Annotated in this window: 55 protein-coding genes (2 of these 55 cut by a window edge); 25 read left to right on the top strand and 30 right to left on the bottom strand. The window is 53.7% G+C overall.

The genetic code is table 11. The features are described from left to right. The 8 genes from QQZ17_RS20800 to bolA all read right to left on the bottom strand — a co-directional run. A protein-coding gene (locus tag QQZ17_RS20800) for a helix-hairpin-helix domain-containing protein (protein WP_152405643.1) crosses the window boundary here: on the bottom strand, positions 1–241 show its 5' portion. The gene continues 140 nt to the left of window position 1, outside the view; only the first 241 of its 381 coding nucleotides appear in the window; the start codon lies at positions 239–241; the stop codon falls past the left edge of the window. A 150-nt stretch (positions 242–391) separates the two neighbouring features. Next, entirely contained in the window at positions 392–2,266 is a 1,875-nt protein-coding gene (gene ppiD / locus QQZ17_RS20795) for a peptidylprolyl isomerase (protein ID WP_152405644.1), read from the bottom strand. 268 nt (positions 2,267–2,534) lie between these two features. Then, complete coding sequence (gene hupB / locus QQZ17_RS20790; protein WP_152754439.1) at positions 2,535–2,822, bottom strand: nucleoid-associated protein HU-beta; 288 nt, start codon at positions 2,820–2,822, stop codon at positions 2,535–2,537. 193 nt (positions 2,823–3,015) lie between these two features. Next, positions 3,016–5,370: an endopeptidase La gene (gene lon / locus QQZ17_RS20785; RefSeq protein ID WP_042285905.1), complete on the bottom strand. Its 2,355-nt coding sequence runs from the start codon at positions 5,368–5,370 to the stop codon at positions 3,016–3,018. Between the two features lie 184 nt (positions 5,371–5,554). Next, positions 5,555–6,829, bottom strand: a complete 1,275-nt coding sequence (gene clpX / locus QQZ17_RS20780; protein ID WP_042324505.1) for an ATP-dependent protease ATP-binding subunit ClpX — start codon at positions 6,827–6,829, stop codon at positions 5,555–5,557. A 127-nt stretch (positions 6,830–6,956) separates the two neighbouring features. Next, positions 6,957–7,580, bottom strand: a complete 624-nt coding sequence (gene clpP, locus QQZ17_RS20775) for an ATP-dependent Clp endopeptidase proteolytic subunit ClpP (RefSeq protein WP_002891804.1) — start codon at positions 7,578–7,580, stop codon at positions 6,957–6,959. Positions 7,581–7,825: 245 nt separating this feature from the next. Further along, the gene (tig, locus tag QQZ17_RS20770; RefSeq protein WP_152405645.1) at positions 7,826–9,124 is read right to left on the bottom strand and encodes a trigger factor; all 1,299 of its coding nucleotides are present in this window, start codon (positions 9,122–9,124) and stop codon (positions 7,826–7,828) included. 341 nt (positions 9,125–9,465) lie between these two features. Beyond that, on the bottom strand, positions 9,466–9,783 hold the full coding sequence (bolA, locus tag QQZ17_RS20765; protein ID WP_042324511.1) for a transcriptional regulator BolA: 318 nt from the start codon (positions 9,781–9,783) through the stop codon (positions 9,466–9,468). A 307-nt stretch (positions 9,784–10,090) separates the two neighbouring features. Between bolA and QQZ17_RS20760 the strand changes: the two genes are divergently transcribed. The 8 genes from QQZ17_RS20760 to QQZ17_RS20725 all read left to right on the top strand — a co-directional run bounded on the left by QQZ17_RS20760 (position 10,091) and on the right by QQZ17_RS20725 (position 19,029). Continuing rightward, complete coding sequence (locus QQZ17_RS20760; protein WP_061076642.1) at positions 10,091–10,669, top strand: lipoprotein; 579 nt, start codon at positions 10,091–10,093, stop codon at positions 10,667–10,669. Between the two features lie 45 nt (positions 10,670–10,714). After that, positions 10,715–12,190, top strand: coding sequence for a muropeptide MFS transporter AmpG (gene ampG / locus QQZ17_RS20755; protein WP_152406383.1), 1,476 nt, complete (start codon positions 10,715–10,717; stop codon positions 12,188–12,190). Positions 12,191–12,649: 459 nt separating this feature from the next. Then, positions 12,650–13,597, top strand: a complete 948-nt coding sequence (gene cyoA, locus QQZ17_RS20750) for a cytochrome o ubiquinol oxidase subunit II (protein WP_152405646.1) — start codon at positions 12,650–12,652, stop codon at positions 13,595–13,597. 19 nt (positions 13,598–13,616) lie between these two features. After that, on the top strand, positions 13,617–15,608 hold the full coding sequence (gene cyoB, locus QQZ17_RS20745) for a cytochrome o ubiquinol oxidase subunit I (protein ID WP_152405647.1): 1,992 nt from the start codon (positions 13,617–13,619) through the stop codon (positions 15,606–15,608). Next, a complete protein-coding gene (locus QQZ17_RS20740) occupies positions 15,598–16,212 on the top strand; it encodes a cytochrome o ubiquinol oxidase subunit III (protein WP_103776618.1) in 615 nt (204 codons plus the stop codon). The genes cyoB and QQZ17_RS20740 overlap by 11 nt, the downstream gene beginning before the upstream one ends. Then, positions 16,212–16,541, top strand: a complete 330-nt coding sequence (locus QQZ17_RS20735) for a cytochrome o ubiquinol oxidase subunit IV (RefSeq protein WP_152405648.1) — start codon at positions 16,212–16,214, stop codon at positions 16,539–16,541. Before QQZ17_RS20740 ends, QQZ17_RS20735 begins: the two co-directional genes overlap by 1 nt. A gap of 11 nt (positions 16,542–16,552) precedes the next feature. Beyond that, positions 16,553–17,443, top strand: coding sequence for a heme o synthase (gene cyoE / locus QQZ17_RS20730; protein WP_152405649.1), 891 nt, complete (start codon positions 16,553–16,555; stop codon positions 17,441–17,443). A 221-nt stretch (positions 17,444–17,664) separates the two neighbouring features. Further along, positions 17,665–19,029: an MFS transporter gene (locus QQZ17_RS20725; protein WP_152405650.1), complete on the top strand. Its 1,365-nt coding sequence runs from the start codon at positions 17,665–17,667 to the stop codon at positions 19,027–19,029. 44 nt (positions 19,030–19,073) lie between these two features. Here QQZ17_RS20725 and QQZ17_RS20720 read toward each other — a convergent pair whose 3' ends face one another. Beyond that, the gene (locus QQZ17_RS20720) at positions 19,074–19,565 is read right to left on the bottom strand and encodes a YajQ family cyclic di-GMP-binding protein (RefSeq protein WP_042324531.1); all 492 of its coding nucleotides are present in this window, start codon (positions 19,563–19,565) and stop codon (positions 19,074–19,076) included. A gap of 113 nt (positions 19,566–19,678) precedes the next feature. Between QQZ17_RS20720 and panE the strand changes: the two genes are divergently transcribed. From panE to QQZ17_RS20705, 3 genes are read left to right on the top strand one after another with little or no spacing between them, the layout of a single operon-like run. Then, positions 19,679–20,590 carry a 2-dehydropantoate 2-reductase gene (gene panE, locus QQZ17_RS20715; RefSeq protein WP_152405651.1) on the top strand — a complete coding sequence of 304 codons (912 nt, stop codon included), beginning with the start codon at positions 19,679–19,681 and terminating at the stop codon, positions 20,588–20,590. Continuing rightward, entirely contained in the window at positions 20,553–21,143 is a 591-nt protein-coding gene (gene yajL / locus QQZ17_RS20710) for a protein deglycase YajL (RefSeq protein ID WP_152405652.1), read from the top strand. Before panE ends, yajL begins: the two co-directional genes overlap by 38 nt. 49 nt (positions 21,144–21,192) lie before the next feature. After that, a complete protein-coding gene (locus QQZ17_RS20705) occupies positions 21,193–22,272 on the top strand; it encodes a hypothetical protein (protein ID WP_152405653.1) in 1,080 nt (359 codons plus the stop codon). 85 nt (positions 22,273–22,357) lie between these two features. On the opposite strand, the gene QQZ17_RS20700 is transcribed toward QQZ17_RS20705, so the two are convergent. Genes QQZ17_RS20700 through QQZ17_RS20690 form a run of 3 tightly spaced genes read right to left on the bottom strand, consistent with a single transcriptional unit; the run spans position 22,358 to position 26,041 of the window. Further along, positions 22,358–23,146, bottom strand: coding sequence for a dimethyl sulfoxide reductase anchor subunit family protein (locus QQZ17_RS20700; protein WP_152405654.1), 789 nt, complete (start codon positions 23,144–23,146; stop codon positions 22,358–22,360). Positions 23,147–23,156: 10 nt separating this feature from the next. After that, positions 23,157–23,702, bottom strand: coding sequence for a 4Fe-4S dicluster domain-containing protein (locus QQZ17_RS20695; RefSeq protein WP_178825840.1), 546 nt, complete (start codon positions 23,700–23,702; stop codon positions 23,157–23,159). A gap of 5 nt (positions 23,703–23,707) precedes the next feature. After that, complete coding sequence (locus QQZ17_RS20690) at positions 23,708–26,041, bottom strand: molybdopterin-containing oxidoreductase family protein (RefSeq protein ID WP_152405655.1); 2,334 nt, start codon at positions 26,039–26,041, stop codon at positions 23,708–23,710. A gap of 170 nt (positions 26,042–26,211) precedes the next feature. Here QQZ17_RS20690 and QQZ17_RS20685 point away from each other — a divergent pair, with 170 nt between their 5' ends. Then, positions 26,212–26,907, top strand: a complete 696-nt coding sequence (locus tag QQZ17_RS20685; RefSeq protein WP_152405656.1) for an IclR family transcriptional regulator — start codon at positions 26,212–26,214, stop codon at positions 26,905–26,907. A gap of 36 nt (positions 26,908–26,943) precedes the next feature. On the opposite strand, the gene thiI is transcribed toward QQZ17_RS20685, so the two are convergent. Next, on the bottom strand, positions 26,944–28,392 hold the full coding sequence (gene thiI / locus QQZ17_RS20680) for a tRNA uracil 4-sulfurtransferase ThiI (protein ID WP_152405657.1): 1,449 nt from the start codon (positions 28,390–28,392) through the stop codon (positions 26,944–26,946). A 254-nt stretch (positions 28,393–28,646) separates the two neighbouring features. Between thiI and xseB the strand changes: the two genes are divergently transcribed. The 4 genes from xseB to QQZ17_RS20660 all read left to right on the top strand — a co-directional run bounded on the left by xseB (position 28,647) and on the right by QQZ17_RS20660 (position 32,751). Beyond that, on the top strand, positions 28,647–28,889 hold the full coding sequence (gene xseB / locus QQZ17_RS20675; protein WP_042324547.1) for an exodeoxyribonuclease VII small subunit: 243 nt from the start codon (positions 28,647–28,649) through the stop codon (positions 28,887–28,889). After that, the gene (gene ispA / locus QQZ17_RS20670; protein WP_152405658.1) at positions 28,890–29,789 is read left to right on the top strand and encodes a (2E,6E)-farnesyl diphosphate synthase; all 900 of its coding nucleotides are present in this window, start codon (positions 28,890–28,892) and stop codon (positions 29,787–29,789) included. It begins immediately after the preceding gene. A gap of 68 nt (positions 29,790–29,857) precedes the next feature. Then, positions 29,858–31,720 carry a 1-deoxy-D-xylulose-5-phosphate synthase gene (gene dxs, locus QQZ17_RS20665; protein ID WP_152405659.1) on the top strand — a complete coding sequence of 621 codons (1,863 nt, stop codon included), beginning with the start codon at positions 29,858–29,860 and terminating at the stop codon, positions 31,718–31,720. 56 nt (positions 31,721–31,776) lie between these two features. Then, positions 31,777–32,751: an aldo/keto reductase gene (locus QQZ17_RS20660; RefSeq protein ID WP_042324551.1), complete on the top strand. Its 975-nt coding sequence runs from the start codon at positions 31,777–31,779 to the stop codon at positions 32,749–32,751. 189 nt (positions 32,752–32,940) lie between these two features. Here QQZ17_RS20660 and pgpA read toward each other — a convergent pair whose 3' ends face one another. From pgpA to nrdR, 6 genes are all read right to left on the bottom strand, one after another. Continuing rightward, positions 32,941–33,456, bottom strand: coding sequence for a phosphatidylglycerophosphatase A (gene pgpA / locus QQZ17_RS20655; RefSeq protein ID WP_042324553.1), 516 nt, complete (start codon positions 33,454–33,456; stop codon positions 32,941–32,943). Next, positions 33,434–34,411 carry a thiamine-phosphate kinase gene (gene thiL, locus QQZ17_RS20650; RefSeq protein WP_152405660.1) on the bottom strand — a complete coding sequence of 326 codons (978 nt, stop codon included), beginning with the start codon at positions 34,409–34,411 and terminating at the stop codon, positions 33,434–33,436. The genes pgpA and thiL overlap by 23 nt, the downstream gene beginning before the upstream one ends. A 77-nt stretch (positions 34,412–34,488) precedes the next feature. Next, complete coding sequence (gene nusB, locus QQZ17_RS20645) at positions 34,489–34,908, bottom strand: transcription antitermination factor NusB (protein WP_042285962.1); 420 nt, start codon at positions 34,906–34,908, stop codon at positions 34,489–34,491. A 19-nt stretch (positions 34,909–34,927) separates the two neighbouring features. After that, positions 34,928–35,398: a 6,7-dimethyl-8-ribityllumazine synthase gene (ribH, locus tag QQZ17_RS20640; RefSeq protein ID WP_112024547.1), complete on the bottom strand. Its 471-nt coding sequence runs from the start codon at positions 35,396–35,398 to the stop codon at positions 34,928–34,930. A gap of 88 nt (positions 35,399–35,486) precedes the next feature. Continuing rightward, entirely contained in the window at positions 35,487–36,590 is a 1,104-nt protein-coding gene (ribD, locus tag QQZ17_RS20635; RefSeq protein WP_152405661.1) for a bifunctional diaminohydroxyphosphoribosylaminopyrimidine deaminase/5-amino-6-(5-phosphoribosylamino)uracil reductase RibD, read from the bottom strand. Between the two features lie 3 nt (positions 36,591–36,593). Then, complete coding sequence (gene nrdR, locus QQZ17_RS20630) at positions 36,594–37,043, bottom strand: transcriptional regulator NrdR (RefSeq protein WP_042324561.1); 450 nt, start codon at positions 37,041–37,043, stop codon at positions 36,594–36,596. 152 nt (positions 37,044–37,195) lie between these two features. Here nrdR and QQZ17_RS20625 point away from each other — a divergent pair, with 152 nt between their 5' ends. Both QQZ17_RS20625 and QQZ17_RS20620 read left to right on the top strand, forming a co-directional pair. Next, positions 37,196–37,735, top strand: coding sequence for a DUF3251 domain-containing protein (locus QQZ17_RS20625; protein WP_152405662.1), 540 nt, complete (start codon positions 37,196–37,198; stop codon positions 37,733–37,735). 298 nt (positions 37,736–38,033) lie between these two features. Further along, positions 38,034–38,918: a nucleoside-specific channel-forming protein Tsx gene (locus QQZ17_RS20620; RefSeq protein ID WP_152405663.1), complete on the top strand. Its 885-nt coding sequence runs from the start codon at positions 38,034–38,036 to the stop codon at positions 38,916–38,918. A 44-nt stretch (positions 38,919–38,962) separates the two neighbouring features. Here the strand turns inward: QQZ17_RS20620 and QQZ17_RS20615 are convergent, their stop codons facing one another. The 7 genes from QQZ17_RS20615 to queA form a co-directional block, all read right to left on the bottom strand. Next, the gene (locus tag QQZ17_RS20615) at positions 38,963–39,655 is read right to left on the bottom strand and encodes a helix-turn-helix transcriptional regulator (protein WP_152405664.1); all 693 of its coding nucleotides are present in this window, start codon (positions 39,653–39,655) and stop codon (positions 38,963–38,965) included. 15 nt (positions 39,656–39,670) lie between these two features. After that, positions 39,671–40,036, bottom strand: coding sequence for a VOC family protein (locus QQZ17_RS20610; RefSeq protein ID WP_152405665.1), 366 nt, complete (start codon positions 40,034–40,036; stop codon positions 39,671–39,673). Between the two features lie 152 nt (positions 40,037–40,188). Continuing rightward, positions 40,189–41,160: a protein translocase subunit SecF gene (secF, locus tag QQZ17_RS20605; protein WP_046476190.1), complete on the bottom strand. Its 972-nt coding sequence runs from the start codon at positions 41,158–41,160 to the stop codon at positions 40,189–40,191. Between the two features lie 10 nt (positions 41,161–41,170). After that, positions 41,171–43,018 carry a protein translocase subunit SecD gene (secD, locus tag QQZ17_RS20600; RefSeq protein WP_080949854.1) on the bottom strand — a complete coding sequence of 616 codons (1,848 nt, stop codon included), beginning with the start codon at positions 43,016–43,018 and terminating at the stop codon, positions 41,171–41,173. Between the two features lie 27 nt (positions 43,019–43,045). Continuing rightward, complete coding sequence (yajC, locus tag QQZ17_RS20595) at positions 43,046–43,378, bottom strand: preprotein translocase subunit YajC (protein WP_042324569.1); 333 nt, start codon at positions 43,376–43,378, stop codon at positions 43,046–43,048. Positions 43,379–43,400: 22 nt separating this feature from the next. Further along, on the bottom strand, positions 43,401–44,528 hold the full coding sequence (tgt, locus tag QQZ17_RS20590) for a tRNA guanosine(34) transglycosylase Tgt (RefSeq protein WP_152405666.1): 1,128 nt from the start codon (positions 44,526–44,528) through the stop codon (positions 43,401–43,403). A gap of 54 nt (positions 44,529–44,582) precedes the next feature. Continuing rightward, positions 44,583–45,653 (bottom strand): tRNA preQ1(34) S-adenosylmethionine ribosyltransferase-isomerase QueA, encoded by a 1,071-nt coding sequence (gene queA / locus QQZ17_RS20585; RefSeq protein ID WP_152405667.1) that lies wholly within the window; start codon positions 45,651–45,653, stop codon positions 44,583–44,585. A 211-nt stretch (positions 45,654–45,864) separates the two neighbouring features. On the opposite strand from queA, the gene acpH reads away from it, so the two are divergent. The 7 genes from acpH to fba all read left to right on the top strand — a co-directional run bounded on the left by acpH (position 45,865) and on the right by fba (position 51,829). Next, positions 45,865–46,446, top strand: a complete 582-nt coding sequence (gene acpH / locus QQZ17_RS20580; protein WP_152405668.1) for an ACP phosphodiesterase — start codon at positions 45,865–45,867, stop codon at positions 46,444–46,446. Positions 46,447–46,697: 251 nt separating this feature from the next. After that, positions 46,698–47,300 (top strand): peroxiredoxin, encoded by a 603-nt coding sequence (locus tag QQZ17_RS20575; protein WP_152405669.1) that lies wholly within the window; start codon positions 46,698–46,700, stop codon positions 47,298–47,300. Between the two features lie 461 nt (positions 47,301–47,761). Then, positions 47,762–48,205 (top strand): PTS sugar transporter subunit IIA, encoded by a 444-nt coding sequence (locus tag QQZ17_RS20570; protein WP_152406385.1) that lies wholly within the window; start codon positions 47,762–47,764, stop codon positions 48,203–48,205. A gap of 5 nt (positions 48,206–48,210) precedes the next feature. Then, complete coding sequence (locus tag QQZ17_RS20565; RefSeq protein ID WP_004099415.1) at positions 48,211–48,498, top strand: PTS sugar transporter subunit IIB; 288 nt, start codon at positions 48,211–48,213, stop codon at positions 48,496–48,498. A gap of 20 nt (positions 48,499–48,518) precedes the next feature. Then, positions 48,519–49,910, top strand: coding sequence for a PTS ascorbate transporter subunit IIC (locus tag QQZ17_RS20560; protein WP_152405670.1), 1,392 nt, complete (start codon positions 48,519–48,521; stop codon positions 49,908–49,910). 66 nt (positions 49,911–49,976) lie between these two features. After that, a complete protein-coding gene (locus QQZ17_RS20555) occupies positions 49,977–50,939 on the top strand; it encodes a carbohydrate kinase family protein (protein ID WP_152405671.1) in 963 nt (320 codons plus the stop codon). Between the two features lie 29 nt (positions 50,940–50,968). After that, the gene (gene fba, locus QQZ17_RS20550; RefSeq protein WP_152405672.1) at positions 50,969–51,829 is read left to right on the top strand and encodes a class II fructose-1,6-bisphosphate aldolase; all 861 of its coding nucleotides are present in this window, start codon (positions 50,969–50,971) and stop codon (positions 51,827–51,829) included. On the opposite strand, the gene QQZ17_RS20545 is transcribed toward fba, so the two are convergent. The 4 genes from QQZ17_RS20545 to QQZ17_RS20530 all read right to left on the bottom strand — a co-directional run. Then, positions 51,826–51,948, bottom strand: a complete 123-nt coding sequence (locus tag QQZ17_RS20545) for a hypothetical protein (RefSeq protein ID WP_268879011.1) — start codon at positions 51,946–51,948, stop codon at positions 51,826–51,828. The genes fba and QQZ17_RS20545 overlap by 4 nt on opposite strands. Continuing rightward, positions 51,935–53,329, bottom strand: coding sequence for a DUF3999 domain-containing protein (locus QQZ17_RS20540; RefSeq protein ID WP_152405673.1), 1,395 nt, complete (start codon positions 53,327–53,329; stop codon positions 51,935–51,937). Before QQZ17_RS20540 ends, QQZ17_RS20545 begins: the two co-directional genes overlap by 14 nt. Next, complete coding sequence (locus tag QQZ17_RS20535) at positions 53,326–56,004, bottom strand: DUF2339 domain-containing protein (protein ID WP_152405674.1); 2,679 nt, start codon at positions 56,002–56,004, stop codon at positions 53,326–53,328. The genes QQZ17_RS20540 and QQZ17_RS20535 overlap by 4 nt, the downstream gene beginning before the upstream one ends. A 136-nt stretch (positions 56,005–56,140) precedes the next feature. Further along, on the bottom strand, positions 56,141–56,701 hold the 3' end of the coding sequence (locus QQZ17_RS20530) for an amidohydrolase (RefSeq protein WP_152405675.1). The gene runs 1,308 nt beyond the window's last position; the window shows 561 of its 1,869 coding nt (coding positions 1,309–1,869); the start codon falls outside the window, past its right edge — the gene reads right to left on this strand; the stop codon is at positions 56,141–56,143.

The following is a 56,701-nucleotide window of genomic DNA, read 5'->3' as shown; positions in this document are numbered from 1 at the left end:
CATTCATCGCCCGTGCCAGCTCCTCTGCCGACGCGGTATTAATACTAACCCTGGTGCCCTCCTCGGCGCCGGCTTTCGCCGGAACAGCGGCTTTGTTTTGCCCTGCGGCCGGTGCTTGCGCGTTAGTCTCCACCACCGCGCTTTTCGCAGCCGCTGTCGATGTCGCCGCCAGCGAGCTTTGCGTCATACCTGCGCAGGCAAATGAAAGAGTGATAAGCAACGCTTTGATTCCATGTTTCATACTGTTTTCTCCTTGTTTGTTAACAGTGGAATCACGATAGCGAGGCGAAACCCAACGAACAAATGGCAAATTTCAGAAATGGAAAAGGCCGCGAAAGCGGCCTTCAGGAGTTGCAACGGTAGTGCAATGATTTGCGAGAAGCCTCGACGATTACGGCTGCTGATCCATTGCATCGCCGATTTTAATTTTCGCCGCTTTGCGCAGGTTACTCATCAGCGCTTCAAAGACAATCTGCGCATTGTTCTGGGTGATCCCCTGAACCATCGCTTTCTTCTGCTCTTCCGGCATCGAACCCGCTTTCACGTCGTCCAGCGCCAACAGAACCACATTGCCCTGCATATCGTTGGCAACGCCATAACTCGGCTTGTCCTTCGCCGGCAGGCTCAGACCAAACGCCGCCTGGCTAACCGGATCCTGACCCGTACGACTCAGCGTTTTAGACTCGCCAAAGCTCAGACCTGCGGCTTTCATTGCTTCAGCGCCTTTACCGGCCTTCAGCTCAACCAACAGTTTTTCCGCATCCAGTTTAGCCTGCTGCTCTGCTTTGTTGTGCTTAACCAGCGCCGTAACCTGATCTTTCACTTCAGACAGCGGCTTCACGGCTTCTGCCTTGTGCTCACTGATACGCAGGACAAACGCGCGGTCACCATCCACGGTGATGATATCGGAGTTTCTGCCCGGCGCGCCGTTTTCCCCCAACAGAGCACCATCAAAAATGGCGTCAGATACCGGTTTGAAATTCAGCTCTTCCGGCAGGTTGTCGTGGCTGAACCAGCCAGTTTGTACCGCTTTCGCACCAGCCGCCTGTTCGGCACCGGCCAGAGATTCCGTGTCATTGTTCGCCGCGTCGCTCACTTTCTGCTGTAAGGCAAAGTAAGCATCCAGCGCTTTTTCCTGTTTCACTTTCGCGGCGATATCATCGCGAACGTCGTTCAGCGGCTTCACAATTGCCGGCTGAATGTCGTCCAGACGTACGACCAGGAAGCCAACAGAGGATTTAATGACGCCAGAAAGCTGACCTTTCTCTTTCAGTCCAGCATTTTTCAGTTCATCCGGGGTGGTGGCTTCTTCCAGCCAGCCCATATCGCCGCCGTTGCGGGCAGAGATGATATCGGCAGATTTTTCTTTCGCCAGAGCAGCAAAGTCACCGCCTTTGTTCAGCGCGTCCAGCACCGCTTTCGCTTCATCTTCCGTTTTGGTCTGGATGATGCTGTAACGGTTACGCTGCGCCTGCGTGAACTGATCCTGGTGCTGATCGTAATAAGACTGAATATCTTCATCACTCACCGGCTTTTGCATCGACGCCGCATCCAGCTTGATGTAGCTGACGCGGAACTGTTCCGGGGTCATGAAGCTATTTTTGTTCTGCTCATAATAGCTGGCCACTTCCTGGTCCGTCACCGACTGCTTTGCAGCAAGCGCGTTAACGTCAATCGTGGCTTCACGGACGATACGCTGCTGAGAGACCAGCGCCGCCAGTTCATCGGTCTCGCCTTTGAGCATGAAATCGGTGCCTGCGACGCCGCTGATGAGTTGTTGAGTGGTCAGTTGATTACGTAGCGCCTGCGCATACTGGTCAGCGGTCATCCCCATCTGATTCACAATCGCGTTGTAGCGGTTGTTATCAAACTTGCCGTCCACCTGGAATGCCGGCGTGGAGAGAATGGCCTGTTTCACCTGTTCGTCGCTGATACTCAGTTTGAGTTCGCGGGCATACTGGTCAAGCAGCGCTTCATCAATCAAACGATTGAGCGTCTGCTGGCGCAGCGTTTTCATGTAACCTTCGTTCGCCGCGAGCTCAGAATACCGATCGCCCAACTGCTGCTGCATGCGATTACGTTCGCTGTTGAACGCATTCTCAAACTGCCCACGGCTGATTTCCTGGTCATTCACTTTAGCGGCGTAGTTGTTGCCTCCGCCAATCAGGTAACCACTCACGCCGGTCAGAATGAACGACACGATAATGATTCCGAAAATAATCTTGAGCACGAGACTGTTTGCAGCCGTGCGTAAGCTGTCCATCATGGTGTAACCACACTCCGCTGTAGGTGACTATACACTGCATCATTCAGGCTGCTTCGTCATGAACTGGCCCGATGCAACGTGAATATCTTTGTGTATATACGCATTACGCAGCATAGCGTTTCCTGAACACTGCGCATAAAGGTCTATTGTGACAAGAAACGGGGGCAATTGTCAGCCCACAACGTGTATAAAATCGCTGCAAAAATAAAAAAGGCACATCAGTTGATGCGCCCTTGTACTGAGTCCTGTCCCCGGAAGGGGATCACGCTTAGTTTACTGCGTCTTTCAGTGCTTTACCTGCACGGAAACCAGGTACTTTGGCGGCAGCAATGGCGATCTCTTTACCTGTTTGCGGGTTGCGACCAGTACGGGCAGCACGCTCTTTAACAGCAAAAGTACCAAAACCTACCAGCGCAACGTCATCCCCTTCTTTCAGAGATTCGGTAACAGAAGCAATAATTGCGTCTAACGCACGCCCAGCCGCAGCTTTGGAGATATCAGCCCCTGCAGCAATTTTGTCGATCAGTTGAGATTTATTCACTCTTCTCTTCCTCATTATAATTTATATCGCACCTGAGTCCTTCAAAGTACGACCGCGCAGCAGTTATATCAGGCCTGCCATGCCCTTACAACACCCGATAATGATGGCAAGCCCAATCCGTCATCTAAATTAGCTATACAAAAAAAGGCTGGCAAGTACGAAATGGCCTGCCAGCCCTGTTTTTATTAGTGCTCTTTGCGCGAGGTCACTATTTTGCCGTCACAACCTGCATTCCAGAGGGTTCATTTTGCAAAGCGAGGGTCAAAACCTCTTCAATGCGTTTCACCGGATGGATGTCCAAATCGGCAATAACATTGTCCGGAATCTCTTCCAGGTCGCGTTTGTTTTCATCTGGAATTAAGACCGTTTTAATACCACCACGGTGTGCAGCCAGAAGTTTTTCTTTTAACCCACCGATCGGCAGTACCTGACCACGCAGGGTGATCTCACCGGTCATCGCCACATCAGCACGCACCGGGTTGCCGGTCAGACAGGAAACCAGCGCGGTACACATCGCAATACCAGCGCTCGGACCGTCTTTCGGCGTCGCCCCTTCTGGTACGTGAACGTGAATATCGCGTTTTTCGTAAAAGTCCGGATTAATACCCAGTTTTTCCGCGCGCGCGCGTACTACGGTCAGCGCTGCCTGGATGGATTCCTGCATCACTTCACCCAGCGAACCGGTGTAGGTCAGCTTGCCTTTGCCCGGTACGCAGGCGGTTTCGATGGTCAACAGGTCGCCGCCCACCTCCGTCCACGCCAGACCGGTCACCTGGCCGACACGGTTTTCATTATCCGCACGACCATAGTCAAAGCGCTGTACGCCCAGGTAGTCGTGCAGGTTATCGCCATTGATCACAATATGTTTCAGTGACTTATCCAGCAGCAACTGCTTAACCGCTTTACGGCACAGTTTGGAGATTTCACGCTCCAGACTACGCACGCCAGCTTCACGGGTGTAGTAACGAATAATGCCGATAATGGCGCTGTCGTCGACCGTCAGTTCACCTTTCTTCAGCGCATTACGTTCGATCTGTTTCGGCAGCAGATGCTGCTTGGCAATGTTCAGCTTCTCGTCTTCGGTATAACCGGACAGACGGATCACTTCCATACGATCCAGCAGCGGTGCCGGAATGTTCATGGAGTTGGAGGTCGCTACAAACATCACGTCGCTGAGATCGTAGTCCACTTCCAGGTAATGATCGCTGAACGCCACGTTCTGCTCAGGATCCAGCACCTCAAGCAGTGCGGATGCCGGATCGCCACGCATGTCAGAAGACATTTTGTCGATCTCATCAAGCAGGAACAGCGGGTTTTTAACGCCCACTTTGGCCATTTTCTGGATCAGTTTACCCGGCATAGAACCGATATACGTCCGACGGTGACCACGAATTTCCGCTTCATCACGCACGCCGCCCAGCGCCATACGGATGTATTTACGCCCGGTCGCTTTAGCGATGGACTGACCCAGAGAGGTTTTACCCACCCCCGGCGGTCCCACCAGGCACAGGATCGGTCCCTTGATTTTGTTTACACGGCTTTGTACCGCGAGATACTCAAGGATGCGGTCTTTCACACGTTCCAGACCGTAATGGTCGGTATCGAGGATTTCCTGCGCCTGACGCAGGTCTTTTTTGACCTTGCTACGCGCATTCCACGGCACCTGTACCATCCAGTCGATATAGCCACGCACGACGGTCGCTTCAGCCGACATCGGAGACATCATTTTCAGCTTCTGTAGTTCAGCTTCGGCTTTCTCTTTCGCCTCTTTCGGCATTTTCGCCGCGTCGATCTTACGCTTCAGCGCTTCGTTTTCGTCCGGCGCGTCGTCCATTTCACCGAGTTCTTTCTGAATCGCCTTCATCTGCTCATTCAGATAGTACTCACGCTGAGATTTCTCCATCTGCTTTTTCACGCGGTTGCGAATACGCTTCTCAACCTGCAACAGATCGATTTCGGACTCCATCATCGCCATCAGATACTCCAGACGCTCGTTCACGTCTGACATTTCCAGCACGGACTGTTTATCCGCTAACTTCAACGGCATATGGGCCGCGATGGTGTCCGCCAGGCGCGCCGGATCGTCGATGCTATTGAGCGACGTCAGCACTTCTGGTGGGATTTTCTTGTTCAGCTTGATATAGCCTTCGAACTGACTAATAGCCGTCCGTACCAGCACTTCCTGTTCGCGCTCATCAATAGCAGGCGAATCAAGATATTCCGCTTTCGCAGAGAAGTGCTCGCCGTTATCAGACAGCGCAGAAATACGCGCACGCTGTAACCCCTCGACCAGCACTTTGACGGTGCCGTCAGGCAATTTCAGCATCTGCAAAATAGAGGCCACGGTCCCGACGGTGAAAAGATCGTTTACACCCGGCTCATCCGTTGATGCTTCTTTCTGGGCGACCAGCATGATTTTTTTATCATGGTCCATAGCCGCTTCCAGACAACGGATAGATTTTTCCCGCCCTACAAACAAGGGTATGACCATGTGCGGATAAACCACCACATCGCGCAACGGCAATACGGGGATTTCAATGCGTTCAGAACGCTCAGGATTCATAGAGCTCTCTCTTAGTTTAGTGTCCGCCAGGTAATCAGATGGCATAGCTGTGCTTCACGCCACCTTTAACATGTATGTCAGTATATGGGGATGTTTCCCACACATTCAACGCCATGTTTACGGAAAAATAAAAGGGGAGATAAAATCCCCCCTTTCTGATTAACTGATTGTATGAATTGGTTAATTATTCACCAGATGCCTGCTGCGCTTCCGGCTTACCGTAAATCAGTAATGGCTTGCTCTGACCGCCGATCACCGACTCATCAATCACCACTTTTTCGACGTCTTCCATTGAAGGCAGATCGTACATGGTATCCAACAGCGCGGCTTCTACGATGGAACGCAGACCACGGGCACCGGTTTTACGCGCCATCGCTTTGCGGGCAATCGCATCCAGCGCTTCGTCGCGGAATTCCAGGTCAACGCCTTCGAGGTTGAACAACGCCTGATACTGCTTGGTCAGGGCGTTTTTCGGCTCTTTCAGGATCTGGATCAGCGCTTCTTCGCTCAGTTCACTCAGCGTCGCCACGACCGGCAGACGACCGATGAACTCAGGAATCAGACCGAACTTGATCAAATCTTCCGGTTCTACCTGCGAGAGCAGTTCGCCTTCGCTGGCCTTGTCGGATTTCGCTTTCACCGTCGCGCCAAAGCCAATGCCGGAGCCGGTTTCAACGCGGTTGGCGATCACTTTATCCAGACCGGCAAATGCGCCGCCACAGATAAACAGGATCTTAGAGGTATCTACCTGCAAGAATTCCTGTTGCGGATGTTTACGTCCACCCTGCGGCGGAACGGCGGCAACCGTCCCTTCGATCAGTTTCAGCAGCGCCTGCTGTACGCCTTCGCCGGAAACGTCACGGGTAATCGACGGGTTGTCAGACTTGCGGGAAATCTTATCAATTTCATCGATATAGACGATACCACGCTGTGCCTTCTGCACATCGTAGTCGCACTTCTGCAACAGTTTCTGAATAATGTTCTCAACGTCTTCACCCACGTAACCCGCTTCGGTCAGCGTGGTGGCATCCGCCATCGTGAACGGGACGTCCAGCAGACGCGCCAGCGTTTCCGCCAACAGCGTTTTACCGGAACCGGTCGGGCCGATCAGCAGAATGTTACTTTTGCCCAATTCGACGCCATTGCTGGTGTCGCCATTGCGCAGACGTTTGTAGTGGTTGTATACCGCGACCGCCAGCACTTTCTTCGCCTGTTCCTGACCAATGACGTAATCGTCAAGGTGGTTACGAATTTCGTGTGGCGTCGGCAGCGCACTGCGTTCACGATGCGGTGCAACTTCCTTAATCTCTTCGCGAATGATGTCGTTACACAAATCGACACATTCATCGCAGATATACACGGATGGACCGGCGATGAGCTTACGCACTTCATGCTGGCTTTTGCCGCAAAAAGAGCAGTACAACAATTTGCCCGAGCCATCTTTGCGTTTATCTGTCATGAGTCAAAACCTCTTCTTTGTTCTTTGTGCCGCACACGACGACGCAAAATGCCATTCTCAGGCGCAACTCGCTTTGTCGCGTTGTGCCGCCCCTGGTAAGTATAGCGGCAGAGTTGCGCCCCGGGCATCAATTACGATGGGTCAAAATCGAGTCGACTAAGCCATACTCAACTGCCTCAGCGGCAGAGAGGAAGCGATCGCGCTCAGTATCACGTTCAATCTGCTCAAGAGATTGACCCGTATGGTGTGCCATAAGTTCGTTCATACGCCCTTTTACTTTCAGGATTTCACGGGCGTGAATTTCAATATCTGTTGCCTGACCCTGGTAACCACCCAACGGCTGGTGAATCATAACGCGGGAGTTCGGCAGGCAGAAACGTTTACCTTTCGCCCCGGCTGTCAGCAAGAACGCGCCCATCGAGGCCGCCTGGCCCATACAGATGGTGCTGACGTCTGGCTTAATAAACTGCATGGTGTCATAAATCGACATGCCTGCGGTGATCACGCCACCCGGAGAGTTAATGTACAGGTAGATATCTTTTTCCGGGTTTTCCGCTTCCAGGAACAGCATCTGCGCCACAATCAGGTTAGCCATATGATCTTCGACCTGGCCGGTCAGAAAAATGACACGTTCCTTAAGTAGACGAGAGTAGATATCAAAAGAGCGCTCACCACGTGAGGTCTGTTCAATGACCATCGGCACCAGCGCCATATGGGGTGCAAAGTTATCTCGTTCGCCGCTGTATGACATTTCCGTCTCCTGGATAAAAAATGAAAAAACCTGCTGTACCGATTGTAACCTTATGGACGGATTATCAGCTAGTCCCTCTGTTATGGGTACGGCATCGCCATAATTCAAGCATAACAATCTTTTGCTTTAACGCTAACACCGAAAAACGCTTTTTCGCACTCTTCCATGCAAAAGTCGTGACAAAAAAAAGACCCGCCACCTGACGGTGACGGGCCTTTGTGCGAATTTCGCGCGATTAAGCGGAATTACGCCTGCTGGTTCATCAGCTCATTGAAGGTCGTGGCTTTTTCAGTCACTTTCGCTTTCGCCAGAACCGCTTCAACAGCCTGTTCTTCCAGAGCGACGTTGCGCATGTTGTCCATCAGCTCTTTATTTTTGCTGTAGAACTCGATCACTTCTTTCGGATCTTCGTAAGCAGAAGCCATCTCTTCGATCAGGCCCTTCACGCGATCTTCATCCGCTTTCAGTTCATTGGTACGAATCACTTCGCCCAGCAGCAAACCAACCACTACGCGACGCTTAGCCTGTTCTTCGAACAGTTCACGCGGCAGTTCCAGAGCTTGTTTCTCGTTACCGCCGAAACGCTGAGCAGCCTGACGACGCAGAACGTCGATTTCGCTGTCGATCAGAGCAGCAGGAACGTCGATGTCGTTCGCTTTCACCAGACCGTCGATGGCCTGAGTTTTAACACGGTTACGCACTGCGCCTTTCAGCTCGCGTTCCATGTTTTTACGCACTTCAGCACGCAGACCGGCAACAGAACCATCTTCAACGCCGAAACGTTTGATGAATTCTTCAGTCAGTTCCGGCAGCTCACGCTCTTCCACTTTCTTCAGGTTAATGGCAAATTTCGCCGCTTTACCTTTCAGGTTTTCAGCGTGGTAGTCTTCCGGGAAGGTCACGTCGATGGTGAACTCTTCGCCTGCTTTGTGACCTTTGATACCGTCTTCAAAGCCCGGGATCATACGACCCTGGCCCATTGCCAGTACGAAATCAGACGCTTTACCGCCTTCGAACTCTTCGCCGTCTACAGAACCAGTAAAGTCGAGGGTGACGCGGTCTTCTGCATCCGCAGCGCCGTCTTTATCTTTCCAGGTCGCCTGCTGCTTACGCAGAGTGTCCAGCATCACGTCAACATCGGCGTCGGTAACGTCAACAACCGGTTTTTCAACTTCGATTGCGTCCAGACCGGTCAGTTCAACTTCCGGATAGACTTCGAATTCAACCGCGTAGGTGAAGTCTTCACCCAGTTTGTATTCGCCCGGAACGTAGTTCGGTGCACCCGCTGGATTGATTTTTTCTTTGATGATGGCATCAACGAAGTTGCGGCTCATCAGGTCACCCAGAACGTCCTGGCGAACAGACGCGCCATAACGCTGAGCAACAACATTCATCGGTACTTTGCCTTTACGGAAGCCGTCAATACGTACTTTCTTCGCTACGTTGACCAGCTCGCTTTTAACAGCGGTCTCGATGCTGTCAGCAGCGATAGTAATCGTTACACGGCGGCCAAGGCCTTGAGTGGTTTCAACTGAAACTTGCATCTTGTTACCTCAAAAAATCACAGTGCTCGGTCAACTCTACTCCGCAAGCACAGATTATTAGCTTCGCGGAACCGGGATGTTCTCTTAATCAATCACATTCCCTGTCGTCAGAATCATCCCGAAGACATTCAAATAAGACGCGGCATTATAGCGGCATCACTTTTATGAGTCGAGAACGGTTATTGCGCGTTGCTGCGGCATTTTTCACAATTCCCGGCTATTTTTGCCCTGAAAAGGGTCTGACCAGTGCAAAATTCAGACAAAACAAAACGGCCCGCAGGCCGTTTTCACATAATCTTTAGCAACATACTGGAAAAACGCCAGCGGTTGCAAATGCGTTTTTAAGCGATGCTTCCCGCTCCACGACACGGTGGCGACGCAAAGATCGTATCCTGCAATCCTTCCCATTCTTTAATGGTATAGGTATGTAGCGCCAGCGCATGGACCGTTGTGGACAGTTCTGCGGTTAACGTACCGTAGATCATCCGATGACGATTCAAAAAACGCTCGCCGGTAAAGCGATCGCTAACCAGAACGACTTTAAAATGGCTTTCTGAACCAGCCGGGACATTGTGACGATAGCTTTCATCCACGACTTCGAGGAACACGGGTTGGAACGCTGCCCTTAATTTTTCTTCTATTTGCTCACGTATCATCATGATATATCTCCTCAAACGGCGCTGAGATGTCACCCATCCCTTTAAATATTAGCCGCTTTTACCGGTTCCATTACACCATTACAACAAAAATTTAGCCTTCGTCTGATTTTCGCTGTCAAAGCGATGAAGTTTACTGATTCAACCCTTTGGTCGATGGCATAAACCCCAAATTTAATCCCTGTCACCTCATTATTCGGACAACATGATGAATTTACATACGTTACCCACTTCCCCTCGCCGTTGGCGATGTTATGATGGCGGAAATTATTCTCTATCCATATGATTCAGAGTTACTGAGAACACGAACATGCTAAAAAAAATCCTCTTCCCGTTAATCGCGCTTTTCATGCTGGCAGGCTGTGCGACACCGCCAACCACGATTGACGTTTCGCCTAAAATCACGCTTCCGCAGCAGGATCCCAGTCTGATGGGTGTGACCGTCAGCATCAACGGCGCCGATCAGCGTCCGGACCAGGCGCTGGCGAAAGTGACCCGCGACAATCAACTGGTCACGCTGACCGCTTCTCGCGATCTGCGCTTCCTGTTACAAGAAGTACTGGAAAAACAGATGACCTCCCGCGGTTATATGGTAGGCCCGAACGGTGCGGTCAACCTGCAGATTATCGTGAACCAGCTGTATGCCGACGTATCTCAGGGCAACGTTCGCTACAACATCGCGACCAAAGCGGATATCGCTATCATCGCCACCGCAGCGAATGGCAACAAGATGACCAAAAACTACCGTGCCAGCTACTCTGTTGAAGGGGCTTTCCAGGCCACCAACAAGAATATCGCTAACGCGGTTAACAGCGTCCTGACCGACACTATCGCTGACATGTCTCAGGACACCAGCGTCCACGATTTCATCAAGCAAAACGCGCGTTAATTCCGTCTACTGACCCGGCACCTCGCCGGGTCAGTTTTCATGCCCATGTCCAATCATTACTTACGCATTTTTCAGCAACCGAAATCAGCCATTTTGCTGATGCTAGGCTTTGCCTCCGGTCTGCCGCTCGCACTCACCTCCGGTACGCTTCAGGCGTGGATGACCGTCGAAAATATCGACCTGAAAACCATCGGTTTCTTTTCGCTGGTCGGTCAGGCCTATGTCTTTAAGTTTCTCTGGTCTCCGGTCATGGACCGTTACACGCCGCCCTTTTTAGGCCGTCGGCGCGGATGGTTACTGACGACACAATGTCTCTTACTGATTTCCATCGCCGCAATGGGCTTTCTGGAACCGGGAACCCAGTTACGCTGGATGGCAGCGCTGGCGGTAGTGATTGCCTTTTGCTCGGCCTCGCAGGACATCGTGTTTGACGCCTGGAAAACGGACGTCTTAACCGCAGAAGAGCGCGGAACCGGTGCGGCAATCAGCGTGCTCGGCTACCGTCTCGGGATGCTGGTGTCCGGCGGACTGGCACTGTGGATGGCCGACCGCTGGCTCGGCTGGCAGGGCATGTACTGGCTGATGGCGGCATTTCTGATCCCCTGCATTATTTCCACGCTGCTCGCTCCCGAACCGACTGACACTATTCCAGTGCCAAAAACGCTGGAACAGGCAGTGGCCGCCCCGCTGCGCGATTTCTTTGGTCGCAACAACGCCTGGCTGATTTTGCTGCTCATCATCCTTTATAAGCTGGGTGATGCCTTCGCGATGACCCTGACCACCACCTTTTTGATTCGTGGCGTTGGCTTCGACGCCGGTGAAGTCGGCGTCGTCAATAAAACGCTGGGATTGATTGCCACCATTATTGGCGCGCTGTACGGCGGGGTATTGATGCAACGTTTGACGCTGTTTCGCGCGTTGCTGCTTTTCGGCATCCTGCAGGGCGTCTCTAACACCGGATACTGGCTCCTTTCGGTGACGGACAAACACATGTTCAGCATGGCTGCCGCCGTGTTTTTCGAAAACCTGTGCGGGGGAATGGGCACGTCGGCGTTTGTCGCGCTGCTGATGACGCTGTGTAATAAGTCGTTTTCCGCCACCCAGTTTGCCCTGTTGTCGGCACTTTCTGCCGTGGGGCGCGTCTATGTTGGTCCGGTTGCCGGCTGGTTTGTCGAAGCCCACGGCTGGTCGACATTTTATCTTTTCTCGGTTGTGGCGGCCGTTCCGGGTCTGCTATTGCTGTTGGTGTGTCGGCAAACGCTGGAGTACACGCGACAGAGCGAAAGTTTCCTGCCGCGCACAGAGTTCCGTTCAGCCTACAGTCTGGCATTATGGATCCTGATGACAGGATGTGCGTTGCTCGCCGTCTGGCTGCTGCTCCTGTCGATGAACGCGCTGGACTTTACTAACTTCTCCTTCCTCGCAGGATTACTGGAAATCGCGTTATCTGTCGCCATTTTCGGCATCGTGTTTGGCGGATTGCTCGACTATCTGGCGCTGCGCAAAACGCGACTGGTGTAAACTGCCGCTCTTATTTAGCCGTTGTAATCACCCTGCGTAATTATATCGACTAAATAAACAGCAACTGAAAAAATTAATATTTGTTGTTTTGTGCGCAATAGAATCTGGAAATTATTGACGCCTTTTATAGGTTTTATTTTCCTTGATCGATTCAGCCTGAACACATTTATATTTTGTATTTAATTTGTCTCTTTATTGATAATCAGTTGTTAAGCAATTGTTTTATTTTCGCATTGGTTATACCAATTGCCCTCCTGTCACCTCCCTGAAGTCTCCTTTCGTTATAACGTGATGTTGCAACAGGTTCTTAATGTAGTGGCGACACATCTTGCAACATATGTGACACGGGCGGCAGAACCCGGTAACACAGATCCAATGATGTTTACAGTAATGTAACCTTCCCGTAAAATGCCCACACACTTTAAACGCCACCAGGTCCCGTGGAATTGAGGTCGTTAAATGAGACTCAGGAAATACAATAAAAGTTTGGGATGGATGTCATTAATTGCAGGCACTGCATTACTCAGTGGCTGTAATTCTGCGCTGTTAGATCCCAAAGGACAGATTGGACTGGAGCAACGTTCACTGATACTGACGGCATTTGGCCTGATGTTGATCGTCGTTATTCCTGCAATCTTGATGGCTGTAGGTTTTGCCTGGAAGTACCGTGCAAGCAATAAAGATGCGAAGTATAGCCCGAACTGGTCACACTCCAATAAAGTGGAAGCTGTGGTCTGGACGGTGCCTATCTTAATCATTATTTTCCTTGCGGTGTTGACCTGGAAAACCACTCACGCTCTTGAGCCAAGCAAGCCGCTGGCGCATGACGAGAAGCCCATTACCATCGAAGTGGTTTCCATGGACTGGAAATGGTTCTTCATCTACCCGGAACAGGGCATTGCTACCGTGAATGAAATCGCCTTCCCGGCGAACACTCCGGTTTACTTCAAAGTGACCTCCAACTCCGTGATGAACTCCTTCTTCATCCCACGTCTGGGTAGCCAGATTTATGCCATGGCCGGTATGCAGACTCGACTGCATCTGATCGCCAATGAAGCCGGTACCTATGATGGTATCTCCGCAAGCTATAGCGGACCTGGCTTCTCCGGTATGAAATTCAAGGCTATCGCTACACAGGACCGCGCCGCATTCGACCAATGGGTTGCTAAAGCGAAACAGTCACCGAACACCATGAGCGACATGGCTGCGTTCGAGAAAGTGGCTGCGCCAAGCGAATACAACCAGGTGGAATACTTCTCCAACGTGAAACCCGATTTGTTTAAAGACGTTATTAACAAATTTATGGCTCACGGTAAGAGCATGGACATGACCCAACCCGAAGGTGAGCACAACGCACACGAAGGCATGGAAGGCATGGACATGAGCCACGCGGAATCCGCTCACTAAGGGGCCGAGGAAGAATACGATGTTCGGAAAATTGACGCTGGATGCAGTGCCGTTCCATGAACCCATTGTCATGGTTACGATCGCTGCCATTATCATCGGTGGTGCGGCCTTACTGGGCCTAATCACTTACTTCGGTAAGTGGACCTACCTGTGGAAAGAGTGGCTGACTTCGGTTGACCACAAACGCCTTGGCATCATGTATGTCATCGTCGCAATCGTCATGTTGATTCGTGGCTTTGCCGACGCCATCATGATGCGTAGCCAGCAGGCGCTGGCTTCTGCAGGTGAAGCGGGCTTCTTGCCACCTCACCATTACGACCAGATCTTCACGGCTCACGGCGTGATCATGATCTTCTTCGTGGCAATGCCGTTCGTTATCGGTCTGATGAACCTGGTGGTTCCGCTGCAGATCGGCGCACGTGACGTTGCGTTCCCATTCCTGAACAACCTGAGCTTCTGGTTCACCGTTGTCGGCGTAATCCTGGTTAACCTGTCTCTGGGCGTAGGTGAATTCGCACAGACCGGTTGGCTGGCGTATCCGCCGCTCTCGGGAATAGAGTACAGTCCCAGCGTCGGGGTCGATTATTGGATATGGGCAGTCCAGCTATCCGGTATTGGTACAACGCTGACCGGTATCAACTTCTTTGTGACCATCATTAAGATGCGTGCGCCAGGAATGACCATGTTCAAGATGCCGGTATTTACCTGGGCATCACTGTGCGCGAACATCCTGATTATCGCTTCTTTCCCAATCCTGACGGTTACCGTCGCGTTGCTGACCCTGGATCGCTATCTGGGTACCCATTTCTTTACCAATGATATGGGCGGCAACATGATGATGTACATCAACCTGATTTGGGCCTGGGGCCATCCGGAAGTGTACATTCTGGTTCTGCCGGTCTTCGGGGTGTTCTCCGAAATCGCGGCAACCTTCTCACGTAAACGTCTGTTTGGTTACACCTCGCTGGTGTGGGCAACCGTGTGTATCACCGTTCTGTCGTTCGTTGTTTGGCTGCACCACTTCTTCACCATGGGTGCAGGCGCTAACGTAAACGCCTTCTTCGGTATTACCACCATGATTATCGCCATCCCGACCGGGGTGAAGATCTTCAACTGGCTGTTCACCATGTATCAGGGCCGTATCGTATTCCACTCAGCAATGCTGTGGACGATTGGCTTTATCGTGACCTTCTCAGTCGGCGGTATGACCGGCGTACTGTTGGCGGTTCCGGGTGCGGACTTCGTACTGCACAACAGTCTGTTCCTGATTGCGCACTTCCATAACGTTATCATCGGCGGCGTCGTATTTGGCTGCTTCGCAGGTATGACCTACTGGTGGCCAAAAGCGTTTGGCTTCACGCTGAACGAAACCTGGGGTAAACGCGCATTCTGGTTCTGGATCATCGGCTTCTTCGTGGCATTTATGCCGCTGTACGTGCTGGGCTTTATGGGTATGACCCGTCGTCTCAGCCAGCAGATTGACCCTCAGTTCCATCCAATGCTGGTCGTTGCCGCCTGCGGTGCCGCGCTGATTGCACTGGGTATCCTGTGCCAGCTGATTCAGATCTACGTCTCTATTCGCGACCGCGAGCAGAACCGTGACCTGACCGGTGACCCATGGGGTGGTCGTACGCTGGAGTGGGCAACCTCTTCTCCACCGCCGTTCTACAACTTTGCCATTGTGCCACACGTTCACGAGCGTGATGCCTTCTGGGAAATGAAAGAAAAAGGTGAAGCGTACAAGCAGCCTGCGCACTATGAAGAAATTCATATGCCGAAGAACAGCGGTGCCGGCATCGTCATTACCGCCTTCGCAACACTGTTTGGTTTCGCCATGATCTGGCATATCTGGTGGCTGGCGATTGCAAGCTTCGCAGGCATGATCATCAGCTGGATTGTGAAAAGCTTTGACGAGGACGTGGACTACTACGTACCAGTCCCGGAAGTCGAAAAACTGGAAAACCAGCATTTCGATGAGATTTCTAAGGCAGGGCTGAAAAATGGCAACTGATACTTTAGCGCACGCGACTGCCCACGCGCACGAACACGGGCACCACGACGCAGGCCAGACCAAAATCTTCGGATTTTGGATCTACCTGATGAGCGACTGCATTCTGTTCTCTATTCTGTTTGCAACCTATGCCGTTCTGGTGAACGGCACCGCAGGTGGCCCGACAGGTAAGGACATTTTTGAACTGCCGTTCGTTCTGGTTGAAACATTCCTGCTGTTGTTCAGCTCCATCACCTACGGCATGGCGGCGATCGCCATGCACAAGAACAACAAAAGCCAGGTGGTTTCCTGGCTGGCGTTGACCTTCTTGTTCGGTGCCGGATTCATCGGGATGGAAATCTATGAATTCCATCACCTGATTGTTAACGGTATGGGTCCGGATCGCAGCGGCTTCCTGTCAGCGTTCTTTGCGCTGGTCGGCACCCACGGTCTGCACGTGACTTCCGGTCTTATCTGGATGGCCGTGCTGATGGTGCAAGTCGCCCGTCGCGGCCTGACCAGCACCAACCGTACCCGCATCATGTGCCTGAGCCTGTTCTGGCACTTCCTGGATGTGGTGTGGATCTGTGTGTTCACTGTTGTTTATCTGATGGGGGCGATGTAATGAGTCATTCTAACGTGAACAGCGGCGCGTCCCATGGCAGCGTAAAAACCTACATGACAGGGTTTATCCTGTCGATCATCCTGACGGTCATTCCGTTCTGGATGGTGATGACGGGTGCTGCCTCTCCGGCCGTAATTCTGGGGACTATCCTGGCAATGGCAGTGGTGCAGATTCTGGTGCATCTGGTGTGCTTCCTGCACATGAATAGCAAATCTGATGAAGGTTGGAACATGACGGCCTTTGTCTTTACCGTGCTGATCATCGCCATCCTGGTTGTCGGTTCCATCTGGATCATGTGGAACCTCAACTACAATATGATGATGCACTAAGAGCGGCGGTTATGATGTTTAAGCAATACCTGCAAGTAACGAAACCAGGCATCATCTTTGGCAACCTGATCTCGGTGATCGGGGGATTCCTGCTGGCCTCGAAGGGCAGCATCGACTATCCCCTGTTCATCTACACGTTGGTCGGAGTGTCACTGGTTGTGGCGTCGGGTTGTGTATTTAACAACTACATCGACAGGGATATCGACAGAAAGATGGAAAGGACCAAAAACCGCGTGCTGGTTAAAGGTCTGATTTCCCCTGCGGTCTCGCTGGTGTACGCCACCCTGCTGGGTATTGCTGGCTTCATGCTGCTGTGGTTTGGCGCGAATCCTCTGGCCTGCTGGCTGGGCGTGATGGGCTTTGTGGTTTATGTGGGCGTTTACAGCCTGTATATGAAGCGCCACTCGGTCTACGGGACGCTGATCGGCTCTCTCTCCGGCGCGGCGCCGCCGGTGATCGGCTACTGCGCGGTAACCGGTGAGTTCGACAGCGGCGCGCTGATTCTGCTGGCGATTTTCAGCCTGTGGCAGATGCCGCACTCTTATGCCATCGCGATTTTCCGCTTTAAGGATTATCAGGCGGCTAACATCCCGGTTCTGCCGGTGGTGAAAGGCATTTCGGTCGCGAAGAACCATATCACGCTGTACATCGTGGCATTTGCTATCGCCACGCTGATGCTAACTCTGGGCGGCTATGCAGGTTATAAATACCTGATTGTTGCTGCGGCGGTGAGCGTCTGGTGGTTGGGCATGGCGCTGCGCGGTTATAAAGTGGAAGATGACAGAGTCTGGGCGCGCAAGCTGTTCGGTTTCTCCATCATCGCCATTACCGCGCTCTCCGTGATGATGTCCGTCGACTTTATGGTCCCGGATTCGCACAATCTGCTGACCTACGTCTGGTAAGTTAATCGTCACATCTTCTATGCCGGATGGCGGCTGACGCCTTATCCGGCCTACAAAAAAGCATATTGCTAGTAGGCCGGATAAGATACGTTAGTATCGTCATCCGGCATTTTCGTCTCTAGCCGACGCCACTCACAACCCCAACATTTGTTAATAAAGCGCATATTTACCCCGCCTGCTTAGCGCTTTACACTAGGCGCGAAATTGAGACAGAGGTGGGAATGAACGATTATAAAATGACGCCGGGTGAGTTGCGCGCCACCTGGGGTTTAGGGACCGTATTTTCTTTGCGCATGCTTGGCATGTTTATGGTCCTGCCGGTTCTGACCACATACGGCATGGCGCTACAGGGTGCCAGCGAAGCCTTAATTGGCCTCGCCATCGGTATCTATGGTCTGGCGCAGGCCATTTTTCAGATCCCTTTTGGGCTACTCTCCGACCGCATCGGTCGCAAACCGCTGATTGTCGGTGGACTTGCCGTGTTTATCCTCGGCAGCATCATTGCCGCGCTGTCGGACTCCATCTGGGGCATTATTCTGGGCCGTGCCTTACAGGGGTCGGGCGCGATTGCCGCCGCGGTGATGGCGCTACTGTCTGACTTAACCCGCGAACAAAACCGCACGAAGGCGATGGCGTTTATTGGCGTGAGCTTTGGCATCACCTTCGCGATAGCGATGGTGCTCGGGCCGATAATCACCCACGCCCTGGGGCTCAACGCCCTCTTCTGGATGATTGCCGTTCTGGCAACGGCAGGGATCGTCCTGACGCTGTGGGTCGTGCCTGACAGTGCCAACCACGTGCTCAATCGCGAATCGGGAATGGTCAAAGGCAGTTTCAGCAAGGTACTGGCGGAACCGAAACTGCTGAAGCTCAACTTCGGCATCATGTGTCTGCACATTTTGCTGATGTCCACCTTCGTTGCCCTGCCCGGCCAACTGGCTGATGCCGGTCTGCCTGCGGCAGAACACTGGAAAGTGTATCTGGTGACCATGCTGATTTCGTTTGGCTCGGTCGTCCCGTTCATTATCTACGCCGAAGTAAAGCGCCGGATGAAACGGGTGTTCCTGTTCTGTGTGGCGCTGATTGTGATTGCCGAGATTGTTCTCTGGGGCGCGGGCGCCCATTTCTGGGAACTGATTATCGGCGTACAACTGTTCTTCCTCGCCTTCAACCTGATGGAAGCGCTCCTCCCGTCGCTAATCAGCAAAGAGTCGCCGGCGGGTTACAAAGGGACGGCCATGGGCGTTTATTCCACCAGCCAGTTCCTCGGCGTCGCGTTGGGGGGATCGCTGGGCGGCTGGGTTGACGGAATGTTTGACGGGCAAACCGTTTTTCTTGCCGGCGCGTTTTTAGCCGTTGTCTGGCTCGCCGTCGCCAGCACCATGAAAGAACCGCCCTATGTCAGCAGCCTGCGAGTGGTCATTCCGCCGGAGATTGCGGCCGATGACGTGCTGAAACAGCGTTTGCTGGCAACAAAAGGCGTCAGTGAAGTGTTGATTGCACAACAGGAACATTCCGCTTACGTGAAGATCGACAGCAAACTGACCAACCGCTTTGAGGTTGAGCAGGCCATCAGTCAGGCGTAAAGGCGTAAAAAGGAAAACGGTCCGGAAAACCGGACCGTGAAAGATTAATCGCGGAAGTTTTTAAACTGGAACGGCTGCCCCAAATCGCCACCGCGTACCAGCGCCATTACGGACTGGAGGTCATCACGGGATTTCCCGGTCACGCGAATCTCTTCGCCCTGAATCTGTGCCTGCACCTTCAGCTTGCTGTCTTTAATCAGCTTAACAATTTTCTTCTGAACCGCACTCTCAATGCCCTGCTTCAGTTTCGCTTCCACAAACCAGGTTTTCCCGCTGTGAACGAACTCTTCTGGCACATCGAGTGACGTCCCTTCAATGCCACGTTTAAGCAGCTTGGCACGCAGAATGTCCAGCAACTGGTTGACCTGGAAATCGGATTCGCTCAGCACTTTGATCGTTTTATTGGCATCGTTGAGCTCAAATGTCGCTTCAACGCCGCGAAAATCAAAGCGTGACTCAACTTCACGAATGGCATTATCTACGCCATTACGCGCTTCCTGAAGATCAACTTCAGAAACAATATCGAAAGATGGCATCTTTTCCTCTCCCTTCATTTTTGATGCGAAGCATAATACCTGCAAAGTCTCTCAACAGACAGCGCTATACTATGTTAGCAAACACCTGGTGCTGTTGCGGGTGAGGAGGAAGAATGAAAATTACCGTACTGGGGTGCGGAGCCTTAGGGCAATTATGGCTTTCAGCACTGTGCAAACAGGGACATGACGTACAGGGTTGGCTACGCGTGCCGCAACCCTATTGCAGTGTGAATGTGATTGAGACGGATGGATCGATATTTAACGAATCCCTGACGGCAAACGATCCGGAGTTTTTAGCCACCAGCGATCTGCTGCTGGTAACGCTGAAAGCGTGGCAGGTTTCCGACGCGGTCAAAGCGCTGGCGTCGACGCTGCCGGAAACAACCCCGATCCTGTTGATTCATAACGGTATGGGAACGATTGAAGAACTGCGAAATATCCACCAACCGCTGTTGATGGGGACAACCACCCACGCCGCACGTCGTGATGGCAACGTCATTATCCATGTTGCGAACGGCACCACGCGCATTGGCCCGGCGCGCGAGCAGGATGGCGATTTCAGCTACCTTGCCGATCTCTTGCAATGCGTACTGCCCGACGTCGCCTGGCATAACAACATTCGCGCCGAAATGTGGCGCAAGCTGGCGGTGAACTGCGTGATCAATCCCCTGACCGCGCTGTGGAACTGCCCGAATGGCGAATTGCGTAACCATCCTGACGAGGTGAATCTGATTTGCCAGGAAGTTGCGGCGGTCATTGAGCGCGAAGGTCACCATACATCGGTCGACGATTTACGTTATTATGTTGAGCAAGTCATTGACAGTACGGCGGAAAATATCTCATCCATGTTGCAGGACATTCAGGCTCTGCGTCATACCGAGATAGACTACATTACCGGATACCTGCTGAAACGCGCCCGTGCCCACGGGATTGCGGTGCCGGAAAACAGCCGTCTGTTTGAGTTAGTAAAGCGAAAGGAGAGTGAGTATGAGCGCTCAGGCACTGGTATGCCTCGCCCCTGGTAGTGAAGAGACCGAAGCGGTCACCACTATCGATCTGCTGGTTCGTGGCGGAATTAACGTAACCACCGCGAGCGTTGCCAGCGACGGCAGTCTGACTATCGTCTGCTCGCGCGGTGTAAAACTGTTGGCGGATGCGCCGCTGGTTGCCGTGGCCGATGGTGATTACGACATCATCATCTTGCCGGGCGGTATTAAAGGCGCCGAGTGTTTTCGCGACAGCACGCTGCTGGTCGAAACCGTTAAGCAGTTTCACCGTTCCGGACGGATTGTCGCTGCCATTTGCGCGGCTGCCGCCACCGTACTCGTTCCGCACAACATTTTCCCGATCGGCAACATGACGGGCTTTCCGGCGCTGAAAGACAAAATTCCCGCTGAACAGTGGCAGGATAAACGCGTGGTATGGGACCCGCGTGTGAAGTTGCTCACCAGTCAGGCCCCGGGCACCTCAATCGATTTTGGTTTAAAGATTATCGACCTGTTGGTTGGGCGCGAGAAAGCCCATGAAGTTGCGTCGCAACTGGTGATGGCGGCAGGCATTTATAACTACTACGAGTAATTTCAAGGCCACTCCAGCGGCCGACTTAATCTTAATAAAGGAATAACAGATGAAGGGATGTCTGACCGGAGTGGCGTTATGGTTATTTTCTGGCTGTGTGATGGGGACGCAGTTAGACATTAAGAACCTTAGCTTCAACTATCCTGAGAGCACGGAAATTCAGTATCGTCTCCCCTGGTTTACCTCAGCGGATAACCCACAAGCCGCAAAACGCATCAACGATTTTATCTTCTCCCGTTTTCTGAACCAGTTGCCGGGTAACGATCCGCAGGCCACGTTGAATAAACTGGCAAAAAGCGGCATTGATGCCACCGCCAATCTGGACTACTCCGTCGAATACCGTGACAGCAAAATACTGACATTAAACCTTTTTGTGGAAGGCTGCGGCGCCTATTGCGAGTCTTACAATGTTCCACTGAGCTTCGATTTAGCGAGCGGCGCGAATATCACCCTCGACGATCTGTTTTCCCCGGCCACCATTGCCCAGTTAAACACCCGCGTCAGAAAAGATATTCGCTCCCAGATAACCACCTTTGTTGATAAGCATAAGTCCGAGTCGTCAGAGCAAATCAAAGCGGAAAAAGGTGAAGATTTTAATTACGAAGAGTTCTATGCCTCATGCGCGACGTATGAGGGCGGGCTGTACTATGTTGATAATTTCTCGCTTCAGAAAGGCGATCTCGTCTTCATTAATGGACGTTGCAGCAACCATGCAAGCCGCGCACTGGATGAGCTCGGTGATTTCACGACGAAAATCACCGCCGCAACGTTACACGACCAACTCACTCCCTACGGGAAGTCACTGATTTCCCCTAACAGCGAAAAGCCCCTCTCCCCTGCCCCCTCGCTTAACGGCAAGTTAGTCTACGGCACGTTGGGGAAAAGTATGCGCATCGTGATGAATATCACCTGTAATGAAGCATCGGCCAGCGGAGCCTACTTTTATGAAAAATACGGCTCACCTATCGAACTTACCGGTAAATGCGGCACGGAGAATCACCCGCACTATGAGTTGAGAACGAGCGTTTCTGCTGAAACCGAAGAGAAGATCACGCTGGATTTAAACGATGGCGTCTATCAGGGTGTCTGGGAATCGAACGGGAAAACGCTCCCCATTCGCTTTGAATAACAGTGTCAGATTGCCGGATGGCGGCGTAGTACTTCGTCATCCGGCCTGCAAAACACGGGGTTTGAAGAGGGAAAAACATACCCGCTTAGAACCATGGCGCTCCGCTCATGACATTACTGTAAAACAGCATTCTGCCCGCCAGTTCTCCCGTGATGATTAATATCACCCATACCCAACTGCGCATCCCGCTGTTCAGACGCGATATCCCCCACACCGCGACGCACACGCTGGCGAACAGTTGCCACCAGAGCAGAGGACTGGAAGCATCGGCACCCGAGACCTGATAGCGGAGAACCAGCGCACCGGCGCTCAACGCAATACCCACCACAATGCCCGCGTTACAGATCGTTGAGGATGGCAGATGCCAGCAAGCTCTGGCGACGGCGACGCTCATAAATCCCGTCAGAAACGCCGTACCCAGAAAAGCGACAGGCGTCGCGACGTTGTGCCAGAGCGGGTGTAGCGGCATCTGGTAATACACCTGAGATGTCACCAGAATGGTGCCCAGCCCCACCAGCGCCGTTACCCCACCCAGCAGTATCACCCCGCGCTGTACGGGTTTGAACCGACACAACAATAGCCAACAAAACATCACGCCATTAAGCACGATAAACGCGACCACTTCCCGGCTGAGCCAGGAGTTCCCCAGCCCGGCAAGGGAGCGGTAAGCGCCTTCAGGCGATCCCAGATGCGCCAGCGACGCACAAGAGCCCAGCACGGTGATGACCCAGAACCGCAGCGCCAGCATACGGTACTGCACGGCACTGAACTTCCGCTTACGACCAGACTGACACACGGTAAGCGCCAGCACGCCGCCAATACCCCACTGGGCGAAGACGGTAAAGAAGACCAATGGCAATTCATAGTGTTCCATTTCGTTCCCCTCAATCCCTCGGCGGAATAATGACAATATTAGGCTGGCTGATCGTGTGATCGGGCAGGTTGTAGCGTTTTTCCAGCACCGCCCACTGCGTCGTATGTTCCTGACGCAGCTCAGCTATCTCGCCAAAACGTAATACGCCTGCCGGACAGGACTCCACGCAGCGCGGCTGTAATCCTTCATCAAGACGTTCAGCACACAGATTGCACTTACTGGTTTTCCCCTCGGCGGGATCGTACACCGGGGCGCTCCACGGACAGGCCATGATGCACATCCGACAGCCAATGCAGCGATCGTGATCCTGAACGACGATGCCGTCCGCGCGTTTGCTATACGTTCCCGCCGGGCAGACTTTCATGCACTGCGGGTCATCACAATGGTTGCACGACATGCTGATGAAGGCCTGCGTGTTGGGTTCATCCGTATGACGTTCGCGTACCCGACGCCAGAGCACGCCCGTCGGCGTCATGTTTTCTGATTTGCAGGCCATGCTACAGGTTTTGCAGCCATAGCAATTTTGCATATCAATAAGAAATCCATACTGTTTCATCGTGATTAAGCCTCCCTTCTCACATCCACCAGCGTACTGTTACAGCAGTGTCCATTCCCCAGCACCTCCACCTGATCGTTAGTGACATGGCTGCTGCTTCCTCCCTGCTGTTCCCACCAGCCGTTATCCAGACTCACCACCCCGCGTTTAATATGGGTAGTCACGTCGGCAATCGCCCGATGCTGGCCGCGATGATTGAACACCACGACCCATTCTCCTGGCTGAATCTGTCGCTGGCGGGCATCTTCCGGGTGGATCATCACGTTCGGACGGTTACGCTGAACCTCAAGGATCCATTCGTTCATGCCATGGCTGGAGTGCACGCTGCGTGCCAGTTTGCGCTGCACCGCCATTAACGGATAGGTCTGCGCCAGTTCAGGCGAGCCTTTGACCGACTCTTTCACCTGCTTCCAGGTCACCACCGGCAGGAACGCTTTTTTGCTCCACTCCTCGATATACAGGTGCGCTTTGCCGGTCGACGTGAGGAACTTACCGTCTTTAAACGGGATCCAGTCATCCTCGACAGGACATACCGGCCCCTTTTTCAGCATGTCGCGGGTGATGCCTGAACCTTTCAGACAGGTGTCAATATAGTGCTCAATCGGCTGATTAAAGACCTCGCCAAAACCAAAGCGCTCGGCCAGACGGGCAAAAATCCAGTAATCGGGTTTGGCTTCTCCCGGCGGTTCCACCGCTTTTTCCATCAGTTGCACATAGTGGCTGCGCACGCCCGCCATAAGGCTGACATCCTCAAAAATGGTCGTGACGGGAAGCACCAGATCGGCATACAGCGCGGACGAGCTCATCAGGTTGTCAGCAACCACCACAAAGGGCACTTTTTTAAAAGCCTCTCTGACCTGGTTGGTATTGGGCAACTGGGTCATCGCGCCCAGCGTCATGTTCCACCAGAACTTAATGGAATGCGGTTTTTCGTGAGCGACCCAGTCGCCGATTTTGGCAATCGGAATGGGTGGGATTTTGGCAACATTCGGCGCGGGAGGAACAATGGGCGAGAATTTTGCCATCTGTCTGACGCCGCCAGCATCGCAAACGCCAGCCCCGGCTTTGCCGATATTGCCGGTGATCAGTGCCTGATAGAACTGGCTCGCGGCAACGTAAGTACCAAACTCGGTTCTCTGTGCCCCGGACATGTTCTGCACAATCATCGCCGGTTGTGTTGAGGCGTAATCTCGCGCCAGACGCAGCACCGTCTGCGCGGGCACGTCGGTCTCTTCCTCCACCTTCTGCGCCGTCCAGGGTTTTGCCTGCGCCCAGACGTTATCCAGCACGGTGGTGAACTCGCTGTTGGCGGGCAACTCATCACCGAGCAGTGCCGGCATCACGCCGGGGGCATCATGCCGTTTCAGGGTCTGGCTTTGGGTATCAAACACCAGGTAACTGTCCGCGTCCTTAGGATCGGCCCGCATCAGTTGCTGCTGTGAATCCACCAGGTAGACCGCCCCGGTATGCGCCCGCAGGAAATCGGCGTCATAGCGTTTTTCCTGCATGATAATGTTGATCATCCCTAGCGCCAGGGCAATGTCGGTGCCGGGTACGATCGGCACCCACTCGTCGGCTTTGGCCGCCGTTTCGTTAAACCGCGGGTCAATCACCACCAGTCGTGCGCCGTTTCTCTGCGCCTGCGAATAGTTTTTAAAATAGGCATGCATAGTGACTGCCGGATTATTCCCCCAGCAGAGGATGTAGCGACTGTCCGCAATGGTGTCGCGGGTATCGGCATAGCGCAGGCCAACCATCGGCATCATAGCAGCGGTCACCGCCGCGCAGCATAGCGAACCTGCGGTTTTGGTACTGCCGCCGAGATAATCGAAGAAGGCTTTGCCCATATCATTCTTGATGGAGTCCATGTTCCCCGACGCAGCGGTGAGCAGTAAGCCTTTATTGCCCTCAGTGGCAATGGTTTCCCGGATGTTCTTTTCAATGAGATCGAGTGCTGCGTCCCAACTAATCGGCTGAAATTTCCCCTCGCCTTTTTCCCCTATGCGCAGCAGCGGTTGCGTCAGGCGTAACGGGTGATAGACCCATTTGGTGCGGCTAATTCCCCGCAAACAGCACTTCACATTGAAGCCCTTCGTCGCTTCAATTTTCATTAAGCGGTCTTTCCAGACGTACGCCGTCAGGTTGCAGTGCAGACACTCCATTGCGCAGGTCGAGCGAAACGTCTGGTAATCCGTTTGCTTAAGACGAACCCGTGGCAACGGTGAACCGTTGGCCTGGCGGAGCGTCAGAAACGTTGGCAGCAGTGACGACAGCCCCACTACGCCGAGCCCTTTTAGCAGGGTTCTTCTTTTTAAATGAATATTGCTCAATGCGTCCATGTTCTTGCCTCTAAAAAAGTTCATTATTAGTTAACCCAGGTTCACCAGTAATTAACTTGAGAGAGGTCAAGATCGCCCCATTTAGGCGTAACGGTCATTTTGAATTGCGAAGACAGTCAGGATTTCTGCCGCAATGGTATAATCGTGGAGAATTATTCAAGAGAACGCATATGGCTGAAACATCACAAGGGGTCAATTCGGTTGATATCGCCGTCAACATTCTGACGTTTGTTGCCAGTCAAAATGGTCAGGCGCGGGCCATCGATATCGCCACGGGATGCAACCTGTCCAAGAGTCGTTTACACAAGTATCTGGTCTCACTGTGTCGAACCGGCATGCTGGGGCAAAACGAAAAAGGACTCTACTGTCTTGGATCGACCCTTTTGCAGATAGCGGGCAATCCAACGGCTGCGCGCGATCCGGTCAGTGAACTCAATGCGGTGCTGATCGCCTTTCGCGATACCTTTAACCATTCCACCGGCGTCGTGGTTGCGACGGACGGCAGACTAGTGCTGAAGCACTACAATCGCAGCTTCCGGAATGTGGATATCGATTTTCTGCCCAATACCCCCGTTCCGCTTCACGCCAGTTCGGCAGGCCAGGTGTTCATGAGTTTTTCCGGCTACCAGCCGCAGAATCAGGCGCAGGAACAACTGATTGCACAGATACAGTCTCAGGGCTATGCGGTGCGCCACAATCCGACGCAAGGGATCCCAGGCGCACAGTCGATTGCCTGTCCACTACGCAATGAAAAAGGAGATCTGGTGGCGATTGCCGTGACGATGGGGTTCTTCAGTACAGACGTCATCCCGCAGATTGCCGGGCAGTTAGTGAGAAGCGTCGCGGCGCTTCATCCACAGGAGTAAGTTTCCCCCAGCGCGGATGGCCGGGGGAAATCGCAGTTACGGGCGATACACCTTCACATTCTCAAAGCCCTGCTCGCGCAGATACAGCGCCTGAAGTCGACTCATCACGCCGCGCTCGCACCACAACAGCCAGGTTTTATTCTGGTCGAGATCGCCGAATTGCGTGCTCAGCTTGTAGAACGGCAGTGAAACCACATCCACACCTTCCACCTTCAGCGGCTTGTCATCCTGCTCGTCGATAGCGCGGATATCCAGAATCACGTCGTTCGGGCCAAAACCGCTGACGGTTTCCACTTCCACCACGTCCTGCTGAGTCTGCTGTGCGATTTCGCGAATATCCACGTTGCTGGCTTCTTCAACCACCTTATCGAGGATGCTGAAGTCAAAATTCTCTTCTTCCGCTTCAATCTTCGCCTTGATAGCTTTCACCGTCGGGCTTTTTGAAATCACGCCGCAGTATTCCGGCATGGTGCGGGCAAAGTCTTCCGTCCCAATCTGGCGCGCCAGGTTGATGATGTGCTCTTTATCGTAAGCAATCAGCGGACGCAAAATCAGCGTATCGGAGACGTTATCGATCAGACGCAGGTTGGTCAGCGTCTGGCTGGAGACCTGACCCAGCGCTTCGCCGGTGACCAGCGCCTGCACGCCGTAGCGTTCCGCCACTTTCGACGCCGCGCGAACCATCATACGTTTGAGCACCACCCCCATCTGGCCGTCATCAACTTTCTCGAGGATCTCACCGACCACCGGCTCAAAGTTGATGGCGACAAAGCGCACGCGATGCGAGCTGCCGAAGCGGTTCCACAGATAGTGCGCTACCTGACGAACGCCGATTTCATGCGCCGCGCCGCCGAGGTTAAAGAAGCAGTAGTGAACGCGGCAGCCGCGACGCATCAGCATGTAGCTGGAAACGCCGGAGTCAAAGCCGCCGGAGATCAGCGATAGCACGTCTTCCTGAGTACCGATCGGGAAACCGCCAATCCCTTCGTAACGCCCTTTAATCAGCAGCAGACGGTCATCTTCCACTTCCAGATGGACAGTGACATCCGGGTTAGTCAGCTTCACGCGCGCCGATTCAATATGCTGGTTTAAACCGCCGCCTACGTAACGTTCTACATCGATAGAGCTAAACTCGTGTTTACCACGACGTTTAACACGCACGCAGAAAGTTTTACCTTCCAGCCGATCGCGGTATTGCACCAACGCCTTCTCGAAAATATCGTGCATGTCGGTAAACGGCACGTCTTCGACTTCGAGAATGTGGTGAATCCCCGGAATACGGGTCAGCGCGTCACGGATCGCCAGACGCTGGTTTTCATCTTTCGCGCGAACTTCGATGTTGTCCCAGTGACGGACAACGGCGAGAGTCTCATCATAGTGCTTTAAAACGTTACGAATGTTCCCGGTCAGCATTTTTATAAAGCGCAAACGCACAGATTGGCTTTTGATGGTGATTTCCGGGAACAATTTAATGATAAACTTCATGGCGGCAATGGTTCTTTAGCAAGCCAGTTACGGCTTGTATTGGAGAAAGAGTACAGCAACCCCGTTAAGCGGTTGCATCCAGGCGCGGGAGTATACCACTATCAGGCGATTCCTGTGCACATTGCGCGTTATACCCTTAATAATTCGCGTGCAGCCAACGTACTGGCCGCCTGAAGTATGATGGGCGAATTTGATAATTGCTCTGAGTCCGTTACCATATCAGGGCTGAAAATACTGAGAGTCAGACATTTATTATGGCGAAGAAAAATGAGGCGCCGGTCAGCTTTGAAACGTCGCTGAACGAGCTGGAGCAAATTGTAACGCGTCTGGAAAGTGGCGATCTGCCGCTGGAAGAGGCGCTGAACGAATTCGAACGTGGCGTGCAGCTGGCACGTCAGGGTCAGGTGAAACTGCAACAGGCTGAACAGCGTGTGCAAATCCTGCTGTCTGACAATGAAGACGCATCCCCTACGCCTTTTACAGCGGATAATGAGTAAATGGATTTTTCGCAGCAGCTTCAGGCCTGCGTTGAGCAGGCCAACCAGGCGCTGAGCCGTTTTATTGCCCCACTGCCCTTTCAGAACACTCCCGTGGTCGAAACCATGCAGTATGGCGCATTATTAGGCGGTAAACGTCTGCGCCCGTTTCTGGTGTATGCAACCGGTCAGATGTTTGGTATCAGCCTGAACACGCTGGATGCCCCGGCAGCCGCCGTTGAGTGCATTCATGCGTACTCGCTGATCCATGACGATCTGCCCGCGATGGACGATGACGATCTGCGTCGTGGCCTGCCGACCTGCCACATCAAGTTTGGTGAGGCCAATGCGATTCTGGCAGGTGATGCCCTGCAAACGCTGGCATTCTCGATTATCAGCGATGCTCCGATGCCAGAAGTCGCTGACCGCGATCGGATCGCGATGATTTCCGAACTGGCGAGCGCCAGCGGAATCGCCGGAATGTGCGGCGGTCAGGCGCTGGATCTCGCAGCCGAAGGTAAACAGGTGCCGCTGGAGGCGCTGGAGAAAATCCATCGTCATAAGACCGGCGCACTGATTCGCGCCGCGGTTCGCCTGGGTGCGTTAACTGCCGGAGAAGACGGCAGAAATGCCCTGCCGATACTCGACAGATACGCAGAAAGTATCGGTCTGGCATTCCAGGTTCAGGATGACATTCTGGATGTGGTGGGCGATACTGCAACGTTGGGTAAACGTCAGGGTGCCGACCAGCAGCTTGGCAAAAGTACCTATCCTGCACTTCTGGGTCTTGAGCAAGCCCGAAATAAAGCCCGGGATTTAATCGCAGAGGCTCGCCAGTCGTTAAACCAACTGGCCGCACAGTCACTCGATACCTCGGCACTGGAAGCGCTAGCGGACTACATAATCCAGCGTAATAAATAATTGACTACCCTGAGCAATAAATTGCAGCGGATACACTGTAATTTGGGTAAACAAACGATGAGTCTCTGATGAGTTTTGATATAGCCAAATACCCTACCCTGGCACTGGTCGATTCCACCCTGGAGTTACGACTGCTGCCAAAAGAGAGTCTGCCGAAACTCTGCGACGAGCTGCGCCGCTATTTACTCGACAGCGTCAGCCGTTCCAGCGGACACTTCGCCTCCGGGCTGGGCACGGTCGAACTGACCGTGGCGCTGCACTATGTCTATAACACCCCGTTTGACCAACTGATCTGGGACGTGGGTCATCAGGCTTATCCGCACAAGATTTTGACCGGTCGTCGCGATAAAATCGGCACCATTCGCCAGAAAGGCGGCCTGCACCCGTTCCCGTGGCGCGGTGAAAGCGAATACGATGTCCTGAGTGTGGGTCACTCCTCAACTTCTATCAGCGCCGGAATCGGAGTGGCGGTTGCCGCCCAGAAAGAGGGTAAAGATCGCCGTACCGTCTGCGTCATTGGCGACGGGGCGATCACCGCCGGGATGGCATTTGAAGCGATGAACCACGCGGGCGATATCAAACCCGACATGCTGGTCATCCTCAACGACAACGAAATGTCGATTTCCGAAAACGTCGGCGCGCTGAACAATCACCTCGCGCAGTTGCTCTCCGGTAAGCTCTACTCTTCCCTGCGCGAAGGCGGCAAGAAGGTGTTCTCTGGCGTACCGCCGATTAAAGAACTGCTCAAGCGCACCGAAGAACATATCAAAGGCATGGTGGTGCCCGGCACGCTGTTTGAAGAGCTGGGCTTTAACTACATCGGCCCGGTCGACGGTCACGATGTGCTGGGGCTTATCACCACGCTGAAGAACATGCGCGACCTGAAAGGCCCGCAGTTCCTGCATATCATGACCAAGAAAGGCCGGGGCTATGAGCCGGCGGAAAAAGATCCGATCACCTTCCATGCGGTGCCAAAATTCGATCCGTCCAGCGGTTGTCTGCCGAAAAGCAGCGGCGGCCTGCCGAGCTATTCGAAAATCTTCGGCGACTGGCTGTGCGAAACGGCGGCGAAAGACAGCAAACTGATGGCAATCACCCCGGCCATGCGCGAAGGGTCTGGTATGGTCGAGTTCTCGCGTAAATTCCCGGACCGCTACTTTGACGTGGCGATTGCCGAGCAGCACGCGGTGACCTTTGCCGCCGGACTGGCGATTGGCGGTTACAAACCGGTGGTGGCTATCTACTCCACCTTCCTGCAACGCGCCTACGATCAGGTGCTGCATGACGTCGCAATTCAAAAGCTGCCGGTCATGTTTGCTATCGACCGTGCGGGGATCGTCGGAGCCGACGGACAAACCCACCAGGGGGCGTTCGATCTCTCCTATCTGCGCTGCATTCCGGAGATGGTCATCATGACGCCGAGCGATGAAAACGAATGCCGCCAGATGCTGTTTACCGGCTATCACTACAGCGATGGCCCAACGGCGGTGCGCTATCCGCGCGGAAATGCCGTCGGCGTTGAGCTGACGCCGCTGGAAAAACTGCCGATCGGGAAAGGCGTGGTGAAGCGTCACGGCGAGAAAGCGGCGATCCTCAACTTCGGTACCTTAATGCCGGAAGCGGCGAAAGTCGCGGAATCCCTCAACGCTACGCTTGTCGATATGCGCTTTGTGAAACCGCTGGATGAGGCGCTGATCCTTGAAATGGCGGCGCGTCATGAGGTGCTGGTGACGCTGGAAGAAAACGCCATTATGGGCGGTGCCGGTAGTGGCGTGAACGAAGTACTGATGGCGCACCGCAAACCGGTTCCGGTGCTTAACATCGGCCTGCCGGACTTCTTCATACCGCAGGGAACTCAGGACGAAGCCCGCGCCGAATTGGGTCTGGATGCCGCAGGCATTGAGGCCAAAATCAAGGCCTGGTTGGCATAATCCCCTCTTCGCTCCTGCTATGCTTAACCGATAACGAGCATAACAGGAGCGAAATAATGCAATACAACATCTTAGGAAAAACGGACCTTCGGGTTTCCCGCCTTTGTCTGGGCTGCATGACGTTCGGCGAACCGAATCGCGGCAACCACGCTTGGACGCTTCCCGAAGAGAGCAGTCGCCCTATCATCCAACGCGCCCTTGAAGGCGGCATTAACTTTTTCGATACCTCGAACAACTACTCAGCCGGCAGCAGCGAAGAGATCGTCGGTCGTGCACTGCGCGATTTCGCCCGCCGTGATGAAGTCGTCGTCGCCACCAAAGTGTTTAACCGGGTGGATGACCTGCCAGAAGGATTATCCCGCGCGCAAATTCTGCGTTCTATTGATGACAGTCTGAGACGACTGGGGATGGACTACGTCGATATCCTGCAAATTCACCGCTGGGATTACAACACGCCGATTGAAGAAACACTTGAAGCGTTAAACGATGTGGTCAAAGCCGGTAAGGCGCGCTATATCGGCGCGTCGTCAATGCATGCGTCGCAGTTTGCCCAGGCGCTGGCACTGCAAAAACAGCACGGCTGGGCGCAGTTTATTAGCATGCAGGACCACTATAACCTGATCTATCGTGAGGAAGAGCGCGAAATGCTGCCGCTGTGCTATCAGGAAGGCGTGGCGGTGATCCCGTGGAGCCCATTGGCCAGAGGACGTCTGACACGTCCGTGGGGAGAAACCACGGCACGTCTGGTCTCTGATGAAGTGGGGAAAAAGCTGTACAGCGAAAGCGACGAAAACGATGCGCAGATTGCCGCACGACTGGCAGGCGTGAGCGAAGAGCTTGGCGCGACGCGTGCTCAGGTGGCGCTGGCGTGGCTGTTAAGCAAACCGGGCATTGCCGCGCCGATTATCGGCTCATCGCGGGAAGAACAGTTGGATGAGTTGCTGAATGCCGTGGATCTCACGCTGAAACCCGAGCACATCGCCGAACTGGAAACGCCGTATAAGCCGCACCCCGTGGCCGGATATAAATAAGGAAATGAGCCCGATGGCGCAACGCTTATCGGGCCTACGAACACTGCAAACGCTGTATAAGCCGCATCCCGTGGCCGGATATAAATAAGAAAACGTGCCGGATGACGGCGTAACCGCCTTATCCGGCCTACAAAATACGGACATCATACCGGGTAGGCCGGATAAGCGCAGCGCCATCCGGCATCGTCATCAAATAACCCCAATCGGCCAGTGATGTCCGATGAAATAGAGGATCCCGGCGGAAATCACCCCGGCGACAATATCGTCCACCATGATCCCCATCCCGCCATGCACATTGCGATCGAACCAGCGGATCGGCCACGGCTTCCACATATCGAGAATACGGAAAATCACAAACCCGGCGGCGACCCACTGCCAGTCGTTGGTCGGCAACGCCATGAGCGTGATCCACATTCCGATGAACTCATCCCAGACGATGCTACCGTGATCGTGCACGCCCATGTCTTTCGCCGTTTGATGGCAAAGATAGACGCCGATACAGATCCCCAGCATCACCACCAGCGAATAGAGCTGCCATGGCAGAAAGGTCATCAGATACCAGAAGGGGATCGCCGCCAGCGATCCCATCGTGCCGGGAACAATCGGGCTGAGGCCGCTGCCAAATCCGGTAGCCAGTAAATGCCACGGGTTGAGCAAATTCAGACGGCTTTTGGCGACATCTTTATGGCGTGGCAAAATGGTCATATCCTTTCCAGTCAACAGTGACAGGCTTTCCGTTGCGCATGAAATGAATCCCTTCTACATCCGCGCTCATCTGCCCGATACAGGTAAAGGGGACGCCAAGCTGGCCCATTGCCACCTCCAGCGCGCCGCGATTCAGTTCCGGTACCGTGAAGCATAACTCGTAGTCTTCGCCGCCAGACAGCGCCCAGCGCAGCGCCTGTTCGGATTCGACGTGACGAGTCATCGCGCCTGACCAGGGTAACGCATCGAGATCGACGCGCGCGCCGCAGGCGCTGGCGTTAACAATGTGCCCAAGATCGGAAATCAGCCCGTCAGAGAGATCGATCGCCGCACTGGCCAGATCGCGCAGCGCCTGGCCCTGTAGAATACGCGGCGTTGGACGCAGATGGCGTTTGAGCAGATATTCGCGGTCGGCCGCATCGGCGACCTGCAAGCGGTTCAGCAAAATTGCCAGACCCGCGGCGCTATCGCCCGGCGTACCGGTCACGTAGATCCAGTCGCCCGGCTTCGCCCCGGCGCGTTTCAGGGCGCGCCCGGCAGGAACAAAACCGTGGATACCCAACGTCATCGACAGTGGACCCCGCGTGGTGTCGCCGCCAATCAGTTGCATACCGTAGTAATTCAGGAGATCAAACAGACTGTCGCTGAAGGTTTCCAGCCAGCGTTCGTCCACCTCAGGCAAGGTGATCGCCAGCGTCAGCCACGCCGGATCGGCACCCATTGCGGCCAGATCGCTTAAGTTCACCGCCAGCGCTTTGTAGGCCAGATCGGCAGGATCAATATCAGCCAGGAAATGGTTACCCGCCACCAGCGTATCGGTGCTGATCGCCAGCGTCTGTTTATCGGGGATGTTCAGAAGTGCACAGTCGTCGCCAATACCGGTTTCGACGTCAAGACGAGAGCTTCTGACACGGTCAAAATAACGGGCAATCAGGGAAAACTCGCCGCATGCCATACGTTATGCCTCAGCAGAAAAAATGAAAAAGCCGCCAGAGGAGAGGAATCGCTTCCACTTCGCTGACGGCCTGGTGATTACTTTTTGTTGGGGCGAATCGCAGGCGCTGCTTTATCCAGAACGCCATTGACGAACTTGTGGCTGTCTTCCGCGCCGAACGTTTTCGCCAGTTCGATCGCTTCGTTAATGGCCACTTTGTATGGCACATCACTGCGTTTAGACAGCTCGAACAGCGCAATACGCAGTACGGCTTTTTCCACCTGACCCAACTCTTCCAGCAGACGAGACAGATAGGGTTTCATTAAACCATCCAGGTACGCGCTGTTAGTCGCCACCCCGGACAGCAGTTCACGGAAGTACATGACGTCAACATCTTTCACGTCCTGTTCTGCCAGGAACTGGTATTCAACATCAGCGATGTCGTTCTGGGACAACTGCCAGGAGTAGAGCGCCTGAACGGCACACTCACGGGCGCGGCGACGAGCAGCAGGTTTCACGGATTTCCCCTTACAAAAATCAGGCCTTAATGGCTTTCAATACATTAATCATTTCAAGTGCGGTCAGTGCAGCTTCCGCGCCTTTGTTGCCAGCTTTGGTGCCAGCACGTTCGATAGCTTGTTCAATGCTTTCGGTGGTCAGGACGCCAAAGGCGACCGGAATTTCGCTGTCCTGAGCGACATGCGCCAGGCCATAGCTTGCACCGCCAGCGACATATTCGAAGTGAGCTGTGCCGCCACGGATTACCGTGCCCAGCGCAATCACCGCGTCATATTTACCGGTTTTCGCCAATGCGCCCGCTGCCAGCGGCAGTTCATAGGCACCAGGAACCCAAACGACGGTAATGTTTTCATCTTTGACCTGACCAATGCGTTTCAGGGCGTCAATCGCACCTTCCAGCAGGCTGTCATTGATAAAGTTGTTGAAACGCGCAATGGTGATGGCGACGCGAGCGTCCGGAGTAGCAACGTTAGCTTCAATAATGTTCATATTCTTCCTTCGGGTTCGATATGGCCCCGTAAGGGGGGCGGATTTTATCATAATATTCTGTGCGCTGCTTCCTCTAATTAGGAAAGCCTCACGCAGGGGTTAAATGCAGGCAAACGTCCGGGCCCACCTGTCGTATCTCATTGAATTTGAAATGGGGGGCGTCAGCCAGTTTCTCAAGCCCTGGCAACACACATAATCCCCTGGCATCACTGCCTAACAGTGTAGGCGCAAGATAAACGATAAGCTCGTCAACCACGCCGGCCTGCAAGAGCGCGCCGGCAAGCGTAGGCCCGGCCTCCACCCACAGACTGTTAATCTGCTGTTTGCCCAGCAGCATCATCAGCACCACCAGATCCAGATGACCGTTATGCTCCGGCACCATAATCGTGCGGACCGAATCGGGCCAGGCGCGCCCGTCTTCTTTCGTGCGCGCAATCCAGGTTTCTCCTGGCTGCTGAACCAAACGGTGTTCCGGCGTCACGCGGTTCTGACTGTCGATAACCATTCGCACCGGCTGGCGCAGGGCATCCTGTGGGTAAACCGACTGCGTCGCCTCGCCCAGTTCCGACCAGCGCACGGTGAGCTGCGGGTCGTCTGCCAGCACCGTCGCGCTGCTGGTCAAAATAGCGTGGCTTTGCGCACGCAGACGCTGAACATCGCGTCGCGCCTGCGGCGACGTTATCCACTGGCTTTCGCCGCTGGCCATCGCCGTGCGACCGTCCAGCGAAGCGCCGAGCTTCAGTTGCACATACGGAAACCCGGTGCGCATCCGTTTAAGAAAACCTTTATTTAACGCTTCGACTTCGCTCATCATCAGCCCGTGGCTGACCTCGATCCCCGCCTGTTGCAGGCGATACAACCCGCGTCCCGCTACTTGCGGATTGGGGTCCTGCATCGCCGCAACCACACGGGAGACACCAGCGGCGATCAGCGCGTCGCAACACGGCGGCGTGCGGCCATGATGGCTGCACGGTTCAAGCGTGACGTACGCGGTGGCCCCTTTGGCCTTTTCGCCAGCCATACGCAGGGCATGTACTTCCGCATGCGGTTCACCGGCACGGTGATGATAGCCTTCGCCGACAACTTCGCCTTGATTGACGATCACACAGCCGACGTTAGGGTTGGGATGGGTGGTAAACCGCCCGCGCTGCGCCAGCTTCAGCGCTCGCGCCATGTATAACTCATCCTGCATGGCTTAATCCTGTAGGCGAGCGATCTCTTCGCCAAATTCTTTGATATCTTCGAAGCTGCGGTAAACTGAGGCAAAGCGGATGTAGGCGACCTTATCGAGTTTTTTCAATTGTTCCATCACCAGATTGCCAATCATTTTACTGGGGACTTCACGCTCGCCGGTGGCGCGCAGCTGCGACTTAATGTGATTCAACGCCATTTCGACGTCGTCGGAACTCACGGGACGCTTTTCCAGCGCGCGTTGCATTCCGCTGCGCAGCTTTTCTTCATTAAACGGTTCGCGCACGTCGTTGCTTTTTACAACGCGTGGCATCACCAGTTCCGCCACTTCAAACGTGGTGAAACGTTCATTACAAACCAGACACTGCCGACGGCGGCGTACTGAAGAGCCCTCGCCCACAAGACGAGAGTCAATTACCTTAGTGTCTACGGCGAAACAGAATGGGCAATGCATACGGCGTCCTGACCAGGTGGTTAACAGAAATCTATTTTAACCTGAACTGACGTGACAACAAAGGCGCAACGCTTTTGAGACAATGGATCGATGTCTTTGTCCCTTTTACGATCTACCATTAGGTCATCGCCACAATTCAGGAAATAAGAGAGATGACAAGACGTTACCTAAGAATTATCCTGGTGGGAAGCCTCTTTAGTTTGAGCGCCTGCGCGCAACAAAGCGAAGTGCGCCAGATGCATCAAAGCGTTTCGACGCTCAATAAAGAGATGAACCAGCTTAATCAGGAAACCGTGAAGATTACCCAGCAAAACAGTCTGAACGTCAAATCAAGCAGCGGCGTTTATCTGCTACCGGGTTCCAATACGCCAGCGCGTCTGAACAGCCAGATCGGTACCCTGCGCATGTCACTTATCAACATTGCGCCAAACGCGGCTGGCACCCGAGTGACGCTGCGTATTCAGGGTGAGTCAAACGATCCGCTGCCAGCGTTTAGCGGCACCGTTGAGTATGGGCAAATTCAGGGAACAACTGACAATTATCAGGAAGTAAATGTCCAGAATCAGTTGATCAATGCCCCGGCCAGCGTGCTGGCGCCTAGCGATGTAGACATCCCGCTACAGTTGAATGGCATAACCCCCGATCGGTTAGGATTCGTTCGTATTCACGACATCCAGCCTGTTACGCAATAAACCTTCCTGCGGAACGTTTTGTGCGTTCCGCAACATCCATCCCCTACCTTTTGTTACTCCTCTGACATCCACGTCGTTTTTTGTCAACGTTGGCAATCGGCATGAAAGTCAGTACAATCGCCGCGCTAAAGTACGCAAACGTGAACGCAATCGATTACGTAAATGATAGAACTGTGAAACAAGACATATTTTTGTGAGCAATGATTTCTATAATAGGCTCGCAGAAACACGAAATATTCAGAAACGCTATTTGCGCCTTTTTCACTCCCGTCAGGGATTTCAAACAGTGGCATACAATATGAAAAAAACATTACTTGCAGCCGGTGCCGTGCTCGCGCTCTCCTCGTCATTCGCCGTCAACGCTGCGGAAAATGACAAACCGCAGTATCTTTCCGACTGGTGGCACCAGAGCGTCAACGTCGTCGGGAGCTACCACACCCGTTTCGGACCGCAGATCCGTAACGATACCTATCTGGAATATGAAGCTTTCGCGAAAAAAGACTGGTTCGACTTCTATGGCTACATGGATGCGCCGGTATTCTTCGGCGGTAACACCGACGCGAAAGGGATCTGGAACCACGGTTCTCCGCTGTTTATGGAAATCGAACCGCGTTTCTCCATCGACAAACTGACCGGTGCTGACCTGAGCTTTGGTCCGTTTAAAGAGTGGTACTTCGCCAACAACTACATCTACGACATGGGTCGTAACAAAGATGGCCGTCAGAGCACCTGGTACATGGGTCTGGGTACGGATATCGATACCGGCCTGCCGATGAGCCTGTCTCTGAACGTGTACGCCAAGTACCAGTGGCAGAACTACGGCGCAGCAAACGAAAACGAATGGGACGGCTACCGTTTCAAAGTGAAATACTTCGTGCCGATTACCGAACTGTGGGGCGGTAACCTGAGCTACATCGGCTTCACCAACTTTGACTGGGGTTCCGATCTGGGCGACAACGACTTCTCCGATCTGAACGGCAATAAAGCGCGTACCAACGACTCCATCGCCTCCAGCCATATTCTGGCGCTGAACTACGACCACTGGCACTACTCGGTTGTGGCGCGTTACTGGCATAACGGTGGTCAATGGAACGACGACGCTGAGCTGAACTTCGGTAAAGGCAACTTCAACGTTCGCTCTACCGGTTGGGGTGGTTACCTGGTTGTCGGTTACAACTTCTGATAACGCCCCTTCCCCTGCAAAAGCCAGCCTGACCGCTGGCTTTTTTATGCGTGCGTTTCGTCGCGGATTTTACGTAAAAAATCACTGAGCGAACGGTCAGCGCGCTCGCAAAATCGCCTGTCGAGCGGCGTGATGCTTAAACAACGATCGACACGAAAACAGCGATAGTCTTCGCGCCGCTCGCACCAGGCCACCAACAGCCAGAACTTCCCTTCGAAGAAGATCCCTAACGGTTGCACATCCCGCCAGGAAAGTTGCCCCGCTTCGTCGCGGTAATGCAGTGCCAGCACCTGCTGAGTGGTCACCGCCCGGTGGATCACATCGAACGCGCTGCGTGAATGCAGTTGTCTGCCAAAGTCCGGCGCGAAGATGCGCGCCTGCTCGGCTTTGCGCCGGCTTTCTTCCGGCAATATCGCCAGCACCTTTTCCTGCGCTGACTCCAGTTCTCTGGAGAGCAAATCGCCGCCCCAGGTGTGCAGCAGACGAATGGCGGCAATCAGCGCTTCAGACTCCCGGTGCGTCAACATCAGCGGCGGAAGATCAAACCCCGCCATCAGACGATAACCGCTCCCCGCCTCCCCTTCGACAGGCACGCCAGAGAGCGAGAGGTCACGGATATCACGATAGATAGTCCGCTCCGAAACCTCCAGCCGCTCCGCCAGCAGCGCTGCCGTTGTCAGCCGCCTGCCACGCAGGATCTGTACTATCTGGAACAAGCGGTCAGCGCGACGGGTCATAATTGCTCTCTGTGATTAAGCCGGTTGATGTAAACCCACACGGTTACCTTCGCTGTCGGTAAACAGCGCAATGGTGCCGATCCCTTTACCGAGATCGTGCGGGCCAAACACGCATTTTCCACCCGCGCTGGCAACGCGATCCAGCGTGGCATTGAGATCCCCGGTATGCAGATAAATAATCGCCCCCTGCAATGAAGGTGTAATGCCGTCAAACTTCGCCAGCGCACCGCCGGTAGCCGGTTCGTCATACGGGAAAACCGCCAGATCGGCGACGTCCATTTTTTCACGACGCAGCGACAGCCCCATGACCGGCTCGTAAAACGCAATCGCGCGTTCCATATCCGTAACGGGAATTTCAAACCAATTGATAATGCTTTTCATCGTTCCTCCTGCCTGTGTGGGTAAATTCAGGAAGAGGATAAAACAGGGCTCCTGACAGCATAGTGTCAGTAGGGTTTGCGGAACAAGAGAAAGGTAGAAAAGAAAAATCCCGATCGAATGACCGGGATTTTACGCATTGGCTGAACGTCAGTTTACGGCAGAATAGACGGCTGGTCCGCCCCTTCTTTCTCGACTTTCTGCTGCAGCATATGCTCACGCTTCATGCCGAGCTTCAGCGCCAGCGCCGATGCTACGTAAATGGATGACGCCGTACCGATGGACACCCCGATCAGCATGGTCAGCGAGAAGCCTTCCAGCACCGGACCACCGAACAGGAACAGCATCAGGATTACCATTAACGTCGTACCAGAGGTAATCAACGTACGATGCAGCGTCTGGGTCAGTGACACGTTAAAGATTTCATAAGGCGTCCCGCGACGAATTTTGCGGAAGTTTTCACGAATACGGTCAGAAACCACGATGCTGTCGTTAAGCGAGTAACCGATAACGGACATCAGCGATGCCACGATTGTCAGGTCGATCTCGATATGGAATAACGACAGGATCCCCAGTGTGATGATGACGTCGTGCGCCAGCGCGATAACAACGCCTGCCGCCAGTCGCCATTCAAAACGGATCCCGACGTAGACCAGGATTGAGATCAGCGCCGCCAGCAGCGCCATCGCACCGGTTTGCGCCAGATCGGCACCCACGCTCGGTCCGACGAATTCAATGCGCTTCACTGCTGCGTTCTGGTTGGTGGATTCGTTAATCACACTCAACACTTTGCTACCCAGCACCTGACCGCCGTTTGCCCCTTCGGTCGGCGGCATACGCACCATGATGTCGTGGCTGCTGCCGAAGTTCTGTAAAAGCGGATCAACAAAGCCCGCTTTTTCCAGTGCGTCGCGCATCACGTCCATCTCAGCCGGTTTTTCCAGCGTGATTTCAATCACCGTACCACCGGTGAAATCGAGACCCCAGTTAAAGCCGCGCACGCCCATCACGATGATGGCCAACACCAGCAGCAGACCTGAGATGCCGAAAGCCCAGTAGTCCCAGCGCATAAAGTCGATGACTTTACGGCCGTGGTTCAATTGTTCAACAGTATATTCCTGTGCCACTTCGCACTCCTCAGATTGACAGCTTTTTGACGCGCTTGCCGCCATACAACAGGTTTACGATGGCACGAGTACCGACGATCGCGGTAAACATCGACGTCGCCACACCGATACCGGTAGTAATCGCGAACCCTTTAATTGCCCCGGTGCCGACGGCGTACAGGATGATGACCTTAATCAGCGTCGTAATGTTCGCATCAAAGATGGAACTGAACGCGCCCGCATACCCTTCGTTGATCGCCTGCTGCACCGAACGTCCGTTACTCAACTCTTCTTTGATACGTTCGTTGATCAGGACGTTCGCATCGACGGCGACGGCAAGGGTTAAGACGATCCCCGCAATCCCCGGCATACTCAGCGTTGCCCCCGGCAGCAGCGACATAATGCCGACAATCAGCACCAGGTTAGCAACCAGCGCGCTGGTCGCAATCAGACCAAATTTCTTGTAGAACAGAATCATGAACAGAATGGATACGGCCAGACCGGCCAGACACGCTTCCAGACCCTGCTTGATGTTCTGCATCCCCAGAGTTGGACCGATGGTCCGTTCTTCAACAATCTGAATCGGCGCAATCAGCGCACCGGCACGCAGCAGCAGAGAGAGCTGACGCGCTTCGTTCGGGTTGTTGATCCCGGTAATACGGAAGCTGTTACCCAGACGAGACTGGATGTTGGCGATGTTAATCACCTCTTCCTGTTTCACCAGTACCGCACGACCGTTCGCATCTTTTTTACCGCTGTCTTTATACTCCACAAACAGGGTCGCCATCGGTTTACCGATGTTGTCCTTAGTGAAGTTAGACATGATGTTGCCACCTGCGCTATCCAGCGAGATGTTCACCTGCGGTTGGTTGTATTCGTCCTGGCTTGAAGTGGAGTCAGTGATATGGTCACCGGTCAGGATCACGCGTTTGTACAGCACGACTGGCTGACCTTCGCGCGACTGTTTCACTTCGGAATCGCCCGGTACGCGACCAGAGGCCGCCGCAGACTGATCAACGTTAGTGTTGACCAGACGGAACTCCAGCGTTGCCGTCGCGCCGAGAATCTCTTTCGCACGCGCCGTGTCCTGAATACCCGGCAGTTCGACCACGATACGATCCGCGCCCTGGCGTTGTACCACCGGTTCGGCAACGCCCAACTGGTTCACACGGTTACGCAGGATGTTGATGTTCTGTTGTACCGCGTATTCACGCGCTTCGCTCAGACGGGCATCGGTCATCACCGCACGCAGCGCATTGCTGCCCTGGCTTGTGATAACCAGATCCTGGTGACGCTTGCTGAGGTAAGCAATCGCTTTATCACGCGCACTGGCATCACGGAAGTTAATGCTCAGACCGTAATTGTCTTCTTTACGAACGGTGGTATACGGGATGCCTTCTGTACGCAGATCGCTGCGCAGGCTGTCGATATTTTGTTCCTGGAGTTTACCCAGCGCGGTATCCATATCCACTTCCATCAGGAAGTGAACGCCGCCACGCAGGTCAAGACCGAGTTTCATCGGTTCTGCTTTGATGGCCGCTAACCAGCGCGGGGTTGCCGGAGCAAGGTTAAGCGCCACGACGTATTTATCACCCAGCACGTCCACCAGCGCTTCACGTGCGCGCAGTTGGGTATCGGTGGTGTCGAAGCGCGCAAGAATCGCGCCCTCTTCCAGTGCCACAGACTTAGCGGTAATTTTTTCTTGTTGTAACGTATTCTGGACCTGGATCAGCGTTTGCTCACTGGCGGCGACACCGCGCGCGCCAGTGATTTGAACGGCCGGATCCTCACCATACAGGTTGGGAAGCGCATACAGCAGACCGACGACAATAACGACGATCAGCATGATGTACTTCCACAAAGGATAACGGTTTAACACGGCAGTTCCCTTAGGGAAAAGTTACTATTACAGCGCCTTCATGGTGCCTTTCGGCAGAACGGCAGCTACGAAGTCACGCTTGATAACCACTTCAGTGGTATCGTTCAGTGCGATAGCGATGTAACCAGATTCTGCAACTTTGGTTACTCGACCTACCAGGCCACCGTTAGTCAGGACTTCATCACCTTTCGCGATGGAGGCCATCAGATTTTTATGCTCTTTGGTGCGCTTCTGCTGTGGGCGCAGGATCATGAAATAGAAAATCAGACCAAACACCACCAGCATCAGAATCAGAGACATCGGGCTGCCCTGCGCCGGAGCACCTGTTGCCGCTACCGCATCAGAAATAAAAAAGCTCATTCAAATTCCCTCATTATTAAAATTAATCAACGTTCAAAGGTGGAACCGGTCGACCCTGACGTTGGTAAAACTCGGTCACGAAGCTCTCTAATTTACCCTCTTCAATAGCCTTGCGTAAACCCGCCATCAAACGCTGGTAGTAACGCAGGTTATGAATCGTGTTGAGTCGCGCGCCCAATATTTCGTTGCAACGATCAAGATGATGCAAGTAGGCACGTGAATAATTGCGACAGGTGTAGCAATCACACTCAGCATCGAGTGGGCCGGTATCGCTCTTATACTTCGCATTGCGAATTTTCACCACGCCATCCGTCACGAACAGGTGACCATTACGGGCATTGCGGGTTGGCATCACACAGTCAAACATGTCGATGCCGCGACGCACGCCTTCAACCAGATCTTCTGGTTTACCGACGCCCATCAGGTAACGCGGTTTATCTGCCGGAATTTGTGGGCAAACATGCTCCAGAATACGGTGCATGTCCTCTTTGGGCTCGCCCACAGCCAAACCGCCGACAGCGTAGCCATCAAAGCCAATCTCTACCAGACCTTTCACCGAGATATCACGTAAATCTTCGTAAACGCTGCCCTGAATGATGCCGAAAAGCGCATTTTTATTGCCCAGGCCGTCAAAACGGTCGCGGCTACGCTTCGCCCAGCGCAGTGACATCTCCATCGATCGTTTAGCATAGTCCCAGTCCGCCGGGTACGGCGTGCATTCGTCAAAAATCATGACAATATCGGAACCGAGATCGTACTGAATCTCCATCGACTTTTCTGGATCGAGGAAAATCGGATCGCCGTTGATCGGGTTGCGGAAGTGCACGCCCTGTTCGGTTATCTTACGAATATCACCCAGGCTGAAGACCTGGAAACCACCGGAGTCGGTCAGAATCGGGCCTTTCCACTGCATAAAGTCATGCAGATCGCCGTGCAGTTTCATGATCTCCTGACCAGGACGCAGCCAGAGATGGAAGGTATTACCGAGGATAATTTGCGCGCCGGTCGCTTCAACTTCTTCCGGCGTCATGCCTTTAACGGTGCCGTAGGTCCCTACGGGCATAAAAGCAGGCGTTTCCACTACGCCACGATCAAACACCAGGCGGCCACGGCGGGCACGTCCGTCGGTGGTATCCAGTTCGAATTTCATTTTTTCTCCAGTACGTCAGAAAAACAGTCCAACGTGTCAACCAGCGCTGCGGATTTATTCCCCAACGCGTTCATTCAAAGCTTGCGGATTGTACGTGATAAACATCGCGTCTCCGTAGCTAAAAAAGCGATAATTTTGTTCTACCGCCGCCTTGTAGGCATTCATCGTATGCTGATAACCAGCAAACGCCGAGACCAGCATAATCAATGTCGACTCAGGCAAATGGAAGTTGGTCACCAATGCATCAATCACGTTGTATTGATAACCTGGGTAGATGAAGATCTGTGTGTCGCCAAAGAACGGTTCAATGAGCGCGTTCTTTGCCGCCTGCGCTGCGCTCTCCAGAGAACGTACCGAGGTTGTGCCCACCGCAATCACCCGATTTCCGCGCGCTTTCGCCGCCAGCACCGCGTCCACCACCTCTTGCGGCACTTCCGCATACTCAGAGTGCATGATGTGGTCTTCAATGGTATCCACACGCACCGGCTGGAACGTCCCCGCGCCGACGTGCAGCGTCACAAACGCCATCTCAACGCCTTTCTCGCGCAGTTTGTCCAGCAGCGGTTCGTCAAAGTGCAGGCCTGCGGTCGGCGCGGCTACGGCGCCGGGTTTTTCGCTGTACACCGTCTGGTAAAGCTCACGGTCGGCGTCTTCATCCGGACGGTCGATGTACGGCGGCAGCGGCATATGACCGATAGCATTGAGAATATCCAGAACCGGACGCGCGTCGTTAAATTCGACTTCAAACAGCGCGCCGTGGCGGGCCGTCATCGTCGCATTGATACTTTCATCATCGCCAAGCAGGAGTTCTGCGCCCGGTTTCGGCGCTTTGGAGGCGCGAATATGCGCGAGGATACGTTTATCATCCAGCATGCGCTCAACGAGGACTTCAATCTTGCCGCCGCTGGCTTTACGACCAAACAGACGTGCCGGGATCACACGGGTATTATTAAAGACCAGCAGATCGCCAGGGTTGAGCTTATCGAGCAGATCGGTGAAAGTACCATGCGTCAGCGCGCCCGTCGGCCCGTCCAGCGACAGCAAACGGCAGCTACTGCGTTCCGGCTGTGGGTAGTGGGCAATCAGGGATTCGGGTAATTCAAAGGAAAAATCGGTAACGCGCATGACACTGACTCGGACTAAAATAAGAGGCGGGTAGTCTAGTGCCGGGGCGCTCTCCCTGCAACCTTTACCCCGCAGTAGAGTTATAATACTCTAAATAATTCATGTTGCAGGAAGGCGGCAACTGAGAGAATGCCCGGGAGCTTAGTAAACTAAGTGACCGGGAAGAACGAAGGAAGCCAACACACCTGCAACCTGAAGTATGACGAGTATTATGAATTTTCTAGCTCACCTACATCTTGCACATCTCGCTGACAGCTCACTTTCCGGCAATCTGCTGGCCGATTTTGTGCGGGGAAATCCGCAATCGAACTTTGCGCCTGATGTGGTGGACGGTATTTTTATGCATCGTCGAATCGATGTGATGACCGACAACCTGCCGGAGGTCCGCGAGGCGCGCGAATGGTTTCGCAGCGAAACGCGTCGCGTCGCACCCATCACGCTCGACGTGATGTGGGATCATTTTCTCTCACGCCACTGGGCGCAACTCTCCCCGGACTTCCCCTTACAGGCTTTTGTGCGTTACGCCCATGCCCAGGTCGAGATTATACTGCCGGAGTCGCCCCCGCGTTTTGTGAATCTGAATAACTACCTGTGGTCGGAAAAGTGGCTGGAGCGTTACCGTGATATGGACTTCATACAGGATGTCCTTAATGGGATGGCCAGTCGCCGCCCCCGCCTTGATGCCCTTCGCGACTCCTGGTACGACCTGGATACCCACTACGATGCCCTGGAAGCGCGCTTCTGGCAGTTTTATCCGCGCATGATGGAGCAGGCGAAAAACAAGCAGCTTTAATTTACACGTCATCCTTCAAACCGCCTCTGCGTTGGCTGCGTCGGCTCACCCCCGTCACTTACTTGAGTAAGCTCCTGGGGGTTCTCAGACTTGCCGCCTTGATGCAACTTGAATGATTTTGTGTAGAGAGGCCAGATTGATAGGCAAAAGCTCACTGAACGATTGTCAGCGCCTCTTTGTCTTATTCGCCATCACCTTCTATACTGGCCCGCGTTGCGTTCCAAAACCCCTTAACTTTGCAGGAGAATAATATGGTACTGGTGACTCGTCAGGCTCCGGATTTCACAGCAGCTGCGGTACTCGGTAGCGGTGAGATTGTTGAAAACTTCAATTTCAAACAGCACACCAACGGCAAAACGACCGTTCTGTTCTTCTGGCCAATGGACTTCACTTTCGTTTGCCCGTCTGAACTGATCGCGTTCGACAAACGTTACGAAGAATTCCAGAAGCGCGGCGTTGAAGTGGTTGGCGTTTCTTTTGACTCCGAATTCGTCCACAACGCATGGCGTAACACCCCTGTCGACAAAGGCGGCATCGGTGCAGTGAAATACGCAATGGTTGCTGACGTTAAGCGTGAAATTCAGAAAGCCTACGGCATCGAGCACCCGGAAGCGGGCGTTGCGCTGCGTGGTTCTTTCCTGATCGACGCAAACGGCGTGGTTCGCCACCAGGTCGTTAACGACCTGCCGCTGGGTCGTAACATCGACGAAATGCTGCGTATGGTTGATGCGCTGCAGTTCCACGAAGAGCACGGCGAAGTTTGCCCGGCACAGTGGGAAAAAGGTAAAGAAGGTATGAACGCGTCTCCGGACGGCGTTGCAAAATACCTGACCGAAAACGTCTCCAACCTGTAATCGATATGAATTAAAGAAAAGGCTCGCCACGGCGAGCCTTTTTTGTTTTCTGACCGCCAGGCCTTACCTTCTCGCAACACCTTTTTAACCCATCGTCCTACAAATATTGATATCGTAAATGACTAAAATCGCCATTCGGCCTGTTTTTTGCCAACTCGTTCAAACTTTGTGAAAAAAACACCTCATTATTTGTGATTAAGGCCACATTACTTCATTTTAAATTCAGACATTTGACGGCTTATCTTTACTTTCCGTTTCTTCCGCGAGAAAAGAAATCAACGCAACTCATTGATATAAAACAATATAAAAAATAATCCGTTTGTCGATAAAATAATTCCAACATTCCTCTGGTGTGATCGACTTCAACATTTAAAAATCCATATGTGATCTGACCCATAATTTTTGTTGATATATTTGGCCATGATCGAGTTCAGAAATATGAACGCATTAAGGATCGGATGATGGACATTATTTTTAACCCTGGACTGATTACGCTTAAGCAGAATATTTCCAGCCCCGAACAGGCTATCGAATTGGCGGGCTCGTTACTGGTCCGGCAAAATATTTGTCGCCCGGAATATGTCGGTGAAATGGTTAAGGTCTACCGGGATTTCGGTTCCGCCATTGTTATCGACTCAGGCCTGGCGATGCCCCATGCCCGGCCAGAAAAAGGCGCATTGCTAACCGGATTTTCTTTAGTCACCAGTCAACAACCGATCGCCTTTGGTCATGAGGAGTTTGATCCGGTTTATGTCATCATCGCCATCGCTGGCGCGGATGCCGATAGTCATATAAGAATGATCCAACTGATAGCCTCGCTGATTGAGTCCGATATCGTGACCTTTCTTCAACAGGAGAATGACATTAATTCAGTATTACATTTCATCCAAAAACAAATGGAGTAGTCATTATGTTAGTTATCAGAACGGTTTGTGGTAACGGTATTGGCAGTTCATTAATGGCTGCGAATAATGTCAAAAAAATATGTGATGAATTAGGCATCAAAGCCGACGTTGCTTCCGTTGATTTCGCAAACGCCGTAGGAGAAAAAGCCGATCTTTATGTCACGATCAAAGAGCTGGCAAACCAGTTTCCTGCGCACTGTAACGTCGCCATTATTCGTAGCTACGTGCACAAAGCGAAAATTGCTGAAGATATTACCGAAGCACTCACCAAAATTGCTGCAACTCACTCTTAATCATTATTGAGGGAACGATCATGCAGGCTATTCTTAGTTTCTTATCAGAAATATTTAGCCAACCCGCATTCCTGATGGGGATTATCGCATTTGTCGGTTTAGTGGCGCTGCGCTCCCCGGGGAATAAATTGCTCACCGGTACCTTAAAGCCTATTTTAGGGTATTTAATGTTAAGTGCAGGTGCTGGTGTTATCGTTGCCAACCTGAACCCGCTTGGCGGAATTATCGAAGCCGGATTTAATATTCGCGGCGTTATCCCCAACAACGAGGCCATTGTTTCCGTCGCGCAGAAGGTGCTGGGTGTGGAAACCATGAGCATTTTGCTGTTAGGCTTTATTTTTAACCTCATTATTGCTCGCTGTACTAAATACAAATATATCTTTTTGACCGGCCACCACTCTTTCTTTCTGGCGTGTCTGTTCTCTGCGGTACTACAGGCAGCAGAATTCCGCGGCTGGATGTTGGTGTTAATTGGTGGTTTCCTGCTCGGCTCATGGTCTGCCATTTCCCCGGCAATCGGTCAGCGGTATACCAAACAGGTGACTGAAGACGGTGGTATTGCGATGGGGCACTTTGGCTCCCTGGGCTATTACATCTCCGCCTGGATCGCCACGAAAACCGGTAACCCGGCAAACTCATTCGCTGATACTGAAATCTCAGAAAAGTGGGGCTTTCTGCGCGATACCACGGTTACTACCGGGATTGTGATGTTCATTATCTACTTTGTATGCAGCGCCGTCGCCGGCACTGAATATCTACGTACGATAACGGACCAGAACATGTTGATCTTCTCTATCCTTACCGGTCTGCAGTTCGCGGTTGGCGTCGCCATCGTCTACAACGGCGTGCGACTGATCCTCGGCGATCTGGTTCCGGCATTCCAGGGGATTAGCCAGAAGCTGATACCTGACTCGATCCCTGCCGTTGACTGCGCGGTCTTCTTCACCTTTAGCCCAACCGCAGTCGTCGTGGGCTTTATCAGCTCATTCGTTGGCGGTCTGGTCGGTATGCTCATGCTGGGCGGACTGGGGATGGCGCTGATTATTCCGGGCATGGTCCCGCACTTCTTCTGCGGCGGGACTTCCGGGGTATTCGCCGACAAGCTTGGCGGTAAACGCGGCTGCATCATCGCTTCCTTTATCGGCGGCATATTCCTTGCATTCCTGCCAGCCATGCTGCTTCCGGCCCTGGGTAACCTGGGTTTTGAAAACAGCACCTTCGCTGACTTTGACTTCGCGGTGTGGGGAATTATTATCGGTAACGCCTTCACCCAGTTTGGACAGATCACTATCTATCTGATTTGTCTGGCGCTTATCATCGCACTGCTGGTGCCATTCTGCTTCCGTTCGGTTCGCGTGGTCGGTGACACACTCAGCTATGAGGAGCTCACTGCGGATAAGAAAAATGAATAAGCAGTTTCATTTTTCCCTGCGGGAAGGGATCTCTTCCCGCAGCTGACAAAATAATCAGGAGTTGTTATGGCTATCTTGTCCATTGGGTTTTCATGTTTTGATCAGTTTTTCTTTTTGAACGAATGGCCGCAGGAAAATACAAAGAATTTCTGCCATGACTTTATTGAAAGTGGCGGCGGTCCGGCAGCAAACGCAGCGTGGCTACTGGGATTATGGGGCGAAGATGTTTATTACATCGGTCATCTGAACCAGGACCTTTACGGCCGGCGTATTATCGATGAGTTTGCTGAAGCGGGCGTCGATACCAGCCAGGTCGTCTTCTCAGATGAAATGATCACGCCGCTGGCATCGGTGTTGGTGAACCGTTTAACGGGGTCGCGGACGATTATTACCCGTAAAATGCAGACGCCACCGTCACTAACCTATGACCAGAAGCTCAAGCTTGACGATCTGGCTGAACGGTTGATTGCATCAGAAGAGCCAGTAACGCTATTAATTGATGGTCATGAAGCAGAAATCAGTGAGTATTTAATTAAGAAACTCCCCTCGGCGCGAGTGGTTATGGATGGCGGTTCATTGCGTGACAGTAATATTAAACTCGCGGCCTGGACCGATTACTTTGTGGTCAGCGAGCATTTTGCCCGTGACTATATGGGATACCACGCGCTGAGTACCGAAGCGGAAATTAAAGCAGCACTTATCGAGTTAAATAAAATTTGTCGCGGGGAAGCATTTATTACGCTCGGGGAAAAGGGTTGTGCACTATTAAAAAATGGGATGCTGCAAATTGTACCTGCCTGGCTGTGCAACGCCGTTGATACCACGGGGGCAGGAGATGTATTCCACGGAGCCTTTACCTACGGTGTTCATTACTCATGGCATATTGATAATATTATTTTATTTGCCAGCCTGACTGCCGCAATTTCAATAGAAAAAAAAGGCGTACGCGAATCAATGCCGGACCTTGCCGTTGTCCACAACTCGTTAAATAGCTACGAAAGAAACTTAAAGCAATATTATGGCGAGTGATTGCTTTTAATTAATATCAAGAGGTGATTATGTTAGTTTCTATGAAGGACATGCTTCAGCATGCCCTACGGGACGGTTATGCCGTAGGGCAATTCAATATCAATAATCTTGAATGGGTCGGTGCCGTATTAAGCACCGGACAACAGCTGCGCTCTCCGGTTATTTTAGGTGTTTCCGGTGGTACGGTTAAACATATGCTGGGATTAAAATGTATTCATGACATCGTGGTTAATGCGATAGATTATTTAAACATTGATATTCCGGTCGCCCTGCACCTGGATCATGGGACCACCCGCGAAGCTTGCGAAGCGGCTATCGACGCTGGATTCAGTTCCATTATGTTTGATGGTTCGCATCTGCCGTTTAACGAGAACCTGGCCATCACCCGTCATCTGGTGGAACTGGCCCACAGCAAAGGTGTTTCGGTTGAGGCTGAACTCGGCACCATCGCCGGCAGCGAAGACGGTATTGTCAATTCCGAGGTGATTTACGCCGATCCCCAGGAGTGCTACACCCTGGTCAAAGAAACCCAGGTTGATTGTCTGGCCGCCGCGCTGGGTTCAACCCATGGGCTGTATAAAGGCAAAGCTAAACTGGGGTTTACGGAGATGAAAACCATTTCCGGGCTGGTACAAGTGCCTCTGGTATTGCATGGCGGCACCGGTATTGCCGACGACGACATGCGTAAAGCCATTGCCTGCGGTACAGCAAAAATTAACGTCAATACCGAAAATATGTACGCCTGGTGCCAGGAAGTGAAAGCGATATTTGCCGCCGATACCGGTCACGACGTGAATGATCCGCGTAAAGTGATCAATCAGGGGCTGAAACCGGTACGGGAGATGATTGCGCGGCGCATCGAGCTTTTTGGCTCGCAAAACCGCTATTAGACACGTGTTGCGTTATAGACTGACGTCCCGTCAGGAAGAAACCCGCCGCCGGTCACCGCCGGGGCGGGCTGATGATGGGCTCGCCATGACGAGCCTTTTAACGACTTACTGCGTGCCATCCTTTTTGACTTCCCGCCAGATGCGCCACGCCATGAGCGCCAGCACGGCGACGCCGAGTATCAGCGCCCCCCACACGAGCACCGTTTTCCACTGGCTTTGCTGCTCAGCGGCCGACGTTGCCGTCAGTCGCGCCTCGCCGCCGAGTGCAACATCCCCCTGGGGCACAGCCCCCGGCAGAGAGTCAATTTCCTGCGTTTTACGCAGCGATGCCGGGATCAGCAGATCAAGACCAATGTCCGCCTTTTGCGCAGCCCGATTTCCCCAGGCCAGCATGTAAGGCCCTTTCCCCTGCGTATTGAACACTAGCTGATAGCTGTCTCGCGCCCCACTCAACGCAGGCATTCTCTCCGGCAGGCGGGCGTTAATGGTCGTCATCCGAACGGCCTCAACCAACTGACCGGAAAGACGAATATCCTCCGAACGCTTGCCGTTCAGGCGGTAAAGCACGGTTTTTGTCAGCGGTTGCCAGGGCGCTTTTTCAGCGCTACGCCATGACAGCGCTACTGGTAAAACCCCTTCATCGTCCAGATCGATTCTGAGCGAGGTCAGCGGCTGCGGCTGCGCCCAGTGCCAGACCGCTTCGTCATTTGACACCTTCTCTTCTTGCGCGCCGATCTCGATACGTGCGGATTCCGGTTCTCTGCTTTCGGCAATAGCGCTCACGCTGTTTATCGTCAGCGCCGGGCTTTGCGAGTCGAGGATCACCAGCAGGTAGCGATTGCCATTGGCAGAAAGCGTCAGGCTGGTGCCAATGGTGTCCATTTTCAGCCGATCGTTATCACGCGTCAGCTCCATCAACGGCGCCTCTTCCTGCACGGTCCGCCAGTAGCGTAGATCACGACTGACATAGACCGAGGCTTTCCCCTGCCAGTTGCCCGTCGGGGTATTCCAGTTCAGACGCAATTGCTCCAGGGAAAAACTGTCTTCCATCTCCTCCGGCAGCATCAGTAAATAGCTCTGTCCGACGGTCTTAACGTCATCACTTTCCAGGTGAATTTCAATGCCTGTCTTCGAGCGTAAGACAAAAGATTCCCCATTACGTCTCCCCTCCTCATGCGGCGGGACGGGTGACATATCCAGAGGAAAAAGGCGCAATGCGACCGTTTGCGGCGTAACGGGCTGGGTTTTCTGCGCCACCAGCGTAAACGGCACCGTCTCGCCGGCATGGTTAAAGACACGAACATCGCGTAAATCCGGCCAGGCGGTCCCCTGATACACGGTTTGCGGGAGTGACACGCGATACCACGGCGATGCGCCGAGGGTTTCCAGCATAACGCCCGTCGCGTAATCCATCGGGGACTCCGTCACGTCATCACTACTGACGGCGGTTCCTGCTACGCCCAGCAGCACGCTACATAATACCGCTTTCATCCATTTCATTTTTCTTCTCCAGCTTTGGGCGGTAACGGTGAAAAATACCCGACAATGAGCACCAGTATAGCCACACCGATAAACGCGACCGCACGCGCCAGGCCACCGCCGCCCGCGCTGTCCACCAGCATCAGTTTCACAATCACAATCCCTAACAATACCGCCCCGCACAGCCATTCGCGACGAGAGCGATAGCGGGTCGCGCGCAGCATCACCACCAGTGCAACCAGCATCCAGAACAGAGCAAAGCAGGTCTGAATCAGCCGTGAATCCCACAGTGATTCCATGCTCCACGCCACGTCGCCATACCAGGCCAACGCGCGCAGCAGCATACCATTCAGCCACCAGAAGCCGAGGGCCATCAGCGCAACCACAGGCCATGGGCGACATACCGAGAGTTGCACCGGGAAAAAGCGCAGGGAAGCGCGATAAAACACCATCAATCCCAGCAGCGCAAAAGCCGCCCCTTCTTCCAGCGGGTTGATCAGCGGCAGATATGTCTGACGATAGACCACGCCGTCCTGCAAATTCGTCAACACTAACAGACCGGCCAGCGTTGCTGCGACGGGAATCAGCGCCTGACAGGCATACAACGCGGGCCAGACCCGGAACGGCCAGAACTGACGACGAACGGCCATCGCGACGAGGAAAATCAGTCCCCCGCCGGCCGCCATTGCTACACCGCTTCCCCAGGCTGCCATTCCCCACGGTAGATCGCGGGCAAACCAGAACAGTTCCGCCGACAGCGCAAACAGAATTGTCCAGAAGAACGAGAGATGCACCAGTCTGGAAAGACGCGGTGGTAACGCCTCAGCATCGCGCCAGAGCAACGCCACCGCAGCCGGTAATGCCAGACACCAGGCCAGATTCTGCCAGCCTGCGGCAAAAATCTGCTGCTGGGAAATCTGATACAGCAGAGCCACCAGCATCATCGGCCACAGGAGCCATTTGCTGACATCCAGTGCCTGCCACGTCAGGCGCGCGGCGGCAAATCGCCAGCACCAGACCGACACGGCCATCAGCGCCAGCACGCCCGCCATCACCTGCGAATCGGTGGTCAACAGCCACTGCGCTGCGCCAACGAGCGCCACGATCCAGAAGATCACGCCCCCCGCCAGCAGTCCCATGCTGCCGCGCAGATCAATCTTGCGCCACAGCCACGCACCCGCCAACCAGCAGACGCTGAGTACGGCAAAGATAAGCATCAGCGAAAGCGCAGTAGTGTTGTTCGCCTGCGCCCACAGTGCGCTGCCGAGCGCCAGCACCAGCAGCGCGGTGCCGCTGTAACTCATGCGGCGCTGCTGCTGTTGCACACCCAGCCACAAAATCCCCAATCCTTCCAGCGCCCAGGCCATGGCCGTCCACTGCGCCGACAGCGCCAGCGGGATAGCAAGGGTGGTAAACGCGCCGCCCAGCGCCAGCGCGGCCAGCACCAGCGGACGCCCCAGTGACGGATAGCGGCGTAATGCCAGCCATGACAGCACCAGATAAAAACCGCCGTAGCCCAGCGCGCTGAGCGCCGGACCATATTCCCAATGGCGAGTGATGGCGTACTGCATGCCAAAACCAATGAGCGGCGGCGCAAACAGCAGCACTCCATCAATAATCTGTTTGCCCTTCGCCTGCGAGCGCAGCGACAGCGCCACGCTCAGCACGCCAAAAAGCAGAATATTGGCAATCAGGAACAGCTGGCAGTTCAGGTAAAACGCCGGCTGATAGTCATTCAGCCCCCAGAGACCGCCCACGCCGAAGGTAAAGATCAGCCCGAGCAGATTAAGCTCACGCCAGTGTTGCCAGACGCTGATCGCCAGAATGCCGACCGACAGCAACAGATAAAAGGAGAACAGCGCCACGTAGTTGCCGCTTCCCGTCGAAAGCAGTAATGGCGCAAGATAGCCACCGAGGCTCGCCAGCATCGCCAGACTGAGCGCTTTTTGCAAAATCGCCAGCCCAACGCTCGCCGCGCAGATGACCACCAGCAGCACAAAGGCCAGCGTCATTGGCAGCATCTGCCAGAGGCGAAACGCGCCAAAGACGGTGAGGTAGAGCGCGCCCGTTGCCCCGCCCTGCAAAATGAGGGCATAGACCGGCTGTTTATGCCGCAGACGCCAGCCTATCGCCAGCAGGACAATCGCAAACAGCGCCGCCGCAACCAGGCGCAGTTCAAGCGGGAACAGGGAGTGCTCAACCGTATAGCGCAGCAGGAAAGAGAGGCCGAGGAAGAGAAGCAGGATCCCCAGTTTTGCCAGCGGGTTGCCCTGCATAAACCAGCGCACCAGCGACGACATCACGCCGCCAAAGGCAGAAGGTTGCACGCCCGCTTCAGGGGATGCTTTTTCGACGATAGTCTCTGCTTCGACAATAGTCTCGGCGATTGCCGCGTCCTGCGGCGTATGCGAGCGCCAGGGGTTAGCGGGAGTCGGCTTCGGTTTGGGTTCTGGCACCGCCACCGGGATCGGGGCCGGTTTAGCCTCCATGACCGTCTCTGCGGGCTGAACCGCTGCCGTCGGTGTTATCGCGGGCGCAACGACGCCGCGTTGTTCCAGGTCTTCGACCCGTTGGCGTAACCGGGCAAGCTCACCGCGCATCGCCGAACTGCGATTGAAAGCGACAATCGACAGGATCGGCACCACCACCAGCGCGAAGAACAAAAAGACGCAGCCAAGGATTAAAAGGTCGTCCATGTATCCACCTTCACTGTATTAGGACAGTCCAGAATGACATAAATTGTTGCATTTGCGCCATATCTGTTAGCAGAGTGAACCCCTTTTCAGACAATATATTCAGCCTCTGCACATAAGCAGAGGCCGTAAGACAGGATTAAAACGCGAAGCACGAGCAGCCGAGTGCGCCCCAGAAGGCGCGATCGTCAGACACCGGGATCCCCGACTGACGGGCGATATCATGCTGATGGCCGTGCACGCCACAGCTACCGCAGCACTGGTGCATCTGCACCACCGCGCCCACTTTCGCCGCGGTCGGCGGTGCCGGGCGGTAGTGTCCCGGAACGTTCACTACCGGAGACCAGTCCGGTACGACCGGAATCGACGGCGGCGCCAGCGGCGTGAACTGACCGGCGGCATACACCACTTTGCCATCGACAACCGTCATCACCGACTCAATGCCTTTGATCTCCTCTTCCGGCACGCTGAAGTAGTCTTTTGACAGCACCACCAGGTCGGCCAGTTGATCTTTGGCAATGCGCCCTTTTTTACCCTGCTCGCTGGAAAACCACGCGCTTCCTGCCGTCCACAGTTCCAGCGCCACGTCGCGCGGCAGACGGTTGTTGTCGTCATACATCGCCATCCCGCCGACCGTCCGCCCGGAAACCAGCCAGTACAGCGCCATCCACGGGTTATAGCTGGCGACGCGAGTGGCATC

Source organism: Citrobacter sp. T1.2D-1 (assembly GCF_950098555.1).
GTDB lineage: Bacteria > Pseudomonadota > Gammaproteobacteria > Enterobacterales > Enterobacteriaceae > Citrobacter_A > Citrobacter_A telavivensis.
This window is presented reverse-complemented; position numbering and strand designations above follow the sequence as displayed.

What these genes read in the sequence shown, in the direction of transcription:
- ppiD (WP_152405644.1), bottom strand. Translation starts at nt 2,266, where the DNA reads ATGATGGACAGCTTACGCACGGCTGCAAACAGTCTCGTGCTCAAGATT.
- hupB (WP_152754439.1), bottom strand. Translation starts at nt 2,822, where the DNA reads ATGAGGAAGAGAAGAGTGAATAAATCTCAACTGATCGACAAAATTGCT.
- lon (WP_042285905.1), bottom strand. Translation starts at nt 5,370, where the DNA reads ATGAATCCTGAGCGTTCTGAACGCATTGAAATCCCCGTATTGCCGTTG.
- clpX (WP_042324505.1), bottom strand. Translation starts at nt 6,829, where the DNA reads ATGACAGATAAACGCAAAGATGGCTCGGGCAAATTGTTGTACTGCTCT.
- clpP (WP_002891804.1), bottom strand. Translation starts at nt 7,580, where the DNA reads ATGTCATACAGCGGCGAACGAGATAACTTTGCACCCCATATGGCGCTG.
- tig (WP_152405645.1), bottom strand. Translation starts at nt 9,124, where the DNA reads ATGCAAGTTTCAGTTGAAACCACTCAAGGCCTTGGCCGCCGTGTAACG.
- bolA (WP_042324511.1), bottom strand. Translation starts at nt 9,783, where the DNA reads ATGATGATACGTGAGCAAATAGAAGAAAAATTAAGGGCAGCGTTCCAA.
- QQZ17_RS20760 (WP_061076642.1), top strand. Translation starts at nt 10,091, where the DNA reads ATGCTAAAAAAAATCCTCTTCCCGTTAATCGCGCTTTTCATGCTGGCA.
- ampG (WP_152406383.1), top strand. Translation starts at nt 10,715, where the DNA reads ATGTCCAATCATTACTTACGCATTTTTCAGCAACCGAAATCAGCCATT.
- cyoA (WP_152405646.1), top strand. Translation starts at nt 12,650, where the DNA reads ATGAGACTCAGGAAATACAATAAAAGTTTGGGATGGATGTCATTAATT.
- cyoB (WP_152405647.1), top strand. Translation starts at nt 13,617, where the DNA reads ATGTTCGGAAAATTGACGCTGGATGCAGTGCCGTTCCATGAACCCATT.
- QQZ17_RS20740 (WP_103776618.1), top strand. Translation starts at nt 15,598, where the DNA reads ATGGCAACTGATACTTTAGCGCACGCGACTGCCCACGCGCACGAACAC.
- QQZ17_RS20735 (WP_152405648.1), top strand. Translation starts at nt 16,212, where the DNA reads ATGAGTCATTCTAACGTGAACAGCGGCGCGTCCCATGGCAGCGTAAAA.
- cyoE (WP_152405649.1), top strand. Translation starts at nt 16,553, where the DNA reads ATGATGTTTAAGCAATACCTGCAAGTAACGAAACCAGGCATCATCTTT.
- QQZ17_RS20725 (WP_152405650.1), top strand. Translation starts at nt 17,665, where the DNA reads ATGAACGATTATAAAATGACGCCGGGTGAGTTGCGCGCCACCTGGGGT.
- QQZ17_RS20720 (WP_042324531.1), bottom strand. Translation starts at nt 19,565, where the DNA reads ATGCCATCTTTCGATATTGTTTCTGAAGTTGATCTTCAGGAAGCGCGT.
- panE (WP_152405651.1), top strand. Translation starts at nt 19,679, where the DNA reads ATGAAAATTACCGTACTGGGGTGCGGAGCCTTAGGGCAATTATGGCTT.
- yajL (WP_152405652.1), top strand. Translation starts at nt 20,553, where the DNA reads ATGAGCGCTCAGGCACTGGTATGCCTCGCCCCTGGTAGTGAAGAGACC.
- QQZ17_RS20705 (WP_152405653.1), top strand. Translation starts at nt 21,193, where the DNA reads ATGAAGGGATGTCTGACCGGAGTGGCGTTATGGTTATTTTCTGGCTGT.
- QQZ17_RS20700 (WP_152405654.1), bottom strand. Translation starts at nt 23,146, where the DNA reads ATGGAACACTATGAATTGCCATTGGTCTTCTTTACCGTCTTCGCCCAG.
- QQZ17_RS20695 (WP_178825840.1), bottom strand. Translation starts at nt 23,702, where the DNA reads ATGAAACAGTATGGATTTCTTATTGATATGCAAAATTGCTATGGCTGC.
- QQZ17_RS20690 (WP_152405655.1), bottom strand. Translation starts at nt 26,041, where the DNA reads ATGGACGCATTGAGCAATATTCATTTAAAAAGAAGAACCCTGCTAAAA.
- QQZ17_RS20685 (WP_152405656.1), top strand. Translation starts at nt 26,212, where the DNA reads ATGGCTGAAACATCACAAGGGGTCAATTCGGTTGATATCGCCGTCAAC.
- thiI (WP_152405657.1), bottom strand. Translation starts at nt 28,392, where the DNA reads ATGAAGTTTATCATTAAATTGTTCCCGGAAATCACCATCAAAAGCCAA.
- xseB (WP_042324547.1), top strand. Translation starts at nt 28,647, where the DNA reads ATGGCGAAGAAAAATGAGGCGCCGGTCAGCTTTGAAACGTCGCTGAAC.
- ispA (WP_152405658.1), top strand. Translation starts at nt 28,890, where the DNA reads ATGGATTTTTCGCAGCAGCTTCAGGCCTGCGTTGAGCAGGCCAACCAG.
- dxs (WP_152405659.1), top strand. Translation starts at nt 29,858, where the DNA reads ATGAGTTTTGATATAGCCAAATACCCTACCCTGGCACTGGTCGATTCC.
- QQZ17_RS20660 (WP_042324551.1), top strand. Translation starts at nt 31,777, where the DNA reads ATGCAATACAACATCTTAGGAAAAACGGACCTTCGGGTTTCCCGCCTT.
- pgpA (WP_042324553.1), bottom strand. Translation starts at nt 33,456, where the DNA reads ATGACCATTTTGCCACGCCATAAAGATGTCGCCAAAAGCCGTCTGAAT.
- thiL (WP_152405660.1), bottom strand. Translation starts at nt 34,411, where the DNA reads ATGGCATGCGGCGAGTTTTCCCTGATTGCCCGTTATTTTGACCGTGTC.
- ribH (WP_112024547.1), bottom strand. Translation starts at nt 35,398, where the DNA reads ATGAACATTATTGAAGCTAACGTTGCTACTCCGGACGCTCGCGTCGCC.
- ribD (WP_152405661.1), bottom strand. Translation starts at nt 36,590, where the DNA reads ATGCAGGATGAGTTATACATGGCGCGAGCGCTGAAGCTGGCGCAGCGC.
- nrdR (WP_042324561.1), bottom strand. Translation starts at nt 37,043, where the DNA reads ATGCATTGCCCATTCTGTTTCGCCGTAGACACTAAGGTAATTGACTCT.
- QQZ17_RS20625 (WP_152405662.1), top strand. Translation starts at nt 37,196, where the DNA reads ATGACAAGACGTTACCTAAGAATTATCCTGGTGGGAAGCCTCTTTAGT.
- QQZ17_RS20620 (WP_152405663.1), top strand. Translation starts at nt 38,034, where the DNA reads ATGAAAAAAACATTACTTGCAGCCGGTGCCGTGCTCGCGCTCTCCTCG.
- QQZ17_RS20615 (WP_152405664.1), bottom strand. Translation starts at nt 39,655, where the DNA reads ATGACCCGTCGCGCTGACCGCTTGTTCCAGATAGTACAGATCCTGCGT.
- QQZ17_RS20610 (WP_152405665.1), bottom strand. Translation starts at nt 40,036, where the DNA reads ATGAAAAGCATTATCAATTGGTTTGAAATTCCCGTTACGGATATGGAA.
- yajC (WP_042324569.1), bottom strand. Translation starts at nt 43,378, where the DNA reads ATGAGCTTTTTTATTTCTGATGCGGTAGCGGCAACAGGTGCTCCGGCG.
- tgt (WP_152405666.1), bottom strand. Translation starts at nt 44,528, where the DNA reads ATGAAATTCGAACTGGATACCACCGACGGACGTGCCCGCCGTGGCCGC.
- queA (WP_152405667.1), bottom strand. Translation starts at nt 45,653, where the DNA reads ATGCGCGTTACCGATTTTTCCTTTGAATTACCCGAATCCCTGATTGCC.
- acpH (WP_152405668.1), top strand. Translation starts at nt 45,865, where the DNA reads ATGAATTTTCTAGCTCACCTACATCTTGCACATCTCGCTGACAGCTCA.
- QQZ17_RS20575 (WP_152405669.1), top strand. Translation starts at nt 46,698, where the DNA reads ATGGTACTGGTGACTCGTCAGGCTCCGGATTTCACAGCAGCTGCGGTA.
- QQZ17_RS20570 (WP_152406385.1), top strand. Translation starts at nt 47,762, where the DNA reads ATGGACATTATTTTTAACCCTGGACTGATTACGCTTAAGCAGAATATT.
- QQZ17_RS20565 (WP_004099415.1), top strand. Translation starts at nt 48,211, where the DNA reads ATGTTAGTTATCAGAACGGTTTGTGGTAACGGTATTGGCAGTTCATTA.
- QQZ17_RS20560 (WP_152405670.1), top strand. Translation starts at nt 48,519, where the DNA reads ATGCAGGCTATTCTTAGTTTCTTATCAGAAATATTTAGCCAACCCGCA.
- QQZ17_RS20555 (WP_152405671.1), top strand. Translation starts at nt 49,977, where the DNA reads ATGGCTATCTTGTCCATTGGGTTTTCATGTTTTGATCAGTTTTTCTTT.
- fba (WP_152405672.1), top strand. Translation starts at nt 50,969, where the DNA reads ATGTTAGTTTCTATGAAGGACATGCTTCAGCATGCCCTACGGGACGGT.
- QQZ17_RS20545 (WP_268879011.1), bottom strand. Translation starts at nt 51,948, where the DNA reads ATGGCACGCAGTAAGTCGTTAAAAGGCTCGTCATGGCGAGCCCATCAT.
- QQZ17_RS20540 (WP_152405673.1), bottom strand. Translation starts at nt 53,329, where the DNA reads ATGAAATGGATGAAAGCGGTATTATGTAGCGTGCTGCTGGGCGTAGCA.
- QQZ17_RS20535 (WP_152405674.1), bottom strand. Translation starts at nt 56,004, where the DNA reads ATGGACGACCTTTTAATCCTTGGCTGCGTCTTTTTGTTCTTCGCGCTG.